The 57671-nt window shown below is 32.1% G+C and carries 53 protein-coding genes and 2 tRNA genes (2 of these 55 only partly in view); 33 read left to right on the top strand and 22 right to left on the bottom strand.

The genetic code is table 11. The features are described 5' to 3' along the window. The 10 genes from hemW to ACKTSU_RS11510 form a co-directional block, all read left to right on the top strand. A protein-coding gene (gene hemW, locus ACKTSU_RS11555; protein ID WP_408036539.1) for a radical SAM family heme chaperone HemW crosses the window boundary here: on the top strand, positions 1-958 show its 3' portion. It extends 167 nt beyond the left edge of the window; the window shows 958 of its 1125 coding nt (coding positions 168-1125); the start codon falls outside the window, past its left edge; the stop codon is at positions 956-958. A 12-nt stretch (positions 959-970) separates the two neighbouring features. Next, on the top strand, positions 971-1720 hold the full coding sequence (locus ACKTSU_RS11550) for a cyclase family protein (protein ID WP_408036538.1): 750 nt from the start codon (positions 971-973) through the stop codon (positions 1718-1720). Between the two features lie 233 nt (positions 1721-1953). After that, the gene (locus tag ACKTSU_RS11545; protein ID WP_408036536.1) at positions 1954-3171 is read left to right on the top strand and encodes an MDR family MFS transporter; all 1218 of its coding nucleotides are present in this window, start codon (positions 1954-1956) and stop codon (positions 3169-3171) included. Next, a complete protein-coding gene (locus tag ACKTSU_RS11540; protein WP_408036535.1) occupies positions 3162-3539 on the top strand; it encodes a VOC family protein in 378 nt (125 codons plus the stop codon). Before ACKTSU_RS11545 ends, ACKTSU_RS11540 begins: the two co-directional genes overlap by 10 nt. Positions 3540-3586: 47 nt before the next feature. Beyond that, positions 3587-3913: a nucleotide pyrophosphohydrolase gene (locus ACKTSU_RS11535; protein WP_274634057.1), complete on the top strand. Its 327-nt coding sequence runs from the start codon at positions 3587-3589 to the stop codon at positions 3911-3913. Then, complete coding sequence (locus ACKTSU_RS11530) at positions 3914-4162, top strand: hypothetical protein (RefSeq protein WP_408036534.1); 249 nt, start codon at positions 3914-3916, stop codon at positions 4160-4162. Between the two features lie 6 nt (positions 4163-4168). After that, positions 4169-5398, top strand: a complete 1230-nt coding sequence (locus ACKTSU_RS11525) for a 3-phosphoshikimate 1-carboxyvinyltransferase (protein ID WP_408036533.1) — start codon at positions 4169-4171, stop codon at positions 5396-5398. A gap of 67 nt (positions 5399-5465) precedes the next feature. Next, positions 5466-6515, top strand: a complete 1050-nt coding sequence (queA, locus tag ACKTSU_RS11520) for a tRNA preQ1(34) S-adenosylmethionine ribosyltransferase-isomerase QueA (RefSeq protein ID WP_408036532.1) — start codon at positions 5466-5468, stop codon at positions 6513-6515. A 68-nt stretch (positions 6516-6583) separates the two neighbouring features. Then, positions 6584-7624, top strand: coding sequence for a 23S rRNA (adenine(2503)-C(2))-methyltransferase RlmN (gene rlmN, locus ACKTSU_RS11515; RefSeq protein WP_408036531.1), 1041 nt, complete (start codon positions 6584-6586; stop codon positions 7622-7624). A 26-nt stretch (positions 7625-7650) separates the two neighbouring features. After that, the gene (locus ACKTSU_RS11510) at positions 7651-8628 is read left to right on the top strand and encodes a polyprenyl synthetase family protein (protein WP_408036530.1); all 978 of its coding nucleotides are present in this window, start codon (positions 7651-7653) and stop codon (positions 8626-8628) included. A gap of 30 nt (positions 8629-8658) precedes the next feature. Here the strand turns inward: ACKTSU_RS11510 and ACKTSU_RS11505 are convergent, their stop codons facing one another. From ACKTSU_RS11505 to miaB, 8 genes are all read right to left on the bottom strand, one after another. Beyond that, positions 8659-9153: a hypothetical protein gene (locus ACKTSU_RS11505; RefSeq protein WP_408036529.1), complete on the bottom strand. Its 495-nt coding sequence runs from the start codon at positions 9151-9153 to the stop codon at positions 8659-8661. Positions 9154-9298: 145 nt separating this feature from the next. After that, positions 9299-10930: a chaperonin GroEL gene (gene groL / locus ACKTSU_RS11500; RefSeq protein WP_408036528.1), complete on the bottom strand. Its 1632-nt coding sequence runs from the start codon at positions 10928-10930 to the stop codon at positions 9299-9301. A gap of 101 nt (positions 10931-11031) precedes the next feature. Next, on the bottom strand, positions 11032-11307 hold the full coding sequence (locus ACKTSU_RS11495) for a co-chaperone GroES (RefSeq protein WP_028892451.1): 276 nt from the start codon (positions 11305-11307) through the stop codon (positions 11032-11034). 162 nt (positions 11308-11469) lie between these two features. Further along, positions 11470-11814: a preprotein translocase subunit SecG gene (gene secG, locus ACKTSU_RS11490; RefSeq protein WP_274634065.1), complete on the bottom strand. Its 345-nt coding sequence runs from the start codon at positions 11812-11814 to the stop codon at positions 11470-11472. Further along, positions 11815-12564: a hypothetical protein gene (locus tag ACKTSU_RS11485; protein WP_408036527.1), complete on the bottom strand. Its 750-nt coding sequence runs from the start codon at positions 12562-12564 to the stop codon at positions 11815-11817. Between the two features lie 5 nt (positions 12565-12569). Further along, a complete protein-coding gene (locus ACKTSU_RS11480) occupies positions 12570-13073 on the bottom strand; it encodes an LptE family protein (RefSeq protein WP_408036526.1) in 504 nt (167 codons plus the stop codon). A gap of 39 nt (positions 13074-13112) precedes the next feature. Continuing rightward, positions 13113-14345 (bottom strand): sigma-54 interaction domain-containing protein, encoded by a 1233-nt coding sequence (locus tag ACKTSU_RS11475; protein ID WP_408036525.1) that lies wholly within the window; start codon positions 14343-14345, stop codon positions 13113-13115. A gap of 82 nt (positions 14346-14427) precedes the next feature. Further along, complete coding sequence (gene miaB, locus ACKTSU_RS11470) at positions 14428-15882, bottom strand: tRNA (N6-isopentenyl adenosine(37)-C2)-methylthiotransferase MiaB (protein ID WP_408036524.1); 1455 nt, start codon at positions 15880-15882, stop codon at positions 14428-14430. A 197-nt stretch (positions 15883-16079) separates the two neighbouring features. Here miaB and topA point away from each other — a divergent pair, with 197 nt between their 5' ends. The 7 genes from topA to ACKTSU_RS11435 all read left to right on the top strand — a co-directional run bounded on the left by topA (position 16080) and on the right by ACKTSU_RS11435 (position 25557). Beyond that, entirely contained in the window at positions 16080-18566 is a 2487-nt protein-coding gene (topA, locus tag ACKTSU_RS11465; protein ID WP_408036523.1) for a type I DNA topoisomerase, read from the top strand. A gap of 57 nt (positions 18567-18623) precedes the next feature. After that, positions 18624-19784 (top strand): formimidoylglutamase, encoded by a 1161-nt coding sequence (locus ACKTSU_RS11460; protein WP_408036522.1) that lies wholly within the window; start codon positions 18624-18626, stop codon positions 19782-19784. A 97-nt stretch (positions 19785-19881) separates the two neighbouring features. Next, on the top strand, positions 19882-21258 hold the full coding sequence (gene porK, locus ACKTSU_RS11455) for a T9SS ring complex lipoprotein PorK/GldK (RefSeq protein ID WP_408036521.1): 1377 nt from the start codon (positions 19882-19884) through the stop codon (positions 21256-21258). Between the two features lie 50 nt (positions 21259-21308). Beyond that, entirely contained in the window at positions 21309-21947 is a 639-nt protein-coding gene (porL, locus tag ACKTSU_RS11450) for a type IX secretion system motor protein PorL/GldL (RefSeq protein ID WP_408036520.1), read from the top strand. 43 nt (positions 21948-21990) lie between these two features. After that, a complete protein-coding gene (gene porM / locus ACKTSU_RS11445; protein WP_408036519.1) occupies positions 21991-23526 on the top strand; it encodes a type IX secretion system motor protein PorM/GldM in 1536 nt (511 codons plus the stop codon). Between the two features lie 19 nt (positions 23527-23545). Continuing rightward, positions 23546-24406 carry a type IX secretion system ring subunit PorN/GldN gene (porN, locus tag ACKTSU_RS11440; protein ID WP_408036517.1) on the top strand — a complete coding sequence of 287 codons (861 nt, stop codon included), beginning with the start codon at positions 23546-23548 and terminating at the stop codon, positions 24404-24406. Positions 24407-24483: 77 nt separating this feature from the next. Continuing rightward, on the top strand, positions 24484-25557 hold the full coding sequence (locus tag ACKTSU_RS11435; RefSeq protein WP_408036516.1) for an NAD(P)/FAD-dependent oxidoreductase: 1074 nt from the start codon (positions 24484-24486) through the stop codon (positions 25555-25557). Between the two features lie 51 nt (positions 25558-25608). Here ACKTSU_RS11435 and ACKTSU_RS11430 read toward each other — a convergent pair whose 3' ends face one another. Then, positions 25609-25899, bottom strand: a complete 291-nt coding sequence (locus ACKTSU_RS11430; RefSeq protein WP_408036515.1) for a DUF983 domain-containing protein — start codon at positions 25897-25899, stop codon at positions 25609-25611. A 223-nt stretch (positions 25900-26122) separates the two neighbouring features. Here ACKTSU_RS11430 and ACKTSU_RS11425 point away from each other — a divergent pair, with 223 nt between their 5' ends. After that, positions 26123-28039, top strand: coding sequence for an ABC-F family ATP-binding cassette domain-containing protein (locus ACKTSU_RS11425; RefSeq protein WP_408036514.1), 1917 nt, complete (start codon positions 26123-26125; stop codon positions 28037-28039). Between the two features lie 27 nt (positions 28040-28066). Here ACKTSU_RS11425 and ACKTSU_RS11420 read toward each other — a convergent pair whose 3' ends face one another. From ACKTSU_RS11420 to ACKTSU_RS11395, 6 genes are all read right to left on the bottom strand, one after another. Then, entirely contained in the window at positions 28067-28483 is a 417-nt protein-coding gene (locus tag ACKTSU_RS11420) for an ester cyclase (protein ID WP_408036513.1), read from the bottom strand. A gap of 28 nt (positions 28484-28511) precedes the next feature. Further along, on the bottom strand, positions 28512-29243 hold the full coding sequence (locus ACKTSU_RS11415; protein WP_408036512.1) for a hypothetical protein: 732 nt from the start codon (positions 29241-29243) through the stop codon (positions 28512-28514). A gap of 151 nt (positions 29244-29394) precedes the next feature. After that, the gene (locus tag ACKTSU_RS11410) at positions 29395-29568 is read right to left on the bottom strand and encodes a hypothetical protein (RefSeq protein ID WP_408036511.1); all 174 of its coding nucleotides are present in this window, start codon (positions 29566-29568) and stop codon (positions 29395-29397) included. Between the two features lie 34 nt (positions 29569-29602). After that, positions 29603-31378 carry a S41 family peptidase gene (locus tag ACKTSU_RS11405; protein ID WP_408036510.1) on the bottom strand — a complete coding sequence of 592 codons (1776 nt, stop codon included), beginning with the start codon at positions 31376-31378 and terminating at the stop codon, positions 29603-29605. 156 nt (positions 31379-31534) lie between these two features. Further along, positions 31535-33241, bottom strand: coding sequence for a MutS-related protein (locus ACKTSU_RS11400; RefSeq protein ID WP_408036509.1), 1707 nt, complete (start codon positions 33239-33241; stop codon positions 31535-31537). Positions 33242-33470: 229 nt separating this feature from the next. After that, on the bottom strand, positions 33471-34973 hold the full coding sequence (locus ACKTSU_RS11395) for a hypothetical protein (protein WP_408036508.1): 1503 nt from the start codon (positions 34971-34973) through the stop codon (positions 33471-33473). A gap of 392 nt (positions 34974-35365) precedes the next feature. Here ACKTSU_RS11395 and ACKTSU_RS11390 point away from each other — a divergent pair, with 392 nt between their 5' ends. Genes ACKTSU_RS11390 through ACKTSU_RS11380 form a run of 3 tightly spaced genes read left to right on the top strand, consistent with a single transcriptional unit; the run spans position 35366 to position 38044 of the window. Further along, on the top strand, positions 35366-36277 hold the full coding sequence (locus ACKTSU_RS11390) for a winged helix-turn-helix domain-containing protein (RefSeq protein WP_408036507.1): 912 nt from the start codon (positions 35366-35368) through the stop codon (positions 36275-36277). Between the two features lie 31 nt (positions 36278-36308). Then, positions 36309-37250, top strand: coding sequence for a 1-aminocyclopropane-1-carboxylate deaminase/D-cysteine desulfhydrase (locus ACKTSU_RS11385; RefSeq protein WP_408036506.1), 942 nt, complete (start codon positions 36309-36311; stop codon positions 37248-37250). Continuing rightward, a complete protein-coding gene (locus ACKTSU_RS11380; RefSeq protein ID WP_408036505.1) occupies positions 37250-38044 on the top strand; it encodes a glucosaminidase domain-containing protein in 795 nt (264 codons plus the stop codon). The genes ACKTSU_RS11385 and ACKTSU_RS11380 overlap by 1 nt, the downstream gene beginning before the upstream one ends. A gap of 50 nt (positions 38045-38094) precedes the next feature. On the opposite strand, the gene ACKTSU_RS11375 is transcribed toward ACKTSU_RS11380, so the two are convergent. After that, entirely contained in the window at positions 38095-39225 is a 1131-nt protein-coding gene (locus ACKTSU_RS11375; RefSeq protein ID WP_408036504.1) for a vWA domain-containing protein, read from the bottom strand. A gap of 239 nt (positions 39226-39464) precedes the next feature. Between ACKTSU_RS11375 and ACKTSU_RS11370 the strand changes: the two genes are divergently transcribed. From ACKTSU_RS11370 to ACKTSU_RS11360, 3 genes are read left to right on the top strand one after another with little or no spacing between them, the layout of a single operon-like run. Then, positions 39465-41654 carry a tetratricopeptide repeat-containing sensor histidine kinase gene (locus ACKTSU_RS11370; protein ID WP_408036503.1) on the top strand — a complete coding sequence of 730 codons (2190 nt, stop codon included), beginning with the start codon at positions 39465-39467 and terminating at the stop codon, positions 41652-41654. 7 nt (positions 41655-41661) lie between these two features. Then, on the top strand, positions 41662-42393 hold the full coding sequence (locus ACKTSU_RS11365; protein ID WP_408036502.1) for a LytR/AlgR family response regulator transcription factor: 732 nt from the start codon (positions 41662-41664) through the stop codon (positions 42391-42393). A 6-nt stretch (positions 42394-42399) separates the two neighbouring features. Continuing rightward, entirely contained in the window at positions 42400-42918 is a 519-nt protein-coding gene (locus ACKTSU_RS11360) for a gamma carbonic anhydrase family protein (RefSeq protein ID WP_408036500.1), read from the top strand. Between the two features lie 74 nt (positions 42919-42992). On the opposite strand, the gene ACKTSU_RS11355 is transcribed toward ACKTSU_RS11360, so the two are convergent. Then, complete coding sequence (locus tag ACKTSU_RS11355) at positions 42993-43457, bottom strand: Spy/CpxP family protein refolding chaperone (protein ID WP_408036499.1); 465 nt, start codon at positions 43455-43457, stop codon at positions 42993-42995. A 103-nt stretch (positions 43458-43560) separates the two neighbouring features. On the opposite strand from ACKTSU_RS11355, the gene ACKTSU_RS11350 reads away from it, so the two are divergent. Further along, positions 43561-44538 carry an endonuclease/exonuclease/phosphatase family protein gene (locus tag ACKTSU_RS11350; RefSeq protein ID WP_408036497.1) on the top strand — a complete coding sequence of 326 codons (978 nt, stop codon included), beginning with the start codon at positions 43561-43563 and terminating at the stop codon, positions 44536-44538. A 52-nt stretch (positions 44539-44590) separates the two neighbouring features. Here ACKTSU_RS11350 and ACKTSU_RS11345 read toward each other — a convergent pair whose 3' ends face one another. The 3 genes from ACKTSU_RS11345 to ACKTSU_RS11335 all read right to left on the bottom strand — a co-directional run bounded on the left by ACKTSU_RS11345 (position 44591) and on the right by ACKTSU_RS11335 (position 48325). After that, positions 44591-45613 (bottom strand): hypothetical protein, encoded by a 1023-nt coding sequence (locus ACKTSU_RS11345; RefSeq protein WP_408036495.1) that lies wholly within the window; start codon positions 45611-45613, stop codon positions 44591-44593. A 197-nt stretch (positions 45614-45810) separates the two neighbouring features. Next, positions 45811-47022, bottom strand: coding sequence for a hypothetical protein (locus tag ACKTSU_RS11340; RefSeq protein ID WP_408036494.1), 1212 nt, complete (start codon positions 47020-47022; stop codon positions 45811-45813). Positions 47023-47239: 217 nt separating this feature from the next. Next, complete coding sequence (locus ACKTSU_RS11335; protein ID WP_408036493.1) at positions 47240-48325, bottom strand: hypothetical protein; 1086 nt, start codon at positions 48323-48325, stop codon at positions 47240-47242. 186 nt (positions 48326-48511) lie between these two features. Between ACKTSU_RS11335 and ACKTSU_RS11330 the strand changes: the two genes are divergently transcribed. Further along, complete coding sequence (locus tag ACKTSU_RS11330; RefSeq protein WP_408036492.1) at positions 48512-51325, top strand: sensor histidine kinase; 2814 nt, start codon at positions 48512-48514, stop codon at positions 51323-51325. 1 nt (position 51326) lies between these two features. Continuing rightward, entirely contained in the window at positions 51327-51935 is a 609-nt protein-coding gene (locus ACKTSU_RS11325) for a response regulator (protein ID WP_408036491.1), read from the top strand. A gap of 56 nt (positions 51936-51991) precedes the next feature. On the opposite strand, the gene ACKTSU_RS11320 is transcribed toward ACKTSU_RS11325, so the two are convergent. Continuing rightward, positions 51992-52067 (bottom strand) — tRNA-Phe (locus ACKTSU_RS11320). 63 nt (positions 52068-52130) lie between these two features. Then, positions 52131-52203: transfer RNA gene (locus tag ACKTSU_RS11315), tRNA-Phe, on the bottom strand. Positions 52204-52312: 109 nt separating this feature from the next. On the opposite strand from ACKTSU_RS11315, the gene ACKTSU_RS11310 reads away from it, so the two are divergent. The 6 genes in view from ACKTSU_RS11310 to ACKTSU_RS11285 are tightly spaced (at most 15 nt apart) and all read left to right on the top strand, a layout consistent with a single transcriptional unit that may run on beyond the window. Beyond that, entirely contained in the window at positions 52313-53044 is a 732-nt protein-coding gene (locus ACKTSU_RS11310) for a type III pantothenate kinase (protein ID WP_408036490.1), read from the top strand. Beyond that, the gene (locus ACKTSU_RS11305) at positions 53037-54293 is read left to right on the top strand and encodes a hypothetical protein (RefSeq protein WP_408036489.1); all 1257 of its coding nucleotides are present in this window, start codon (positions 53037-53039) and stop codon (positions 54291-54293) included. The genes ACKTSU_RS11310 and ACKTSU_RS11305 overlap by 8 nt, the downstream gene beginning before the upstream one ends. A gap of 15 nt (positions 54294-54308) precedes the next feature. Then, a complete protein-coding gene (locus ACKTSU_RS11300) occupies positions 54309-55619 on the top strand; it encodes a tetratricopeptide repeat protein (protein WP_408036488.1) in 1311 nt (436 codons plus the stop codon). Positions 55620-55628: 9 nt separating this feature from the next. Continuing rightward, the gene (lptC, locus tag ACKTSU_RS11295) at positions 55629-56201 is read left to right on the top strand and encodes an LPS export ABC transporter periplasmic protein LptC (protein WP_408036487.1); all 573 of its coding nucleotides are present in this window, start codon (positions 55629-55631) and stop codon (positions 56199-56201) included. Next, positions 56201-56398: a hypothetical protein gene (locus tag ACKTSU_RS11290; RefSeq protein WP_408036486.1), complete on the top strand. Its 198-nt coding sequence runs from the start codon at positions 56201-56203 to the stop codon at positions 56396-56398. Before lptC ends, ACKTSU_RS11290 begins: the two co-directional genes overlap by 1 nt. Next, positions 56398-57671, top strand: the 5' portion of a protein-coding gene (locus ACKTSU_RS11285; RefSeq protein ID WP_408036484.1) for a hemolysin family protein. Its footprint extends 19 nt past the window's final position; the window shows 1274 of its 1293 coding nt (coding positions 1-1274); the start codon lies at positions 56398-56400; its stop codon lies beyond the right edge, outside the window. Before ACKTSU_RS11290 ends, ACKTSU_RS11285 begins: the two co-directional genes overlap by 1 nt.

Genomic DNA, 57671 nt, shown 5'->3' with positions numbered 1-57671 from the left:
TTTTGGAGGAGGAACACCGAGTTTATTGTCGATTGAAGAATTACAATTGTTGATAGGTGCTGTTTATCAGAACTATACCGTTTCAGGAAATCCGGAAATTACTTTAGAAGCAAATCCAGATGATTTATCAGAAGAAAAAATAATTGAATTATCTAAAACTCCTGTTAACCGTTTAAGTATTGGAATTCAATCTTTTTTTGAAGAGGATTTGCAGTTAATGAACCGCGCTCATAATGCACAAGAAGCAAAAAAATGTCTGTCAGCTGCCACTGGCAGTTTTGATAATATTACTATTGATTTGATTTACGGAGTTCCGAATATGAGTAATGAACGTTGGAGAGAAAATCTGCAAATAGCTTTTGATTTCGGTATCAATCATATTTCATCATATGCGTTAACGGTAGAGCCTAAAACAGCGTTAGATTCGTTTATCAAGCAAGGAAAATACCCAGATGTAGAGGAAGCTGTAGCCAAAGAACATTTTGATATTCTGGTAGCAGAAACCGCTAAAAATGGATTTGTTCACTACGAAATTTCCAACTTTGGAAAACCGAACTATTTTTCAAAACACAATACCAGTTATTGGTTAGGTAAAAAATATATAGGTATTGGTCCTTCAGCACATTCGTTTAATAAAATACACCGTAGTTGGAATATAGCCAACAATGCAAAATATATTAAAACAATTCAAGAAGGAAAACTCCCTTTAGAGCAAGAGAAGCTCTCTGTAAAAGATCAGTTTAATGAATATTTAATGACAGGATTAAGAACCATTTGGGGAGTATCTCTAGAAAAAATTGAGCAGGATTTTGGAGAAGAGTTCAGAAAGGAACTTCTCAAAAACGCTGAGAAGTTTATCGCTCAAGGTTTATTAATCGTTACAAATGAAGTTTTGAAAACGACAGAAAATGGAAAGTTCTTAGCAGATGGGCTTGCTTCAGAGCTATTTATTATTTAATTATATTTGGGTATGATAGCAACTATTGAATACAATTCAAAAAAATATAAAATTGATTTATCAAAACCACTTGATATTTCAATAGCGATTGATACAACCAAAGAAAATGTAAATGCTTGGTATCTTGATGATCCGAAAATATTTCCAGTATCAGAAGGTGATTGGACAGGAAGTGTTCAGCAAGGAGCAGATGTGAATTTTAACAACATACAGTTCAATCCGCACTCTCATATTACGCACACCGAATGTGTAGGGCATATTACAGAAGAAGTACATTCGATAAATAAGAACTTAGAAAAGTTTTTCTTTCTAGCAGAAGTAATTACTATTGCTCCAGAACAAGTAGAAAATAAAGACTTTGTAATTTCTAAAAAGCAATTGCAATATGCTTTAGGAAATAAAAAGAGAGAAGCGATAGTAATTAGAACAATTCCGAATTTATCAGAAAAAAAATCGATGCGATACTCTCATACCAATCCACCTTATTTGTTAGAAGAGGCAGCTGAGTATCTTAAAGAAAAAGGAATAGAACATTTGTTAATTGATTTACCTTCGGTAGATAAAGAGAAGGATGAAGGAAAATTACTAGCCCACAATGCTTTTTGGAATACAAAGGGAGTAATTAGAATGCAGGCAACCATTACTGAATTTATTTATGTGTCCAATAAAATTAAGGATGGAACCTATTTTTTAAACCTAATGATAGCGCCGTTCGAAAACGACGCTACGCCTAGTAAACCTACGTTGTACGAAATTATTTAACGATTTTTGAAAATGTATTTATTTTTTTACTAGCTTTACAACTCAATAATTAAGAAAATGACAATTTTTAATACATATAAGCAATGTAAATCGACTGTGGTGAGACACAGGACAGATCGGGCTATGTATGTATTATAATTATGTTTATATAAAATATAACGATAATAAAAAGTCCGACTTCATAGTCGGACTTTTTATTTTTATATCAACAATCAACTCTAAAACCAAACCGCATGAAAAAACTCTATTTTAATTATTTAGACACTTTTAAAGGTCTCTCAAGTGAAGTATGGTGGCTCGCTTTAATAACTTTAATAAACAGAGCAGGTACAATGGTAATTCCGTTTATGTCATTGTATTTGAGGGAAAGTTTACATTTTACTTTAAACGATGTAGGCTGGATTATGACTTGCTTCGGGTTAGGTTCTGTTGTAGGATCTTGGCTAGGAGGAAAACTAGCAGATAAAATAGGTTTTTATAAAGTAATGAAAACTAGTTTGTTTTTAACAGGATTACTTTTTATAGTCTTACAATTTGTAGATACTTTTTGGGGATTTTGTATTGGTATTTTTTTGGTAATGCTAGTTGCTGATACTTTTAGACCTGCTATGTTTGTGGCTTTGAATACTTATAGTAAACCAGAAAATAAAACACGTTCGGTAACCTTAATCCGTTTGGCAATTAACTTAGGTTTTTCTGCAGGTCCCGCTGTTGGAGGATTAATAATAACCTCAATGGGTTATAGCGGATTGTTTTGGGTAGATGGAATTACTTGTGTTTTAGCAACTATATTATTGGTAAATGTATTGCATCCTAAAAAGGCAAGAGTGTTAGATGAAACAAAAGCAGAAAATCCAGAGTCTGTATTTTCAGATAAAGCTTTTTGGATATTTTTTGTAGGAATGTTTGTTTTCGGATTTATCTTCTTGCAATATTTTTCTACCATGCCGCTGTATTACAAAGATGTACATCATTTAACAGAATTAGAAATAGGACTATTAATGGGAATGAACGGTTTTTTCATTTTTCTATTAGAAATGCCTTTGATTACTTGGTTAGAAAAAAGTAAGTATACCAAAGAGTTCTTAATGTTTTTTGGTTTACTACTTACAGGCTTAAGTTTTGTGGTAATCAATTTAACAGGTTGGGGTGGAATTTTAATTGTAGGAATGTTGTTAATGACTATTGGAGAAATGATTGCATTCCCTTTTTCGAATGCTTTTGTAATGGAGCGAGCCAAAAAAGGAAACCAAGGAGAGTATATGGCGTATTATAGTATTGCATTTTCAATGTCTCATATTTTTGGACATAATTCAGGAATGCAATTAATAGATAATATTGGGTTTGACAATACATGGAATTTTATGATTGTATTATCAGGAATAGGGGTGTTGTTTTTATTTATGTTAATGCGAATTGTAAAAAGAGAAAAAGTAATCGCATGGACTTAAATCAAGTAACAATTCCGTCTGTAAATGTAAGTGTATCTATACTATTTTATAAAAAATTAGGCTTGCATCTCATTGTAGATGCAAGTCCTAGATATGTAAGATTTGAAGTGCCTGATGGTAATGCAACTTTCTCAATTCATCAAGTAGAAAAGTTTTTCAAAGGAGAAGGTATTACATTGTATTTTGAAGATGATAATTTAGATGAATTAGTAGAGAAATTACAAGAAAAAGGAATTCAATTCATCCAATTACCTAAAGATCAAACATGGTTATGGAGAGAAGCCCATTTGTTAGATCCAGATGGTAATAAATTAATTCTGTTTAAAGCAGGAGAACACAGAAAAAATCCGCCTTGGCGAATCAATTAAGAAATAGAAGTTTTTATCTTTGAATATTTAATAAGAAAGCAGAAAATATGAATATACAGGACGCACAAAAACAAGTAGATGAATGGATTAAAAACCATGGAGTTCGCTACTTTAATGAGCTAACAAACATGGCGCAATTAACTGAAGAAGTAGGTGAGGTTGCACGAATTATTGCGCGTCGTTATGGTGAACAAAGCGAAAAAGAAAGTGATAAAAATAAAGATTTAGGAGAAGAGTTAGCTGATGTGGTTTTTGTGGTATTATGTTTAGCAAATCAAACAGGAGTTAACTTACAAGAAGCGTTTGATAAGAAATTAGATTTAAAAACGAAACGTGACCACGACCGTCATCATAACAACGAAAAATTACAATAAATGAGTCTTATAAAAAATATACAAAAAGGAAGCTTTTGGATTAATGTAGTAAAAGTAGGAATCCCTTTTTTAGTTGTTGTAGCATTGTTTTCTCTGTTATTTAAAACAGGAGGAGCTATTTTTTCTGGTGATTTTGAAACTGTTTATAACGTGCATTTTGCAAATAAACAATGGATTCGTTTTTGGTTAAGTAAAATTGTTATTACAGCAATTTATAGTATTTACACAGTTAACAAGAAAATGAAGTAAACTGTAATGGATTTAAAGTTAAAAACAGAACTGTTTGCATCAGGTAAAGAAATTACAATTTCAGGCTCAAAAAGTGAATCAAATCGATTGTTGACTTTACAACAATTGTATCCAAGTTTAAAGATAGAGAATCTATCAGATTCTGACGATACACACCATTTACAGGATGCATTAGCTTCGAGTAGTGACGTAGCTGATATCGGTCATGCAGGAACCGCTATGCGTTTTTTAACTGCTTTTTTTGCAACGCAAGAAGGAGTAACGAAAGTGTTGCAAGGTTCAGAGCGCATGCATAATCGACCAATTGAAATTTTGGTTAATGCACTTCGTGATTTAGGAGCAGATATAGAATATGTAGAGAAGGAAGGCTATCCACCACTTAAAATAACAGGTAAGAAGCTAACTCAAAGTAAAGTTTCAATTAACGGAAATGTGAGTAGTCAATATATTTCTGCGCTGATGTTAATTGCTCCAAGTTTACAAAACGGATTAGAGATTGAGTTGGTAGGAAAAATCACTTCAGTTCCTTACATCAATATGACGTTGCAGTTGTTACATCAATTAGAAATTGAAGCTGAGTTTGAAGGACAGTTCATTAAAGTTAAGTCAAAGTCAATCGTAAAAGAACAAACAATTGTTGTAGAGTCTGATTGGAGTTCAGCGTCTTATTTTTATTCGATTATTGCATTAAGTGAAGTAGGTTCTTCTGTAAAGTTATCAGCGTATAAAAAAGATAGTTTGCAAGGTGATAGTTGTTTGGCAAAGATTTATCAACATTTTGGAGTAAGTACCTTTTTCGAAGAAAACTCTATCAGGTTAACTAAAGAAAATAAGCATGATTCAACTGTATTAATACAAGATTTAAAAAGTGCTCCAGATATTGCTCAAACCATTGCAGTTACTTGCTTCGGATTAGGAATTTCTTGTGATTTATCAGGATTACATACGTTAAAAATCAAAGAAACAGATCGCTTAGAAGCCTTACGTGAAGAGTTAACAAAATTAGGGGCGATTATTTCTGTAACTAATGAGAGTTTACATTTAAAAGCTTCCGAAGAAATTAAAGAGAATATTCAAATAGCAACCTATAACGACCATCGGATGGCAATGGCATTTGCTCCGTTAGCTTTAAAAGTTCCGATAGAAATTTTAGAAGCTGAGGTGGTAACAAAATCATATCGAAGCTTTTGGAAAGATATGGCTATTGTTGGAATAAAAAGTGAAGAGATAAAATAAACAGGCAATCACTTGACAACCCCTATGTTGAAATTGTATATTTGCCTCCGTTAAGAAAATTTTACAAATGAAATTATCAAATTTTGATTTTGACTTGCCAAAGGAATTATTGGCAGAATACCCATCAGAGCATAGAGATGAAGCACGTTTAATGGTATTACATCGTGATACTCAAAAAATTGAGCATAAGTTGTTTAGAGACTTAATCGATTATTTTGATGAAGGAGATGTAATGATGTTAAACAATACGAAAGTATTTCCTGCTCGTATGTACGGAAATAAAGAAAAAACAGGAGCTCGTATTGAAGTATTCTTATTACGTGAATTAAATGCTGAAAATCGTTTGTGGGATGTATTAGTAGATCCGGCAAGAAAAATAAGAATAGGAAACAAATTATTCTTTGGAGATGATGATAGTTTAGTAGCAGAAGTAATAGATAATACAACTTCTCGTGGTAGAACGTTACGTTTCTTATTTGACGGTTCTTACGAAGAATTTAGACAAAAATTAATCGATTTAGGAGAAACTCCGTTACCAAAATATATCAAACGTGAGGTAGAGCCACAAGATGAAGAGCGTTACCAAACAATATTTGCTAAGCACGAAGGTGCGGTAGCGGCTCCAACAGCTGGGTTACACTTTTCTAAACACTTAATGAAACGTTTAGAGATTAAAGGAGTAGACTTTGCTGAAACTACTTTACACGTAGGATTAGGAACTTTCAATCCTGTGGAAGTAGAAGATTTATCTAAGCACAAAATGGATTCTGAGCAAATCATTATCCCTCAAACAAGTGCAGATATCGTAAACAAAGCAATAGAAGAAAAGAGAAGAGTTTGTGCTGTAGGTACTACGGTAATGAGAACTGTTGAGTCTTCTGTATCTTCTAGCAAGCAATTAAATGCTTATGAAGGATGGACAAACAAATTTATTTTTCCTCCATACGATTTTAGCATTGCTAACTGTATGGTAACGAATTTCCACACGCCAAAATCAACCTTGTTAATGATGGTTTCAGCATTTGCAGGTCACGATTTTATGATGGAAGCTTATCACGAAGCAATCAAAGAAAAATATAAATTTTACTCGTACGGAGATGCGATGTTAATTTTATAAAACAACTTTTATAATCATTAGCAAAACCTCACAAGTTACTTGTGAGGTTTTGTGTATTTTTGTACCTGATGACAACGAAGAAAAAAGACATACGAGCATTAACGAAAGAACAACTACGTGATTTTTTTGTAGAGAATGGTGATAAAGCCTTTCGAGGAAATCAGGTATATGAATGGTTATGGCATAAAGCGGCTCATTCGTTCGATGATATGACAAGTTTATCAAAAGCAACACGTCAAATGTTAGATGATAATTTTGTGATAAATCATATCGAAGTTGATGCAATGCAACGTAGTAATGATGGTACGATAAAAAATGCTATCAAATTACATGATGGGTTGATTGTTGAGTCGGTTTTGATTCCTACGGAAACAAGAACAACAGCGTGTGTGTCGAGTCAAGTAGGTTGTAGTTTAGATTGTAAGTTTTGTGCAACAGCGCGTTTAAAACGTATGCGTAATTTGAATGCTGATGAAATTTACGATCAAGTAGTTGCTATTGACAAGCAAAGTAGGTTGTACCATAGTCATAAATTATCAAATATTGTGTTTATGGGAATGGGAGAGCCTTTAATGAATTACAACAATGTTATCAAGGCAATTGATAAAATTACCTCACCAGAAGGTTTAGGAATGGCTGCTCGTAGAATTACTGTGTCTACTTCAGGAGTTCCTAAAATAATAAAGAAAATGGCAGATGAAGAGGTGCGTTTTAACTTAGCCGTTTCATTGCATTCAGCCATAGAAGAGGTTAGAACTTCAATAATGCCATTCAATGCTACATTCCCACTGAAAGATTTACGAGAAGCATTGGAATATTGGTATGAAAAAACCAAACGAAAAGTAACTTACGAGTATGTAGTCTGGAACGGAATTAACGATCGTAAAGAGGACATCAATGCATTGGTGGAATTCTGTAAATACATTCCTTGTAAAGTTAATTTAATTGAATACAACCCGATTGATGATGGCGAGTTTCAACAAGCTTCTGAAAGAGCTATCAATAACTACATTTCTAATTTAGAAATGAATGATATTGTGGTGAATGTACGTCGTTCTAGAGGTAAAGATATTGATGCTGCTTGCGGGCAATTAGCGAATAAAAGTTAGGTATTTATTTCTTACATTTGCTAGCCATGAAGCCAGTAGAGCAAATAAAACTTCCGATAGCCAAAGAAATGGAACTCTTTGAAGCTAAGTTCAAAGATTCGATGCTATCCAAAATTCCATTATTAAACAGAATTACGTATTATATCGTTCGTAGAAAAGGAAAACAAATGCGACCAATGTTTGTGTTTTTGGTTGCAAAAATGGTTTCTAACGGAGGATTTGATGAACGTACTTATCGTGGGGCATCAGTAGTAGAGTTAATCCATACTGCAACATTAGTACACGATGATGTGGTTGATGATAGTAATCGTCGTAGAGGATTCTTTTCAATGAATGCCTTATGGAAAAATAAAATAGCTGTTTTAGTAGGTGATTATTTACTTTCTAAAGGATTATTGCTTTCTATAGATAATGAAGATTTTGACTTGCTGAAATTGATTTCGATTGCGGTACGCGAAATGAGTGAAGGAGAGCTATTACAGATTGAAAAAGCGCGTAAATTAGATATTACCGAAGAAGTATATTTTGAAATCATTCGTCAAAAAACGGCAACTTTAATAGCAGCTTGTTGTGGAATTGGTGCAGCATCAGTAGGAGCGAACAATGAAACAGTCCAACAAATGCGTAAGTTTGGAGAATACATTGGTATTGCATTTCAAATTAAAGATGATTTATTCGATTACACAGAGGATAAAATAGGGAAACCTACCGGTATAGACATTAAGGAGCAAAAAATGACACTTCCGTTAATTTATACACTGAATAATTGCTCTAAAAAAGAAAAATCTTGGTTGATTAACTCCGTTAAAAAGCACAACACGAATAAAAAGCGAGTAAAAGAGGTGATTGCTTTTGTAAAACAAAACGGAGGGTTAGAATACACTACAGCTAAAATGTTGGATTACAAAAACAAAGCCCTCGCAATTTTAGATAATTACCCAGACTCTGACTACAAAAAATCACTACTTCAAATGATTGATTATGTTGTGGAGAGAAAGATATAACCCTGTTTGAATAAATTAAATTTTAGTTTCTTATTTGGTATTTTCTACATACGCTTCATATTTTGTCTTCTCATCTTTAGATATGTCTTTTAAATGATTTATTATATCATTAGTTAATTGATGTAACTTAAATGTATAGTTGCGATTTTTTATGTTTTTATTTACAGTATAGGTTAAAATGAATAAAATCATACTGGTAGAAAAGAAAATATAAGAAAATATATTATGATTTAATAAAAGAACTGTTTTATTATCTTGAGATAGTGAAGATTTAGTTGATTTCTCTATAATAGAAATTATAAGTTCAGGGAAGAAGAAAATTATAGAGAAGCTAACTGTTAAAATTGACAGTAAAAGCAAAATAATTTTAAAAGAGTTTAAAGAAAAATCTTTGATACTTTTAAAAATAGATTTTTCTTCTATTTTTTTAAAAGTATTTTCAAATTCACGTATTTTTTGGTCTGTAATTTGGATTTTATACAGCTTGTAATTACGAATTTCTTCTGTAATTCTATTATTTTCCATAGCCTATGTTATTTTTTGTCAATTATACAAAAAACTTGTAATTGGATAGTCAAGTTTTTTACGAGAATTGATTGTTGTTTATTTAAACAAAAACCTCGAGAAATTTCTCGAGGTTTTTAAATATTTAGGTGTCGAGCTTCTCGACTTACATCATTCCTGGCATTCCACCACCCATTGGAGGCATTCCACCTGGATTATCTTCTTTAATATCAACTAAAGCACATTCTGTAGTTAAGATCATACCTGCAACAGAAGCAGCATTTTCTAACGCTACACGAGTTACTTTTTTAGGATCAATAATACCAGCCTCTAACATATCTACATATGTTTCAGATTTAGCATCATATCCAAAGTTTTGATTTCCTTCTAATACTTTATTGATTACTACTGAACCTTCTCCACCAGCATTTTCAACAATCGTACGTAATGGAGCTTCGATTGCTCTGTTTACGATTTGAATTCCAGTAGTTTCATCTAAATTATCAGTAGTGATAGTTTCTAACACTTTTTTAGCACGTACTAAAGCAACACCTCCACCAGCTACAATACCTTCTTCTACAGCAGCGCGAGTAGCGTGTAATGCATCATCAACACGGTCTTTCTTTTCTTTCATTTCTACTTCAGAAGCTGCACCTACGTATAATACAGCAACTCCACCAGCTAATTTAGCTAAACGCTCTTGTAATTTCTCACGATCGTAGTCAGAAGTAGTCGTTTCAATTTGTGCTTTGATTTGGTTTACACGAGCTTTGATTTGTGCTTCGTCACCAGAACCATTAACGATTGTAGTGTTATCCTTATCAATAGTTACTGTTTCAGCAGTTCCTAATAATTCTAAAGTTGCATTTTCTAAAGAGAAACCTCTTTCTTCAGAAATTACAGTACCACCTGTTAAAATAGCGATGTCTTCTAACATTGCTTTTCTACGATCTCCAAATCCAGGAGCTTTAACAGCAGCAATTTTTAATCCACCACGTAATTTGTTTACTACTAAAGTAGCCAATGCTTGTCCGTCAACATCTTCAGCAACAATTAATAAAGGTCTTCCTGATTGTGCTACTGGTTCTAAAATAGGTAAGATCTCCTGTAAATTAGAAATCTTTTTATCGAATAATAAAATGTATGGATTTTCTAAATCAGCAATCATTTTATCAGCATCTGTTACGAAATATGGAGATAAGTATCCACGATCGAATTGCATTCCTTCAACAACATCAACATACGTATCTGTTCCTTTAGCTTCTTCAACAGTAATTACACCTTCTTTTCCAACTTTACCAAAAGCTTCAGCAATTAAATTACCGATAACAGCATCGTTGTTAGAAGAAATTGAAGCTACTTGTTGAATTTTTTCTGAAGAATCACCAACTTCTTTAGATTGCTTAGCTAAATCTTCAGTAATAGCAGTTACTGCTTTATCAATACCGCGTTTTAAATCCATTGGATTTGCTCCCGCAGCTACGTTTTTTAATCCTTCTTTTACGATAGCTTGTGCTAATACAGTTGCAGTAGTAGTACCGTCACCTGCTAAGTCGTTAGTCTTAGAAGCTACTTCTTTTACCATTTGAGCTCCCATGTTTTCTAACTCGTCTTCTAACTCTACTTCTTTAGCTACAGAAACTCCGTCTTTGGTTACGTGAGGAGCTCCGAATGCTTTAGAAATAATTACGTTACGTCCTTTAGGTCCTAAAGTTACTTTTACTGCATTTGCTAATGCATCTACTCCACGTTTTAATCCGTCGCGAGCGTCTACATCAAATTTTATATCTTTTGCCATGTTTGTTTTAGTTTTTTAGCCGTTAGCTTATAGCTGTAGGCTTGGTTTTTTAGTTTTTGTTTAGTGGGCTAATAGCAAAAAAGCTAAAAGCAAAGAAATTTTTAGATGATAGCGAAGATGTCGCTTTCTCTCATAATTAAATAATCTTTTCCTTCCAATTTAAGTTCAGTACCAGCGTACTTTCCGTATAAAACAGTATCACCAACTTTTACAGTTAAAGGTTCATCTTTTGTACCGTTTCCTACGGCTACGATAGTTCCTTTTTGTGGTTTTTCCTTTGCGTTGTCAGGAATAATGATTCCTGATGCTGTAGTAGTTTCTGCTGCAGCTGGTTCAACAAGAACTCTGTCTGCTAAAGGTTTAATGTTTAATCCCATTTTATATATTTTGATTGATTAAATTAAAATTTACTGCTTAGTTTTTGTCAGAAATTATGCCATTGATTTTTTGCTGACAATTTTTCTAAGAGCTTAGGTTTACATATAAAAAAAATGCCAACGTGTCATTTACGTTGGCATTTTTTATGTTTTTATTACAAACTACTGAGCGCTGTCTTTAACAGTGTCTGTTGCTGCTGGTGTAGCAGGAGTAGTTGTAGTTTCAATATTGTTTAAAGTGTCATCTAACTGAGGAGTATCAGCTGCATTACCTCTTGGAATAGCAAAGTTTGCTAATAAAATTAAAGCAAACATAGTAATAGCTAATGTCCAAGTAGTTCTGTCTAAAAAGCTGTTTGTATTTTGTACACCTCCAATATTTTGAGCACCACCGCCTCCAAATGATGAAGATAATCCTCCACCTTTAGGATTTTGAACCATTACAATTAAGATTAATGCTATTGCAACAATCAATATTAAAACTAAAAGTAAAGTATACGTTGTCATCTATTTATTGTTTTGTAAAATTTGTATTCTTTTAATTTGGTCTGCAAAGAAACCACTTTTTTCTGGATATTTCAAACTTAAAATTTTATATGCTTGAATTGCACTGTCGTATTTCTTTTGTTCAAGATAAACCTTGGCTAAAGTTTCAGTAGCTAATTGGTTGCTTTGTTGGTTGTCGGCTATTTTAACATCAGTCGTAGATGTTTTATTTGGCCGTGATATTTTAGGAGCTGTTTCTATAAAACGATCAATAATAGCTTCGTGTTCAGACTTTGTAGGAGTTGTTTCTTCCTCTTGCTTTTTTTCTTCTTTTTGAGGAGTTACATCTCTTACAATAGTTTTTTTAGAAGATAATTGTAACCACTGATTGAAAGAAAAAGTTTCGCTTTGTGTAAAAGAAAGCGGTTTTCCGATGGCTAAATCTTCTTCAATAGTTTCAACTTCTGTTATCTTTTTCTTTGGAAGAATTTTATCTTTTAAGCTAACTTTTTCTTCCTTTTTAGGAGTTTCTTTAAAAGCTTCCGAAGTAATAAAATCAAACAAAACGGTTCTGTCAGTTGTATAAGCAGCAGTGATTTTTAATTCGTTATTGTATTTATAGCTTTCTTGGTTTTTTAAAGCCTTTAAACGTAATGCTCTGGCAGATTGAAAATAAGGATACTCTTGGATAAGAGCTGTGATTTCTGAAGAGCTTTCTGTCGAAATTAATTCAGGTTTTTCTAAAAACTGTATGTATTTATCCTTATTCAATTAGTTTACCATTTAGCTACGGAAGCATTAAAAATATCTTGTGTAATACGTTCTAAAATTTCATCTAAAGCAGTTTCTAAAATAGTGTTTAACTGTTGAGAAGCACCATAGTCATAATAAAAAGAAAAACGTTTTTCAAAGTTGTCTTTCTCGTTTAATTTATTTACGTAGTTAACATTTACAGTAATTGTTAATCTATTTTGTGCCGCAGTTTGTTGTGCTGTAGCACTCATAGGGGTTACACGATAGTCTATAATTTCACCTGAAAAATGTAAGTCACCGTTAGAGTTTACTAAGGTCAGATTAGTTTGGCGAGTAAATAAATCTTGTAGGTCTTGTGTGAATCTTTGACTCAAAATAGGCTCAACAACAGGTGCTTGATTAGGAAAGAAATCAACTTGGATTGTTTTCGCATTTCCTGTGTTACCACCCGTAAAAGAGTAAGCACCACAACCAATAATGGTAGTTAATCCAATAAATAAAGATAGTATATAAAGAGTTTTTTTCATTTGAATTTGTGAGTGAATTGTAAAAATAAACAAATTAGCTTATAAGTCGTATTGTTTAATTTTTCGGTATAGAGTTCGTTCAGAAATTCCTAATTCTTTCGCTGCTAACTTACGTTTTCCATTATTTTTTTCGAGCGATTTTCGTATCATTTCAATTTCTTTGTCTTGTAATGATAAACTTTCATCCTCTTCAATAGTTTCAGCATAATCATAATCATCTTGAGGTTGTGAAACTTTAGGAAGTTGAACTACTTCAACATTTGAAACTTCTGATAAATCTTGATCCTGATAAATACGTTCAATTAATCGATGATTTTCTTCTTGGACTTCCTCTAAATTACCACTCTGCATTAAGTCGAGTGTTAACTTTTTTAAGTCGTTGATATCATTACGCATGTCGAACAAAATTTTGTACATAATATCTCGTTCGGTAGCAAAATCTGATTGACTGGTTGATTTTCCTCCAACAATAGCAGGTAAATTGCTCTTGTTTTCTGGTAAGTATTGAACTAATTTTTCTGGAGTGATTAATCTGTCTTCTTCAACAATAGATATTTGTTCCGCAATGTTTTTTAACTGACGAATGTTTCCAGGAAAACTGTAGTTTAATAAAATTCTTACAGCATTTTCGTCTAGTCGAATGGTTGGCATTCGGTATTTTTGAGCAAAATCGGCTGCAAATTTCCTAAATAACAAGTGAATATCTTCTCCACGATTTCTCAATGCAGGCAAAGAAATTTCTATAGTACTTAAACGATAATATAAATCTTCTCTAAACTTTTCTTTAGCAATAGCTTCTTGCATATTTACATTGGTAGCAGCAACGATACGCACGTTTGTTTTTTGTACTTGAGAAGAACCAACTTTAATAAATTCACCATTTTCCAATACACGTAACAAACGCACTTGAGTAGTTAAAGGAAGTTCACCTACTTCGTCTAAAAAAATGGTTCCTCCATCAGCTACTTCAAAATACCCTTTACGGGTTTGTGTAGCTCCTGTAAATGCTCCTTTTTCGTGTCCGAATAATTCACTATCTATAGTTCCTTCAGGAATTGCACCACAGTTAACAGCAATATATTTTGCATGTTTTCTGTGTGACAGTTGATGAATAATTCTCGGGATATTTTCTTTTCCAACACCGCTTTCTCCAGTAACAAGTACTGAAATATCGGTAGGAGCCACTCGAATCGCTTTTTCAATAGCGCGATTCAACTGTATATCGTTACCGATAATGCCAAAACGTTGTTTTATAGCTTGTAAATTTTCCATTTCTTTCTTTAGAATAGAGAAAAAAGAATAGAGAGAAAAGATTGTGTCTTTTTTCTTTTCTCTTGACTCTCTTTTCTAAAAATTAGTTATTGTCAGAATACCCGACAGCTGTACCTTTTAAGGTAGTAGAGGTACAATCGTCAATACGAACATTTACAAAATCACCCATTTTATAATTTTCTTTAGGGAAAACTACCACGGTATTTTGTGTATTACGACCTTTCCATTCGTTAGGATTCTTTTTTGATGTTCCTTCAATCAATACTTCTTGAACTTTACCAAGGTTTTCTTTTGTTCTATATAAACTATGCTCTTGCTGTAAATCGATGATTTCTTGTAAACGACGTTTTTTAGTTTCTAATGGAACGTCATCTTCCATTTTTTTAGCAGCCAACGTCCCTGGTCTTTCAGAGTAGGCAAACATAAATCCGAAGCTGTATTTTACATGCTCCATTAGTTCTAAAGTATCTTTATGATCTTGCTCTGTTTCTCCACAGAAACCAGCAATCATATCTTGGCTTAATGCCATTTCAGGAATGATTTTATAGATGTTATCAATCAACTCCATATATTCTTCACGAGTATGTTGACGGTTCATCGCCTCAAGCATTGCGTTACTTCCACTTTGAACAGGTAAGTGAATGTATTTACAAATATTTTTGTGTTTCGCCATTACGTGAATTACATCCAACGTCATATCCTGCGGATTCGAGGTAGAAAAACGGAAACGCATTTTAGGGAACTCAGTAGCACACATATCTAACAACTGAGCGAAATCAACTGCAGAAGCCTGTGCTAATTCAGAAGCTTTTTTGAAATCTTTTTTCAATCCACCACCATACCATAAATACGAGTCAACATTTTGACCTAGTAACGTGATTTCTTTGAAGTTTTTCTCTTGCATACTTCGGATTTCTTCAATGATACTCTTCGGATCACGACTACGCTCACGACCACGAGTAAAAGGAACTACACAGAATGTACACATATTGTCACAACCACGAGTAATGGATACAAAGGCAGATACTCCGTTAGAGTTTAAACGCACAGGAGAAACATCAGCATAGGTTTCTTCTTTCGATAAAATTACATTCACTGCATCACGTCCAGCATCAACCTCTTCAATTAAATTAGGTAAGTCACGATATGCATCAGGACCCACAACTAAGTCAACAATTTTTTCTTCCTCTAAAAACTTTTCTTTTAATCGTTCTGCCATACAACCAAGCACTCCAACTTTCATGGTTGGATTTACTTTTTTTACAGCGTTATATTTTTGCAGTCTGTTACGAACTGTTGTCTCAGCTTTTTCACGAATAGAGCAAGTGTTTACCAGTACCAAATCAGCATCTTCTAAATTTTGAGTGGTGTTAAAACCTTGTTCTGCTAAAATTGACGCCACAATTTCGCTATCGTTCATATTCATTTGACAACCATAGCTTTCTATAAAAAGCTTTTTGTTGTTACCTTCTTTGTGTTCTGTAACAAGGGCTTTTCCTTGTTGTTTCTCATCAATTATTTTTTCTACGTGTTCCATAAATCCTAAAATCGTGCTAAATAGGGTGCAAATATACAACCAAAAAGTATTATTTGTGACAAATTGACATGGATAGTTTTGTTTAATAAAAGGTAAAGTTTTACTAAAAATTAAACATTAAAAAAAAACTATATACTTTTGCAAACTGAATTATACCTATATTAATAAGGTGTAAAGTGATAATGAGATAAAGACGTATGGCAAAAAATTTAGTAATAGTTGAGTCACCTGCTAAGGCAAAAACAATAGAAAAGTTTTTAGGGAAAGATTTTCAGGTTGAATCGAGTTTTGGACACATTGCAGACTTACCATCTAAAGAATTAGGGGTAAATGTTGAAGGAGATTTTAAACCAAAATATATAGTTTCAACCGATAAAAAAGCGGTAGTTAAAAAACTAAAAGATTTAGCAAAGAAAGCAGAAACTGTTTGGTTAGCTTCCGATGAGGATCGCGAGGGAGAAGCTATTGCATGGCATTTAGCAGAACAATTAAAACTAAAGGAGGAAAACACGAAACGTATTGTTTTTAACTCAATTACGAAGCAAGCAATTTTAAAGGCAATTGAAAATCCACGTACTATTAATTATAATTTAGTAGACGCGCAACAAGCGAGACGTGTGTTAGATAGAATTGTAGGTTATGAGTTATCTCCAGTATTATGGAGAAAAGTTAAACCAGGTTTATCGGCAGGTAGAGTTCAGTCTGTAGCAGTACGTTTAATTGTAGAGCGCGAACGTGAGATAGAAAGTTTTGAAACAGAGGCTTCTTATCGTGTAGATGCAGAGTTTGTAAATGCTGAAGGGAAAAAGTTTAAAGCAAAGTTAGCGAAGAACTTTTCAACCAAAGAAGAGGCAGAGAAATTCTTAAACTCTTGTGCAGATGCAGCGTTTTCGGTAGCAGATTTACAACAAAAACCTGCAAAGAAATCACCAGCGCCACCATTTACAACGTCAACGTTACAACAGGAAGCGTCTAGAAAACTAGGTTTTCCAGTAGCTAAAACAATGATGATGGCGCAACGTTTATATGAAGCGGGGTTGATAACTTACATGAGAACAGATAGCGTTAACTTATCTGATGATGCTAAAAATGCAGCGCAAGAAGAAATTATAGCTTCTTACGGAGAGGAATACAGCAAGCCACGTAATTTTTCAACCAAAACAAAAGGAGCGCAAGAGGCGCACGAGGCGATTCGTCCTACAGATATGACACGTCACGAGGTTTCTGTGGATTATGATCAAGATAGATTGTACAGTTTAATTTGGAAACGTACGCTAGCTTCACAAATGAGCGAAGCACAATTAGAACGTACGGTTGTAAAAATAGACAATACAAAAAACAAGAAGCAGTTTACAGCAAATGGGGAGGTAATTACTTTTGAAGGTTTCTTAAAAGTATATTTAGAAGGAACAGATAATGAAGATGAAGAGCAAGCAGGAATGTTACCTAAGATGGAAGTAAATGAATCATTGATAAACGAATTAATTACTGCAACAGAACGTTATACGCGTCCGCCAGCAAGATATACCGAAGCTGCTTTGGTAAAACAGTTAGAAGAGTTAGGTATTGGACGTCCGTCAACCTATGCACCAACAATTTCAACGATTCAAAGAAGAGAGTATGTTGAAAAAGGAACTGTTGAAGGAAAAGAAAGAAATTATATTCAGTTAAGTTTAGCAAATCAACTAGTATCAGAACAAGTTTTAACAGAACGAGTGGGTTCTGATAAAGGGAAATTGGTTCCGACAGATATAGGAAACATTGTAAATGATTTCTTAGTAGCTAATTTTGAAACAATTTTAGATTACGGTTTCACCGCTAAAGTTGAAAACGAATTTGATGAAATTGCTGAAGGAAATGAGGATTGGACTGCAATGATTAAAGATTTCTACAAAAACTTTCATCTAGTAGTAGAAGATGTTGCTGAGAATGCTGAAAGAGCAAAAGGAGAACGTTTGTTAGGTATAGATCCTGAAAGTGGCAAGAATGTATATGTGCGTTTGGGGCGTTACGGAGCAATGGTTCAGATTGGTGAGGCTACCGATGAAGAAAAGCCACGTTTTGCGAGCTTACAAGGTGATCAAACGATGAATTCTATCACTTACGAAGAAGCAATGGACTTGTTTAAGTTGCCAAAAGTTTTAGGTGATTATGAAGGTATGGAAGTAGAAGTAGCAAATGGTCGATTTGGTCCTTACATAAAATTCGATGGAAAATACGTATCGCTTGATAGAGATGAAAATCCTATGTCGGTAGATATGGATAGAGCCATTGAATTAATTGAAGCTAAACGTAAAGCAGATGCGCCTATTGGTGAGTACGAAGGAATGCCAATTCAAAAAGGAGTTGGTCGTTTTGGACCTTTTATCAAATGGAATTCAATCTTTATCAACGTTAACAAAAAGTACGATTTTGATAATCTAAGTCAGTCAGATTTAGAAGAGTTAATCGAAGATAAAAAGAAAAAAGAACGCGAAAAACTAATTCATAATTTTGAGGAAGTTGGTATTCGAGTTGAAAAAGCACGTTGGGGTCGTTTTAATGTAATTAAAGGTAAAATAAAGGTAGAATTACCTAAAACTACAGAGATTGAGAAATTAACGCAAGAAGAAGCAGTTAAGATGATAGAAGCAAAAACGCCAAAAAAGAAAACAACAAAGAAGAAAGTAACCAAAAAGAAATAAAGAGGCTTTCTATAAAAAATAGTTTGCTATATTAGCGCTCTTAAAATCCCCCAATAAATGAATCTTGACTTCTTTACACCTATCGAAGAATCTATAGCAGCTCATGTAATTGAGCAAGCGCCTTCGGTGTTAGGTAGTATAGTTCAACTTCATACTGTTGAAGATGGTTTTCCAGATTTAACAGACGTTTCAATAGCCATTTTAGCGGTTAAAGATGGAAGGGGATCCGTAGGTAATGAAGGATGTGGAAATGGTTTAGACCAAATTCGTAAACATTTTTATCAGTTGTATGCTGGTAAATGGACTACCCAAATTGCTGATTTAGGAAATATAGAAAAAGGAAATACCGTAGAAGATACTTATTTTGCGGTTAAATCATCAATAGAATTTTTACTAAAGAATAATATTTTGCCTATCATCATAGGTGGTGGGCAAGATATTACCTATGCGAATTATAGGGCTTACGATAATTTAGAACAAACCGTTAATTTAGTATCGGTTGACAGCCGATTCGATATAGGCTCGTTAGAAGAGGAACTTACATCAAAATCGTATGTAAGTAGAATTGTTATGGAAGAACCTAACAATCTTTTTAATTTTAGTAATATAGGATATCAAACCTATTTCAACTCACAAGAAGAAATAGAACTGTTAGATAAATTGTATTTCGATGCATATAGGTTAGGAGAAGTAAAAGACATTACTTTGGTAGAGCCTATAATGAGAGATGCAGATGTTGTGAGTGTAGATATAGGAAGTATTCGTCAAAGTGAAGCACCAGCAAACAAAAATGCTTCGCCAAATGGGTTTTACGGAGAAGAAATTTGTGCAATAGCACGATATGCAGGGATAAGTGATAAAGTAACTTCTTTTGGAATTTACGAGTACAATGCTATGTTAGACTCAAACAGTCAAACAGCAAAATTGATAGCTCAAATAATTTGGTACTTTATTGAAGGAATGAACTCTAGAGCAAAAGATTATCCGTTTGCAACCAAAGAGAGTTATCAAAAATTTACAGTGCTTTTAAGCGATGACGACCCAATAAACTTTTATAAAAGTGATAAAAGTGGTCGTTGGTGGATGGAAATAAATTTAATATCGAATAATAAACACAAAAGACATGCGTTAATACCATGTAGCTATAGAGATTATGAACTCGCACTACAACAAAAAACACCTGAAAGGTGGTATAAAGCTTTGCAAAAGCTTGTTTAGGAGAAAGTTGTATAATGTGTGAAAAAATATAACTCGTAATTGTTTTTTAATAAAAAAAATAATAGGTTTACGCCTCTTTTATAAGAAAAGATATAATATGAAAAAAATAGCATTACTTGCATTATTGGTATCTATCATCTACTCTTGTGGTTCAAGTGGAGATAGAGGAGAGTTAGTAGGAGTAAAGTCTACAAGAAAATGGTTTGCCGAAAAACCATATGGAATGGCTAAAATACCAGGAGGATCTTTTACTATGGGTAAACAAGATGAAGATCCTATGGGAGCTATGAACGCGCCAACAAAAACCGTAACTGTACAACCATTTTATATGGATGAAACAGAAATTACAAATAGCGAGTATAAAGCTTTTGTATTTTGGGTAAGAGATTCTATTACAAGAACTAGGTTGGCTTATCAAGCAGAATTTGCTTCAATGGGAGCTGGTGAAGGAGAAGGGGCTGGAAGAGCTGAAGGTATTCAATTATATGCATTTGCATCAAAAGATACAGTAAATGAAACTCCATACGAAAAGTATATGCGTGAAAACTACTATGAGTTAGGAGCTGGTTTAGATTCTTTAAAACCATTAAACTGGGAAGAAGAAATTATTTGGGAAGCTCCTGAATATCCAGATGCTGATTATGTAGAGGTAATGGATTCTTTATATATTAAGAAAGACGAGGCTTTAAACGGAATTAGAACTTTTAATACTAAATTATTAAACTACAGATACTACTGGTTTGATAATGAGGCGGCAGCAAGAACAGGAAAGAATAGAAAAGATTTCTTAAAAAACGAAGTAATTAATGTATATCCAGATACCACAGTTTGGATTAAAGATTTCAATTATTCATACAACGATCCAATGCACCAAGAGTATTTTGCTCATAAAGCATATGAAAACTACCCAGTAGTAGGTGTAACTTGGAATCAAGCAAAAGCATTTTGTAACTGGAGAACTCAAACTAAAAATAACTTCCAACGTTCAAGAAGAAAGTTAGGATTAGTACCAGCGTTCAGATTACCAACAGAGGCTGAATGGGAATATGCAGCTCGTGGAGGTTTAGACTATGCTAAATATCCTTGGGGTGGACCAAGTACTACAAGTGATAGAGGGTGTTTTTTAGCAAACTTTAAACCAGTACGTGGTGACTACGCAGCAGACGGAGCTTTATATACAGTAGAAGCAATGTCATACAATCCAAATGAATATGGATTATTCAATATGGCAGGTAACGTTTCTGAATGGACAAATACAGCGTACAACCAAATGTCTTACTACATGGGATCTACAATGAACCCTAACGTAGAAATTAAAGAAAACAGAAGAAAAATTATCCGTGGAGGTTCATGGAAAGATGTAGCCTATTTCTTAGAAGTAAGTTCTCGTGATTGGGAATATGCAGATACAGCAAGAAGTTATATCGGATTTAGAACCGTTCAAGATTATTTAGGAACAAACAAGAGTAATTAAGAAGAAAACAAGAATAAATATTAATCCCCAAAAATTTAAAAATTAAAATTATGGCACAATCAAAATCAACTAAGAAGATGTTCAATATGGCTTACGGTTTAGGAGCCGCAGTAGTTATCATTGGAGCATTATTTAAAATTTTACACTGGCCTTTTGGAAATGAAGTATTAATGATAGGTATGATAGTGGAAGCAGCAGTTTTCGCATTATCAGCTTTCGAAGCAGTAGAAGACGATTTAGATTGGACTAAAGTATATCCAGAATTAGCTGACGGTCAAGCAACAGGGAAAAAAGCAAAAGAAGCTTCTCCTGCTGAAGCACAAAGCATGTTATCTCAAAAGTTAGATAATATCTTGAGTGAAGCTAAATTAGACGCACAATTAGTATCTCGTTTAGGAGATAGCATTAAGAGTTTCCAAGGAGCGGTAGAGCCTTTAGCATCTGCTTCTCAATCAATTTCAGCTACAAATAGCTATAACGAGCAAATGTCTAGAGCAGCAGCTCAAATGGAATCTTTAAACAGTTTATACCAAACACAAGTAGAGAATGCTAGTAAGCAAGCTGACTTAAACTCTGCAATGGTTGAAAACTCTCAACGTTTACAAGAGCAAATGCAATCTTTAGCAACGAATTTATCTTCGTTAAATGGAGTTTACGGTGGAATGTTATCTGCAATGTCTAACAAGTAATTAATTAGTTTATCTAAATAATTAACGAAACAAACTAATTAATATGGCAGGAGGAAAACTATCACCAAGGCAGAAGATGATTAACCTGATGTACTTAGTGTTTATTGCAATGTTAGCAATGAATATGAGTAAAGAGGTATTATCAGCCTTTGGATTAATGAATGAAAAGTTAACAGTAGCAAACGAAAAGGCAACTGAGAAAAATAAAACAGCTTACGAAACGTTAGCTCAAAAAGCAGCAGAACAAGCTAAACAATATGGTGAAGCTAAAGAGAAAACTGATAAGTTAAAAGTAGCTGCAGATGAACTATATGCTTATGTAGGAGATTTAAAGAGCCAAATGACTGGTGACTTAGAAGACAAGCAAGCATATGAAACAATGGATAAGTCTAAGTTTTTAGACGAATTATTCTTTAAAGGAGGTAAAATATCAAAAGCAGGACAAGAATTTGTTGCTAAGATAGATGCATTCAGAAATGATGCAGTAACGGCTTTAGAAGGTACAGAAGTTGCAGGAGTTATCGCTGCTCGCTTTAGTACAGACAAAGAAGAGAACAAAGATGGTAAGAAAATTGATTGGTTAAAATATCACTTTGAAGGATTTCCTTTAATCGCATCTTTAACAAAGTTAACTCAAATTCAAGCAGATATTAAAGCCACTGAATCAGATGCTTTAACAGCGTTATTACAAGGAGAGTTACAAAGTGCAGTTTCTATGACCAAGTACGAGGCTATGGTTGTTTTTGACAAGAGCGCATACTACCCAGGAGAAAACTTATCAGGTAAAATTGTTTTAGGAAAGAAAGATCCTAACTTAACAGCTGAGAAAGTTATCGTAAATGGTGAGGAAATAGAGAAAGATAAAATTCAAGCAGGTCAAGTTATCTTAGACGGTCCAGCAGGAAACGTAGGAGATAAAGAATTAAAAGGAGAGTTCCAATTTAAAGAAGGAGATTCTATTGTTAAAATAGATATCAAAGGAGCGTATGCTGTAATTCCAAGACCAAATGAAGCATTAGTTTCAGCAGATAAGATGAACGTTGTATATCGTGGTTTAGCTAATCCATTAACTATTTCTATTCCAGGAGTACCAAGTAACAAAGTTGCTGCAAATGCACCAGGTTTAAAAAGAGTAAGTGGTGATAAATTTACTATGTATCCTGGTAAAGGAAGCGAAGTAAATATCGTTGTAACTGGTACACCAGCAGGATCAGATAAAGGAGTACGTTCTGTAAAGAAATTTAGAATTAAAGACATACCACCAGCGGTAGGTATGGTAAGAGGACAATACGGTACAGTAAAAATGCCAAAGGCAAGTTTAGGAAATGTTAGTATTGCAGCTGGTTTACCAGACTTCTTATTCGATTTAAAATTAAACGTATCTAGCTTTAAAATTAAAGTTCCTGGTCAAGTAGCTATTCCAGTTAGCGGAACCAGATTAAACCCTAGAGCAAAAGCAGCGTTAAATAAAGCTAGAAGAAATGATGTAATTACTATTTTTGATATTAAAGCATCAGTTTCTGGCTCTAATTATAGCATCAAAAAAGTATTACCTGTTGCTATAGAAATTACAAATTAATAAGTAAAAACAAGAAAGTATGAATTGGAAGCGTTTTTATATGGTTTTATTCGCATTTGCAGCCACAAGTTTTGCAAGTGCACAAGCTAACCTTTTAAATGCTAAAAAGGTAGATGAAATTGGATTTAAATCTGAGGCACAAATAGCTTCAGAAGATGACAAACCACTTCCTTATGGCTATATTAGTGATAGAGATGTGTTATGGTCTAAAGTGGTGTGGGAATATGTAGATTTAAATCAAAAAATAAATCTCCCTTATTATTACCCAATTGATACTGCGAATGCTGGATTAACAAGACGTTCATTATTTGATACTCTATTAAAAGGAATTAAAAATGGTGAAATTAAAGAAGTTTACAATGACTCTTATTTCACTACCAAAATAGGGATGGATGAAGTTAAGTTAATGACTTACAACGAGCGCCAAAATGGTGATTATGTAGATCCTTACTATGTACAATCTCAAGATATCAAAGGATATATGTTAAAAGGTCTATGGTATTTTGATAAGCGTCAAGGTGAGTTAAAGTATCGTTTATTAGCATTAGCTCCAATGGGACCAGATGTACAAGTAATGGGAGTTGAAGAAATTGATGATAAAGAAAATGTATACGAGTTGTTCTGGGTATATTTTCCAGATGCAAGAGAAACATTACATAACTCTAAAGTATTCAACCCTGAAAATTCAGCGCAACCATTGTCTTACGATAACTTGTTAAACGCAAGACGTTTTAATTCTACAATTCTAAAGGAAGAAAATATCTATGGTGACAGAGCTATCTCTGAGTATGTTCGTGGAAACTCTTTATTCCAATTATTAGAAGCGAATAGAATTAAAGAAGGTATTCGTGATCGTGAAATGGATATGTGGAATTACTAGAATTCTGCTATATACATAAACAAAAAAGAGCTTGCATTGCAAGCTCTTTTTTGTTGTAATAATAGTATTTTTGAGGTATGATTAGAAAGGTAGATTATATAGTTGTTGGTTTAGGGTTATCAGGAATAGCGTTAATAGAAAAGCTGATAGAGAATAACAAAAGTTTTGTAGTTTTTGAAAACAACTCACAAATGTCATCTGTAGTAGCAGGAGGGGTATACAATCCTGTAATTCTAAAACGATTTACACCTGTTTGGAACGGTCACGAGCAGTTGCAAAAAGCACTTCCTTTTTATAAAAAGTTAGAAGAAAAATTAAATATAAAATTAGATTATAGTTTCAAGACAAAGAAGGTGTTTACAAGTGTGGGCGATGAGAATAATTGGTTTATAGCTTCAGACAAGCCGATGTTGTCTCATTATATGAATCCTACTATTCAAAAGGAAAAAATCAAAGGAGTAATTGGCGATTTTGGTTTTGGAGAGTTAACAGGAACAGGAAGAATAGATACGCCATTATTAGTTACTGCCTATAAAGAATATATCAATTCCTTAGGGAATCTTGTAGAAGAAGCTTTTGATTATTCAAAATTAATGATTGAAGATAATGCTGAAGTTAAATACAATGAAATAATTGCTAAACAGGTTGTATTTAGTGAAGGTTTTGGGTTGAAAAAAAATCCGTTTTTTAATTACTTGCCACTTAACGGAACTAAAGGAGAAACAATAACCATTCACGCTCCTGAGTTGCAAATTGACTTTCTGTTAAAAGGAAGTGTTTTTGTGATGCCTTTAGGAAATGATAACTATAAAGTTGGAGCAACGTTTAATTGGACAGATAAAACCTCTATTCCAACAGAAGAAGGGAGAAAAGAGTTAGAAGACAAGCTTCAGAAAATTATTTCCGTGCCTTATACAGTGATAGAACAATCAGCTGGAATACGTCCTACGGTAAAAGATAGAAGACCTTTAGTAGGCGTCCATCCTAAATACGCTCAATTAGCGGTTTTAAACGGTTTAGGTACACGCGGAGTTATGGTAGCGCCAATTGTTGCTGAAAACTTGTTTAATCACCTTGAAAACGGTGAAAAACTAGATAGCGAGATCAATATTAAAAGATTTGAATCTAAAAACGTTCACAAACAAAAATAGCTTCCTATAATCAGGAAGCTATTTTGTTTTGATATGATTGTATTTTAAAAACTACTTTTCTGATTGTAATTCTTTAGCGTCTTTTTTGTAACTCACAAAAAGGTTAATCCATATAATTCTTGAAAGACGAATAGTAATTGGAGTTAAGATTAAAGAAACAATTACAATAGCAATAAAACTATGTAAAATAGACAATCCGATAAATACCTTTGCTATAATAAAAATAGCAATAAAAAGTGCCACTGCCAGTGCGTAATTAACATACATGGCGCCAAAAAAGAAAGAAGGTTCCATCATGTATTTAAAGTTACATTTAGGGCAATTTTCGTGTAACGTAGTCATTTTTTTTGGGTTGAAATTTAGCTTGTACTTGAAAAATTCACCTTCATGACAACGAGGACATTTGCTTTTGAAAATACTGTATAATTTACTTCCTTTTCCAAACATTTCTTATAGATATTAAGTTCGATTAACTTTTGCTTTTTGTAAGTTTGCACAAATTTCAACAAAAATAAAACAGTATTTTGTAACCACAGTTACAAAACCTTGGTAATTTGCTAAAATTATGTTAAACGTACACGATTTATCAGTTTCCTTTATGGGAACAGATTTGTTTTCTGGAATCACCTTTAAATTAATTAAAGGAGATCGTATTGGATTGATTGGAAAAAATGGAGCAGGTAAATCTACGCTACTTAAAGTTTTGGCAAAAGATATTGAAAGTAGTGGTGGTACGTTGGCATTTGATAAAGAGGTACGTATCGGTTTTTTACGTCAGGATATTGATTTTGATTATGGAAGAACCATTTTAGAAGAAGCCTACCAAGCATTTACTGAAATTAAAGAAATTGAACTAGAACTTGATGAAATCAACCGTCAATTAGCGGAAAGGACTGATTATGAAAGTGAAGCGTATAATCAATTAATTGTTGATTTAAACGAGAAAACAGAACGTTATGAGTTGCTTGGTGGATATAATTACCAAGGAGAAACCGAAAAGATTTTGCAAGGATTAGGATTTCAACGTGAAGATTTTGATAAGTTGACTGATACCTTTTCTGGTGGGTGGCGTATGCGTATCGAACTCGCAAAACTTCTTCTTCAGAACAACGATATTTTATTACTCGATGAGCCTACCAACCACTTAGATATCGAGTCGATTATTTGGTTAGAAAACTTTTTGAAGAATTATGCAGGAGCTATCGTTTTAGTATCTCACGATAAAATGTTCTTAGATAACGTAACCAATCGTACTATAGAAATTTCTTTAGGACAGATTTATGATTATAAAAAACCATATTCTGAGTTCTTAAAACTACGTGCTGAGATCAAAGAAAAGCAGTTGCAAACACAGAAAAATCAACAAAAGGAAATAGAACATACTGAAAAGTTGATAGAAAAATTCCGTGCAAAAGCTAGTAAAGCAGCTATGGCGCAATCGCTGATTAAAAAGCTGGAAAAAGTAGAGCGTATTGAGGTTGATCAAGATGATAATGCAGTAATGAATGTTCGTTTTGAAATTTCAAAAGAACCAGGTAAAATTATTGTAGAGGCTGAAAACTTAACGAAGAACTACGGAGAAAAAGAGGTGTTGAAAGATGTTGACTTACTCATTGAGCGTAATAGCAGAATAGCCTTTGTAGGTCAAAACGGACAAGGAAAATCTACTTTAGCGAAAATGATGGTGGGGGAAATTCCGTTTGAAGGAAGTTTAAAACTCGGACATAATGTAGAGATAGGTTATTTTGCACAGAATCAATCCGAAGAATTGCCACCTGAAAAAACGGTGTTGGAAATTATGGAAGACGCTGCTACAGATAGTAATAGGATGCGGGTACGAGACATGTTAGGAGCCTTTTTATTTGGTGGAGAAGCGGTAGATAAAAAAGCCAAAGTACTATCAGGAGGAGAACGAAACCGTTTAGCCTTGTGTAAGTTATTATTGTCGCCTTTTAACGTGTTGATAATGGATGAGCCTACCAACCACTTAGACATTGCTTCTAAAAATGTATTAAAGAAAGCCTTACAGAACTTTGATGGAACCTTAATCGTAGTATCTCACGATCGTGATTTCTTACAAGGGTTAACTACAACTGTGTACGGATTTAAAGACCGAGAAATAAAAGAATATTTAGGGGATATCGATTACTTCTTAGAGCAACACAAAATGGAAAGTTTGCGTGATGCTGAAAAAAGAACGGTGGTAAAAGACGAAAAAGATACGTCTAAAAAAGAAGCGTATCAATTATCGAAAGAGCAAGAAAAGGAACTAAAAAAGTTAAAAAACAAGCTCAATAAAATTGAAAACCAAATAGCGGATTTAGAAGCCGAAATTGAAAAAATAGATTTAGAACTCACTCAGAACTACGATGAAGTTTCTTCTCGCCCTAACTTCTTTGAAAACTACAAAGCCAAAAAAGCAAAAGTAGACGAGTTAATGGAAGAGTGGGAACTAGTAGAAGAACAGGTGGCTAGTTTTTAAATGTATGTAATAAATATTTTTAGTTTTTTATAAAAATCCTAATTGCTTCATAACTGTTTTTTTGTCGAAAACTTGAGTATGACCACTTATCAAATTATTCTTGAAATGATAAATGGTAATTCCTTTTGTATTAATGGCTTTTTTAGTTGGAGGGTGTTCTCCGATTTTCCCAAGGTTTGTTCCTGTTAAAACCCAAGTCACCGCTACGCAATTTTCTTCTTCAATAGCAGAAGTTATTTCAAATCTCATGTCAGGAAATGGTTGGAAAGACCCTATTATCATACGATTTTTAAATTCGGAATGTGATAATGTTTTTCCTTCCCAAGGATCGTCTTGATCGAGATGGATTGTATATTCGTTATGAATATATTGGTTAATTTTTTGAAAATTCTTTTTATTCCAAACTTCCTCCATAAATTCCCTAAGGAAAGATTCTTTATTCATTTTTTTTGTTTTTCAAGTAGCCCCAATATTAGTATTTAATATTTTTTTCGGAAATCAGTTGTTTCTTCACTTTTGGGTTATTAATTATTGATTTCTTGAAGTCTTCAAAATTACCATAATTATTCGGTGAATCTTTTATTTGTTCGTAAAGGAATGATTTGTTTATTTGAGGGTAAATTATAATAGTTTCTCCAAATCTTAAATCAAAAAGTTTCATATTTATAAGTAAGGTAGAAAATCCATCTGGACTTGCGGAAAATACCCAGTCAAATTCATTGTTTATTACTTTAAATATTCCTTGCGCAGTTAAATACGGATAATTCCGAGAATCAACCAATGTTGTTTCTTCTGCATCCTTATTATTTGTTAAAATAAGTAAGGTTAGTTTATCGATTATTTTTTCGCTTTCGGGGTTTTCATATTCTCCAACTCTAACACCTTTAAAAACTGTAGAGTCCTTTTCAATTGAAAACGGAATACTGGATACAGCATAGTTATATTCAGCTACAGGAAAAGGGGATTTGTTTAAAGGATAACTCTGAAAAATTTCAGAATACTTATTGTATGTTTCAATGTCTTGATTAAATAGCTTTATGTCCCATTTAGTAGTATCCAGGTGTTGAACAGCTCTATTGTTTAATTTTTCAATATCCCATTTCCTTTCTTCAGCTATTTTATCAATCGAATTAGATTTTTTTCTTTCTAGACATGAATGAAAGAGAATTCCCGAAATTATTATAATCAGTAACTTTTTTGTCATATTCAAATGTGTAGTAACGGTTTGTGTATAGTTTCTTTGCGTGAAAATCCTACGGACTTTCGGGTTAAGAAACTAAGTTAACAAAATTGCGAAAATTTTCCGAGAGGAAAATCGGTAGTAATGAATTATAAATGGTGTTGTGGTGCCTTTTTTATTTTAATTTCTGTCCTTTTTGGTCAATTAAAAACCATTCATCACTTTCAACTCTTTTATTGTCTTCTAAATTGAGATATTCTTGCGCATTATAAGTTACTTCAGCTTTTCCATTTTCAAACCATTTGACAAAATCAAATTCAGAAGGAATTACTATTTGTCCAAATACCATTATAGACTATATGATGAACGTTATAACAAAAATTCTATTTTTCATTTTCATCAATTAATTTTAAGGTATACTCCTTTACTGTATCTATCTTGTTTAAAAAATCGTCTACACTTTGTGTAATATAAATATCAGGTAATATTCCTGTTTCGTCAGGAAGAGAGGTTGCCATTGATTCGTGTGTGTTATCGGCAACTGTGTATATTAACTTTGTATGAGATAACCTAAATGTTTTCCCTCCAGCTGAACAAAACTGATTAGATCCCAATTCTTCACCAATAATTGTCCCAAGTTTAAGCTCTTTTGCAATGGACATAAAATGACCTGTGGTTGAATTACCCACTCCATCGATTAAAAAAAACAGTTTACCCTGATACCTATTTTTATACGGACTAACGGATTCCTCTCCTTCTATTTTTTCTTTTTTTCCTTCAAACTGAACGTTGGAATAATAAGTAAATGGGGTATCTAGTAAATACCTTAACAAATGAATACTGGCTGATTGAGATCCACCTCCGTTGCCTCTAACATCAATAATAAGGTTCTTGCTCTTTTTTGAATTGATTTTAAGAAAGCAGCTGTCAATAAAATCTTTAAAATACGTGTAACTACCTCTGAATTTATAATAGTTAAATGATCCTAATGTTAATATGGCTGTCTTGTCATTGTCGTAAAAATCTAAGCATAAATCTTTTTCACAGTGCTGAATGGAAGGGTCTTTATGTTGTATTCTTTTTTCCTGCGCCTTATTTAATACAATTGGCTCAGAACTTCCATTGAGTGTTATGCTATATGATTCAGGAAAATTCATTGCATAAGGAATTAAGCAGGTTGACCATACATTGAACAAGTGTCGTTTAGTTGTTTCAATGTATCCCTGTGATGGTAAATGCTTGTATATTTCTTTTAACACATCAATTGTAGGTACTCCATTTATACTTGTTATTTCAGTTTTTATTTTCACGTTATTTTCATTGTTCATCGGATCAATGACAAATAACCGGTCGTTTATCCAACGAGTTTGCAGAGGAAAACTCAACGCTGTGGGTAGCATTTCCAGCTCCTGATAAAAGCCGCTTACCGATGTATGCGAACAATTAACGGAGGCAATTATTTCATCGCAATGCCAAATAAATTCTGCGAATGTTGTTGTTGCTGTAATCAACTTTTTCTTTTCTTCAATAAGTTTCCAGAAGTCTATTTCAGAAATGAATTTAAAAACGTTTGGGTGAGTTACTGTTATTTTTTTTGCCAATTGATCTAAATCTTGGCGATACTCTTCTGCTTTATACACTTTCGAAAACTTAGCAGCTCTATTTTCGGGTTTTTTCTTTGGATTAAGTATGTATGCTATTTGATCCTCGGCATTGAAGTTGTCGGGGTTTAATTCAAGTGACTTTTTGTAATTGATTAAAGCCTGATTTTTTTCTCCTATTTTAAGACATATTTCACCAAAACTATCATAGGCATTTGACGAATTAGGAAATTCTAAAACGATCATTTCGAAAATTAAAAAAGCATCCTGATCCTCATTGTTCCAAAGCTTTTGATAGCCATAAAAATTTAAAGCAACTTCATTTTCAAAGTCATAACTATTTGGATTTTCTTTTTTAAGTTTATAAAATAGTTCAATCCTTTCTTTCATTGGTAGATGTTCATTCTCTTTGAACATTTGAACGATGGATAGCTTTTTATTATGATTAGAAAAAGAACTCGATTCTTCAGTAGGAATTTGTTTTTTAGTGTTGACTCCACACGCAACTAACATTGAGAAAGTTGAAATAATAAACGCAAACTTTAAAGTAAATTTCATTTGTATTTTATTTGTATCCCAAACTTATGATAATGAGTTTTCTTTGAGAGTTTTCAATTGTAAAATTGTGTCAATAAAATGTAAAATTTTATTGACAGCGTGTTTAAGTATTGGCTACGGTTCGTATAACTGTCAGTTTTCGGTTTAGCATTGATGTTAGCAATTCCTAGTGGATTCGGGCGTAGTTGCGGTTATACATTTTAAGTTTGAAGTACTGTTCTTTGATAAAAATGTTTTGTCTAATTCTTTGGCTATTTCGATTGCTTCTTTAACAACCTCTTTTGGGTAATCATTAATTTCAAGTATTCTAATTGCATTTCTATTTTTTAGTTTTCCTTCTTTTAGTTTGTAATCAAAACCGATGTTGTTATCATTTACTGTTTCACTAAAATGATACAATTCGTATTCATCCGATAACATATCGGTTAATTCTATGTCATGGGTTGAAACTAGTATTTTATTATTATTCTTTGTTAAAGCAGATAAAACAGATTTTCCAGCAGAAATCCGCTCTACGGTATTTGTGCCTTTAAATATTTCATCTAAAAGAAAGAGGTTTTTATTTCCATTTTCACTCTCTTTAAGCATTTCCTTGATGGTTAACACTTCTTCAAAATAATAACTTTTATCGTTCATCAAATCATCACTTATCCGGATAGCCGAAAACACTTTTAATAAAGGAAAAGTCATTGATTTTGCAAAACAAGTATTAATTGTAAGTCCAGTTATCACATTTAGTCCAATGGCACGAATAAAAGAAGTTTTTCCAGACATATTCGAGCCTGTAAGTAGCAAGGATTTTTCAGCTATTTCAATGCTGTTAGTTGTACAATTAAAAATTAAAGGATGACTTATATCTTTAGCAATAATTTTATCACTATCATTAATAATTGGCAAACAAAATGTTTCAAGTCCTTTTCTTAAAGAAGCTATGGAAACTAACATATCAATATGCCCAACAAATTTAAAAACACTTTCTATTTCTTCTCTTTTTGTGTTTAGTCTTTTTAAAACACCAAATAACAACAAAGGCTCAAGCAGAAACATTGTTTTAAAAATCTCAAATACAAACCAAGCTATAATTTCAAATTCTCCTTGAAGTTTGGCTTCGAGTGAAAAAAAAGACATTCTATTTTCAACTTCATTTATTAGCTTAATTGACTTTGGTAAGTCAGGATTTAATTTTTTAAATAATGAGTTGGTAAATAAATGTGATGCAACATTATTAAGTTTTAAAAGCTGTGGAATTGAACCTGTATATTGAACTAAATTATTTTTGTTCCAATAGTGAATCACAAAATTCACGCAAAAAATAGCTAATAGAACTATGAAAAATATAGGGCTAAAAAAGCCCAAAACAAGTGAGACTAAACTAGCAAACGACAATAATTTTATTGCAAAGAACCATTTTGGAGGATTAAGATGCTCTTCTTGAAATAAAGAGGATATATAATACGCATCTTTATGGTTTAATTTTTCAAGCTTTTTTTGAACCGAAATTCTTAATTCAGGATTTTCGGATAATTGCTTTATTATTTCTTCGTTTAGCTTGGTTTGCTTTTCATTTACTTGTATTGTCCGAATATTATTGTAAAGGTATTGTTGACCAACTTTAGAATTAGTTCGGTCAAGAAACATAAACAAATCATCGAAATCCAAGTCGTTACAAGTTTTGTCAGATAATACTTGATATGCTTTTGAATTATCTTTATTTCTAAAGTATTTTTCAATGTAATCAAAGTCAAAAGAGTCATCTTTCAGTTTTCCAAATGATTCTTTTAATCTTAAGTTTAACTCTTTTTTTCGGTTGAATTTTATTTGAGAAAAAGTGTATTTAATTTGAAATATTATGTCATTTATCATTAAACAATTAGTGTGTTTTTTTATTTAATGTTACAAAATATGTTCAGTTTGTTATTCATCTGGTGAATTTTAGCGAGATGTTTTTACATTACTGGTAACGGACTTGTGTATGTTACAGTTGCGTGGTTTAAGCACTAAAATAGCAAATAATTACTGAATGGAAAATCAGCGAGGATTTTCCAAAATAGGCAAGAAGTTAGCAATTGAATATACATATTGTTAGGCAATGTTAGATATCATAAAATGAAATATAAACATCATTTTCATTAGAGAATTTAGCATAATCAATAATAATTAATTGATTATTGTCTATAAAAATATTATTAGCTGATTCATTGATGAAAATCATTTCATCAATATTAAAATCTATAGTATTATATTTTTTTACACTAAAAGGATCTCCACCATAATGTTCTCTAATTGTATAAATATTATTTCCATCTGGACTAATGCAATAGTCAGTTAAATCTGAAAGGGTTGAGCCATCGCTTAAAGTTTGGCTATTATTCATAAGGTCATTTTTAGGATATATTCTACCTTCTTTCCCTTTTATCACAAAGGATGCATTGTCGTTAGTTCTAATTAAATCACTCCCTCCTTCATAATTACCATAATTATGCGACAAATTTGTACCACTTAAATTAAAAGTTAATTCACTAAATATTTGACTATTAGACAAACGAGGAAACACCATGCTTTTAATATTATTGTCAACATTGTTATTATATACAATAATTGCACCACTATTTGGAGTGTTATCGAATTCTGAGACATAAGTCAAATTACTTCTATTAAATGTAGCAACTTTGTTAAAACCTAGATTAGAATTGTAATAACTTACAAAAATTAAATTATTTTTCATCTGCACGCTAGATAAAACATTAGTAGCATCAGGAACATTTAATTCTTCTACTTCTTCTAATGTTAGAGCGTTTAATATTTTCACTTTATTAGTAGTAATTATATATAATTCCATTTGATTATTAAAAGTTCCAATTGTATGTAATGAATTTTGATAATATTCAACACTTGATTCTGCAATAACATCCATTGTAACATAATTATATGCAATTATTTTCTTTTCAGAATTTTCTAAATTAATTGTTAGAAAATAAATAACCTTGTCTTGTGTATTATGTAAGGTTGTAATTATTGTGTTTGTATTAAACATGAAATAATTATTAAGAGTAGAAAATTCTATTTCTTCTCCATATGCTGTACCTATAGAGTTTGTAGCATAAGATCTTACATAGTATTTGGTATCTCTAGATAAATCATTGACTGCTGAATTATAAATACCAAGTTGGTTATTATCAGCTATAATTTTGCTATCATCTATAGTTGGATTTGGATTAATTCCCCAACAAAATCCTTTTTCAATTATTTCAGCATTTCCATTTGAGATTAATTCCCCATTAAATATCGCAGATGTTGTTTCTATATTTTCTACATTATATGTAGCCAAACTAGGAATAGTTTGATTAAGAGCAGTATTAAAAGATTTTTCCTCACCATAAGATATACCAAAGGCATTTTCCGCAAAAGCTTTTGTATAATAAACAGTATTAGGGGTTAGGTTAGAAACGGTATAATCAAATTCTCCTACTCCTATATTAGATATTTCTTTATTTCCATTGATATGAGAGTTTGGAATGGTACTCCAATAAAATCCCCTTTCTAGAATTTCAGAGCCTCCATTTGAAATTACATTCCCAGATAATTTTACCGTCATTGATTCTATATTTTTTGGGTTATTTGTTATAACATTTGGAGAAGAACTTGGGTTTATTGAATCCTCATTATTATTACAACTATTAAAAAACAGAAGAAAAATAAATAGTATAAATATTCTAAAATAAAAAATCATAATGTGTTTCATAATGTTGCCTAACTCGTTATATAAGAAATAAAAGTTTTGTTATCCCTGTGTTATGATGTGATAAGAGGAGATTTCAGCAATTTTATTTCATTTCAATTTTCGAGTTTCAATATAGTAAAATAATATCATTTCAAGCGAAGGGAAAAATCTAAACAATCTATGTAACTCTTTTTAATGAGATTCCTCCCTCTGGTCGGAATGACAGTAAGTATTTTTCCTCTAGTCGGAATGACAAGGGTGAAAAAATGTCAAAAAAGTGTAAAAGAAATGTCAATTCTCTTAAAAAGAAGAGAAAAAATGTGTTATTTGTAAGTTGTATGAGTAAGAGAGCTATTTTTTACATAAGTGTATTTTTAATTTCAGTACAACTTATTTCTTGTAAAACCAATAATGAGTTTACTGAAAAAGTAAGAGTTTCATTGCGAAATGTGGGGCATCAATTGTTGTTAACCAATCAAGATTCTACCTCATTGGTGTTGCCTATAAAAGAACTAAACAAACATAAATATCAATTAACTTTTCAAAGTAATTTGCAGGTATCACCTGATAGTTTGGTAGCGATTGTAAAAAGAAGTTTTTATCAATCAGAATTACCATCCAACTATCGTATTGAGGTTAAAGAATGTTTGAATGAGGAAGTAGCTTACAGTTACGAGATGATGCAGAGCGAAGAAAACGCGATTGTACCTTGTAAGGGAAGAGTGTTGCCTACCAGTTGCTATTTTATAGATGTCCAGTTTCTTAAAAAGGAAAATAAGAATCAATATTTCTTTTACGGATTCGTGCTCTTAATTTCGATTCTTGGTTTTAGCGTGTATCAGAAAAAGAAAAGAAAAACAATAACCGACACAACTTTGAACAATTCGCTAAGTTTAGGAAGATTTACGTTTTATCCTGAACAAAACAAGTTGATTAAAGAAGCGGAAGAAATTCCGTTATCTAATAAAGAATGCGAGTTGTTAACCATTTTTATTGACAGACCCAACGAAGTGATTAAAAGAGAGGAGTTGATGAAAAAAGTTTGGGAAGAAAATGGCGTTGTGGTAGGTAGAAGTTTAGATACCTACATTTCTAAACTTCGTAAAAAGTTAAAAGAGGATGCTTCTATAAAAATCACCAATATTCACGGGGTAGGATATAAGCTAGAAATAGATTAAACCTGTATTTTTGTGGTGTTAATTTTTCTGAATGCTTTTTCAACTCAACATACCTACTCCTATAAATCAGCAAATTCAACTTCCAATTCTATCAAGAAAAGGAATTGAACTTTTTGTAAAGAGAGAAGATACCATTCATCCATTTGTTTCAGGGAACAAATTCAGAAAACTGAAGTACAATATTGAAGAAGTAAAACGACAAGGAAAAGAAACCTTGTTGACTTTTGGAGGTGCTTTTTCAAATCATATTGCAGCTACTGCAGCAGCAGGTAAGATTTCGGGATTCAAAACTATAGGAGTCATTCGAGGTGATGAATTAGGAAAGGATTTGATGAAGACACTTTCTCAAAACAAAACTTTAAAAAATGCGTTCGATAATGGTATGCAGTTCCAATTTGTTTCTAGAGAAGCCTACCGAAATAAAACTTCCGAAGAATTTATCAATCAATTAAAAAAGGAATTTGGTGATTTTTATTTAGTTCCAGAAGGAGGAACCAATGAATTAGCGGTACAAGGTTGCGAGGAGATTTTAACAAATGAAGATGAAAAATTCGATTATATTTGTTGTGCAGTTGGTACTGGAGGAACCATTTCTGGATTGATAAATTCAGCTAAAGAACACCAAAAAGTAATTGGTTTTCCTGCGTTGAAAGGTGATTTTTTAGTAGATGAAATACAACCTTATGTACAAGGAAATACAAATTGGAGTTTGCAAGTCGATTATCATTTTGGAGGGTACGGAAAATATACTCCGGAATTGATTCGTTTTATAAATGAGTTTAAAGAGCAAACCAATATTCCGTTAGATCCAATTTATACAGGAAAGTTGTTGTATGGAATTATCGATATGGTTTCGAAAGATAAATTTCCTGTAAACAGCAAAATTTTAGCAATTCATACAGGAGGTTTGCAAGGAATTGACGGAGCAAATCAAAAATTAAAGAATAAAAATCAAGAGTTAATCAAGGTTTAATGAAGGTAAAAGTAGTTTTATTAGCAGCATGTGCTGTGATATTGGCAAGTTGTGGTTCAGGTAAAAATGTGGTAAGATCTACACCTAATGAGGTTGTGTTGGACACTAAAGAAGAAAAAGCTCCAGAGTTACCACAATTAGAGCAAGTGAAGCGTCCAGCAACAACAACTGTAAATCATACTGAAACCTATATTCAAAAGTTTGCTCCGATTGCGGTAAAGAAAATGCATGAACACGGAATACCTGCAAGTATTACTTTGGCACAAGGAGTATTAGAGTCAGGAAGTGGTAGAAGTGCATTAGCGCTTCGATCTAACAATCATTTCGGAATTAAGTGTCATAAAGGTTGGCAAGGACATAGTGTAACTCACGATGATGACGAAAAAGGAGAGTGTTTTAGAAAATATAAATATCCAGAAACATCGTACGAAGATCATTCACAGTTTTTGTTAACGCGTAGTCGTTATGCAAGTTTATTTAAACTAAGGCATACAGATTACAAAGGTTGGGCATATGGTTTGAAAAAAGCTGGGTATGCAACAGATAAAAGATACCCACAAAAGTTAATATCTATCATTAATAAATACAATTTATCTCAATATGATAGAGTTAAACCTGACGGATCATTAGCTTCTAAAACTTCAAGCTATAAGGCGGAATCTCATAAAGTACAAAAAGGAGATACTTTGTATTCTATATCGAGAAGGTATAACATTTCGGTACAACGATTAAAAGAAGTAAACGGATTGACGGATAACAACATTAGTATTGGTCAAGACTTACTTGTAAAATAAAAAAAAGCGGAGTTTTGCTCCGCTTTAATCAAACTAAATCCCCAATCAAATTACCAAGAGTAATTTTTCTTTTTCGCTTGTTTTTTAATAGCTTTTATCATTACGCTTTCTAATTCGTTTTTCTTAGTGTTTTCTTGTTGTTTTTTGGCAACATAAGCTTTTCTCTTTTTATTTAATTCCTGAATTTTCTGTTGTATTTCAGTACGTTCTTTGCGTTTCTCATCTACATAAGTTTTAATCTCTTTAGCCAATTTATGTTGTAATTGTTTAGGAAGTTGCTCTTTTTTAATTTTAGTAAAATCGATTTCTTTTTCTTCCGAAGCATCTACCAAATCCCATTCAGCATTATTATACAATTTAGAACTTTTGGTAACAGCACGTTTTACTGCTACAGCTTCATCTAAGCTTTCAGCATTCATATCTTGCTTTGCTTGATTACTGTATTTTGAAGAACCAAAAGTTCCGTAGTGAATATAGGTGTTGTTTAATCGCTTGTTTAAGATGATAATATCGTTGTCGTATGGTGTTACAATATGTACAATATGTTTATTTTGATTGATAGTCATATAATCACCACCTCCATAAATAGCTCCATCTTGCCACCTTCCAGTAATTCCCTGGTTATAATCACCGCAAAAAATAGTATTTATGGTAATATCTTTTTCTTTGGCATTGGTAATAGCATCTCTGTAATTAATTTTTCCTTGAGTAAAAGGTTCATTTCCTGCAATAAAAATCATTTTTAAATCACGGTTGTTTGATCCCCAATCCAATTCCTCTAAAGATGTTTGAATTACTTGTCCGCAGTATTCACTACCTCCGTTGGTATTTAAAGAAAATAAGTTTTCAGAAATTTCATCCAAGTCGCTTGTAAATTGTAAAACTTGTCGAATGTAGCCTTCTCTTGATGATAAATTAGAATTTCCATATTCGTAGAGTGCTATTTCTAAATTAGGAGTAATACCGTTGCATTTAGCATAAGATAGTTCATTTACAATTTCCCATAGTTGAGCTTTTGCTTGGTTAATGAGTCCGTCCATACTATTACTAGTGTCTAGTAGTAAAGCAACTTTTACAGTTTGCTTTTTAGTTGGTTTTTTAGGTTGGAATACATTTGCGTAAGTGCTTGATGCTATTAATAGTACACAAATAAAAAATGCTTTTAATGCCTGCGTTTTCATAATTTTTTGTTTTTAGTTATTCGTTGGATTAAAAGTTTGATAGTGGTCAATTTCTACTCAAAACTACTTCCAACTTTTTTCTTAAAAAATCAAGAATGAGTCAACTGCCTATTTAGTTTAGTAAAGTGGTTTACTAAATGAGTAAACTGTGTTTTTTGCTTGTCTTTTATAGTGTTTAGAAAGGAAACACGTTTTTCTGTGTGGCTTTTTGTGAGTATGTTTACAGTAAGAAATAAAGTATGAATAAAGTATATTACATAATATGTGTACTCTTTTTATTGAGTTTTTCTACTGCTTTTTCTCAGGTAAAGAGTGAAGCAGCTAAAGAATTCTCAGTAAAAGTTCAAGTGATTGATGGAAGTACACGTGATCCTATAAAAGACGCAAGAGTTGAAGTTAATGGACGCGTATTTTATTATTCAAATATCAAAGAAAACTATACTGTAAAAGCAAAAGCAGGAGATCAGTTGAGGGTGTCACATTCTGGTTTTGAGACGATATTGTATACAATTAAAGATGATGAAGATATTAAGGTACAGGTGGAAGGTTTTGTGCAAAAAAGAAAATCGAAACTTAGTTCTTATAGTCAAAAAGAACGAGTTAGTATGTATCCACAATACTTAGATTCCGTTGAGTTTTATAAAAAGAAAGATATTGATAAAAGTTTGTCTTTTATTGAGAAAATGTTGCTAGACGATTTGTCTAAGAATAGGTTAGCAACTACTTATAAGGAATTAGCAGATGTATATTTTTATTGGAATCAGTACGATTTGGCTATAGAGAATTATCAAACATCTTTACGTCAAGTTGATAACCCAGTTGTTCGATTACAACTCGCCAAAACAGCTTATTTGGCTAAAAACTATAAGGATAGTGAAGAAAATTATAAAACTACCTTAAAAGGAAAGCTAAATAATTATCAGCAATTATCTGCATATCAAGGTTTGGGAGATGTGTATTTAACAAAAAAGAACTATAATCAGGCAAAGATTAATTATGAAAAAGCCTTAGAAATAGCTAAAGCAAATTTAATAACCCCAAAAATTACCGACTTAAATTCGAAGTTAGCCGAAGTATATGCTGGGCAAGGAAATACTCAAAAAGCAGATGGTTATTATCAAAACTCATTAAGGTTAGCATCCGAAGAAAATAAAAAACGCTCGTTAAAGGAACAGCAAAAAGTAGCCGATTTTTACAATCAATCTCAGCGATATGATGAAGAAATTCAACTTCGAAAAGAGAGTCTGAAAGAAGCAGAAGATATGTCTGTTGAAGCTGAAAATAATGAATCTTTGGTCGATTCGATTACTTCGCAAAAAATCAATTATAAAATTGGAAATGCGTACATGCAAAAAGCGGAGTATAAAGAAGCAATTCCGTATTTAAAAAAGAGTATTGAAGACGCTGATAAAAATGAGGATTTAATTATTCAAAAAGATGCCACAAAACGATTATCTGAAGTATATGAAAATGTTGGAGACTATACAAAAGCCTTTGAAACTTATCAAGATTACGTAACGTTGGTGGACACATTATACTCGCGAAAAGAACAGGAAATTCAACAGGTAAAGCGTTTTAGTAAGCGGATTTTGGATAACCAGAATAGAATAGCAAGCTTAGAAAAAGATAAGGAGTTAAGTGAAAGTAAAATTAGTTTAGCTTATAAGAATCAGCAGTTGGTTCAGGAAAGTAACAAGCGTCAACAATGGGTTATTTATTCATTAGTAGCTGGTTTTTTATTGATGATTTTGTTGGTGTACTTTATGTTCAGAACGAACAAACAACAAAAACTAGCCAATAACTTACTAGCATTAAAGTCGATGCGTTCACAAATGAATCCGCATTTTATTTTTAATGCATTGAATTCAGTCAACAGTTTTATTGCAGTGAGTGACGAGCGAAGTGCTAACCGATATCTGTCAGAATTTTCGGTGTTGATGCGTGCAGTTTTAGAAAATTCAGATGAAGATTTTATTCCGCTTACCAAAGAAATAGAATTGTTAGAGTTGTATGTAAAGTTGGAGCACAATCGATTTAAGGATAAGTTCGATTATAGTATCGATATAGATAAAAGCATATCACTAGACGAATATTCAATTCCGCCTATGTTGTTGCAACCGTATATAGAAAATGCGATTTGGCACGGACTTCGATATAAAAAAGAAAAAGGAAGTTTGAATATTTCTATGACCTATAAAGATTCAGATTCAATTCAAATTTTAATTGAAGATGATGGTGTAGGAAGACAACAATCGATGGAAATGAAAACTAAGAATCAGTTGAAACAAAAATCGAAAGGAATGAGCACTATCAAAAAAAGAATAGCCATTCTCAATGATATGTATCAAGATAAAATCATGGTTGCTGTTTCAGATGCTTTTGAAGATGGAAGCGGAACCAAAGTTGAGTTGACCTTAAAAAAAGATTAAAGGGATTATGAAAATAAGAGCAATTATTGTTGAAGATGAGCAAATCAGTAGAGACATTCTACGAAATTATATTGCCAAATATTGCCCTAATGTAGAATTGTTAGGAGAAGCAAGTAATATTGAGGATGCACAAAAGTTAATAGAAAAACATGAATTAGATTTGGTGTTTTTAGATGTAGAAATGCCTTTTGGAAATGCGTTTGATTTATTAGAAAAAGTAGAGAATAGAACTTTTGAAGTGGTATTTGTTACAGCTTATGATCATTATGCTATTGAAGCGTTAAATAATCAAGCAACCTATTATTTACTAAAACCTATTTCTATAGATGAACTGATAAAAGCGGTAGGACTAGTTACAGAAATTAAAGAAAAAGAAAATGAGTTAGAGAATGCTATTTTAACACCCAAAGCAACAGCAATCAATGGAAAAATAACCATTCCACAACAAGATGGTTTTGAGGTGGTAAATATCCATGATATTGTGTTTTGCAAAGCAGATGATAACTATACCGAAGTGTATTTTAAAGATTCTAAAAAACTAGTAAGTAAAACACTAAAATATTTTGAAGATATCCTAAAAGATAATTCTTTTGCACGTATTCATAAATCGTTTTTAGTAAACGTTAATGAGATAACAAAATACAAAAAAGGAAAGGGAGGAAGCGTGATACTATCAAATGGAAAAGAGATTATGGTTTCATCCTCTAAAAAAGCAAATCTATTATCATTTTTTAAATAAAAATATATGCCAATTATAAAATCTGTAAACGGAAAACACCCACAAATACCAGAAGATTGTTATGTAGCAGAAAATGCTACTATTGTGGGAGATGTACAAATGGGAAAAGAATGTAGTGTATGGTTTAATGCTGTAATTCGAGGAGATGTACATTATATAAAAATGGGAGACAAGGTGAATGTACAGGATGGGGCGGTTATACATGCTACGTATCAAAAATCACCAACAACGATCGGGAATAATGTGTCTATTGGTCATAATGCTTTGGTGCATGGATGCACGATACATGATAATGTGTTAGTAGGTATGGGGAGTATTATTATGGATGATTGCGTGGTGGAATCAAATTCTATCATTGCTGCAGGTGCTGTAGTTACTAAAAATATGCATATTGAAAGTGGAAGTGTGTATGCAGGAGTTCCAGCTAAAAAAGTAAAAGATATTTCTCAAGAACTCATTTCCGGAGAGATTGATAGAATAGCCAACAATTATGTGAAATATTCAAGTTGGTTTAAAGAAGAGTAAATAAAAAATAAAAGCCCTGTTTTAAAACTAAAACAGGGCTTTTTCAATCAAAACTAATCTACTATAAATCGATATTACTTATCGCTTTTGTTTTCTTTTTGATGCTTTCTTTTTTCATGCATTTTGCGGTCACCTTTCTTTTTGTGTCTGTTCATTTTTCTTGCAGCCATTTTTTCAAAGCGTTCGTATTGTTGCTCGTTTAAAATGCGTTTCATTTCAGTTTTGTATGCAATTTGCTTGTCTAGCATTTTGGTTTTCATTGCGTAACGCTCTTCCGAAGTAGGCTTACTGTCGCTCTCTTTCATTGCTTTTCTCTTAGCCCACATTTCTTTTCTTTCAGCTACTTTTTTAGCTATTAAAGGTTTAATCTGGTTTTGTTGAGCTTCAGTTAAATCCAACTTCAACGTCATTTTTTTAACTTCTAACTCTGTTTGTTGTTCTACCGTTAATTGCTCACGTTTACCTTTATCTCCTTTTTGTGCTTGAGTAGTAACGGTAAATCCAACCGCTAAAACCAATACTGTTAATAATTTTTTCATGTTTATAAAAATTTAAGGTTTTGTAATTATTTACGATTCTAAGACCAAGCGAGATTAAAAAAGTTTAAATTTGAAAGCATTTTTAACATTTTTTTAGTTTTTTATGAAGTCTATTTTCAGAATTGCTGTAAGATTTTTATTGGTAGTTATAGGAGTGTTTGCAACCTTCTTTTTTTGGGCATCTTCACCAACAATGGATGAAGCTGAGTACGCAAAAATAATTACACATGAGTATGATACCACTTTGGATACTGATTCTGTTTACAGTATTGTAACTTATAATATTGGATATTTAAGCGGAATGACAAATAACCGAGCTATAGCAAAACCTAAAGAATTGTTTGAAGGAAATTTAAAAAAGGTAGTTGCTGAGGTAAAAAAGGTAAATCCAGATATATTGGCTTTTCAAGAAATTGATTACAACGCAGCAAGGTCGTATGAAGTGAATCAAGAAGAAGAAATAGCGAAATTAGGATATAACTATGTGGCAAGAGGGGTAAATTGGGATGAACACTATGTGCCTTATCCGTATTGGCCACCAAGCATGCATTTTGGTAAAATAGTTTCAGGGCAATCAATTTTAAGTAAATATGAATTGAAAGATTACCAGCGAATAGTATTGGAGCGTGTTGCTGATAGCCCTTTTTATAGAGATGCGTTGTATTTAGATAGATTGGTACAGGTGGTTAAAGTGGTTGTTGAAGGGAAAGAAGTAGTGGTGATAAACTTACATTTAGAAGCATTTGACAAAGCAACACGAGTACGTCAGTTTGAATATGTGTTGAATCTTTTCAATAGTTATAAAACAGCGTATCCAACTATTTTATTGGGTGATTTTAACTCAAAAGCAAGAGACAACGAAGCTATAATTAAAAAAATATTTTCGATGGAAGATGTAGGGAATGCTGCTTTTTCTTCTGAAAACCCTGAAAATACATTTGATACTAAAGATCCTGTAGAGCGTATTGATTATATTTTTTATACAGAAAATTCGATAGAATATATTGATGGAAAAGTATTAAATGAATTTGGTGAAGCTTCAGACCATTATCCAATAGAAATGAAATTTAAACTAAAATAAAAAAGCTCGGTTTTAAACCGAGCTTTTTTATTTTAGTTTAAATTTAAAATATTTACTTAACTACAACAGCAGAAGGAGAAGCATCTTTATCACCTGTTGTAATATTGGTTATTGTACCATTTTTCCATAGTTTTATTACACTTACACCATCTATGTATTCATAGTATGTTACATAGGTATCTGACCCAGAAACATACATAGAGGCAGGGTAAGCGTTTCGTTCGCCATTTGTAAGATTTTGAACGCTACCATTTTTCCATAATTTAACAATATTTATATTGTTTTCATTGCGTTCTCTTCCAAGTACATAAACATTAGAACCAGATACATAAACAGAATTTGCATATGCGTCTTTAGTACCATTTGAAAGATCTTGTGCTACCCCGTTTTTCCATAGTTTGGCAACAGAAAAGCCATTTTCATTACCTTCATGACCAACAGCATATACATCTGTACCTACTATGTAAACATCCCTAGCTCTAGCGTTTTTTGTGCCATCAGTAAGGTTTTGAGCGGTGCCGTTTTTCCATATTTTAGCAACAGATCCAATACTTGTATTACTTGAATTCTCACTTCCAGCTACATAAACATCAGATCCATTTACAAAAACAGCATAAGCATATGAATGTTTTGAGCTATCATGTTGTAACCTTTGTGATACTCCATTTTTCCATAATTTGGCATTATATGTGGTTCCGAGTTCGTAACCAGTAGTGTATACGTCAGATCCTGATACGTAAATGGAATTAGCTCTAGCATCTTTTGTGCCATCAGTAAGGTTTTGAGCGGTGCCGTTTTTCCATACTTTGGCAACTGTTATGTCATTTACATTATGCTCAAAACCAGTTGTATAGGTGTCTTTTTCAGTTATGTGTATAGAGCTAGCCCAAGCATCGTTCGTACCGTCAGTAATGTTTTGAGCTATGCCATCTTTCCATATTTTGGCAATAAAATGTCCGTTACTATTGCTTTCAGCTCCTGCAATGTATACGCTTTTTGGTTTTGTTGTAATATCATCATTACTACAAGAAAATAGTCCAAAGGCTATTAAAGATGTTAAAATTAATTTTCTCATTTTATAAGTTTATATTTTTTGCAAAGATTATATTTTAAAAAACTCAGGAGTTCACCCAAAAAGGGTGATTTTTAAAATAATAACGATTAACAATTGTTATATGTAGAATATGGTTAATGAAAAGACCAAACAATTATTGTTTGGTCTTTTGTAGATTCTCAAAGAATCTAAGGTTTGGGGAGTATGGGAGAGACTTGTTACTTTACTTCTTTATGTAGTAAAAAACTGTCTTTAATATTAGTAATTACAATGTTGTATTCTCCTTTTTTTAAGTTTAAAAAACAAGCGGAGTTTTTATCTTTTAACTCAACTATATCAACAGGAATTGCAGTAGAAATATCTTCGTTTTTAAGGTAAGCAAGAACCATTACTGGATAAGTTAATTGATAATTATTTAGGTTTATAGGTATTTGATTGTTTAACCAATTAGCTTTGTCATTTACAAAATTTGTATTAGGATGTAACACAGCAATATCGCTCCAAGAATCCTTTTTTATATAAGGCATAGGTTTTCCATCTTTTTTATTAATAAGAATCGTTGGTTCATTAATATTAAATACTTTTAGCAAAGGATGATTGAATTTTGGGTTGCTTTTCTCGCTATACAAAACTTGATTTATAGTAAGTGGATCAATGTTGGTGTATTCTTTTAATCTTTCAGCAAGTGCTTTTTCCCAAGATGAATGTATTCCTTCTAAAGCATGATCAAAACCACAATGAATTAATATTTTTTCATTAGGAAACTTGTTAATTACTTGTTGTATGTTCTTTGCTTGAGCTATTTCTCTTTCCTTACCATTTTTATCAGTGGATTGTTCGTATGGAAAAATGTGAAACCCTATAGCCAAGGCTTCTCTTATTAAATCTCCAAATTGGGGATCTTTAGTGTAATAGCCCGTTGTTTGAATAGGATATTTTCTAGTGTTAAGCTCAGTGTCTTTTTCATTACCATTGCTTAAAGCCTCTAGACCTAAATGTTTGTATCCGTTGTTATATAATTTTTGAAGTAGTTGTTTGGTGAAGTTTCTATGTAAAGAACTGTGATGTGCTTCGTTAATAATAGTAATTTGAGTTTTTGTTGCTTCCGAAGTTATAAAATCTATAGCATTGACAGGGGTAAAAGAGGTTTTTATAGAATCTATTTCTGTTGAGGTATAGATTCTTTCTCTCATAGGAAAAACAGAATCCCATGTTCTTAAAGCGTCTTTATAATTTCCTTTAGAAGCATAATCAGAAGCTGCTATTTGGAATTTCCATGGTAAAGAATCTTTGGCTAGTTTGTCTTCTATCTCATAATTAAATTTATAAGGTAGTGTGTAATTAATTTTTTGAATTTTCTCCTGCTTTATACAACTTGATGAAATTAAAACTGAAGAGAAAAAAAATAAGGTGTTTTTTATAGAAATCATTTTTTGTTAGATAATATTTTGTAGTAAAAATATTATATTTATAGATATATATATTCACCTAAAAAGGGTGATTTTAAAAGAAATAAAGCCCGTTTTACAAAGAAAACGAGCTTTAAAAACTGTAATACTTTTACCCTTATAAAGTATTACGACTAATTAATCACAATTCAATAAAAAAACAACTGAGATAATTTGTGAAATAGTTAAATGAAATAGATTATTTTACTACAACTTTCTGTATAAAAGAATTTGTTTTTCCATCAGATAAATCGGTTATTTCACCATCTATCCAAAGTTTTGATACAAATATATCATCTTGATTTTGCTCAAAAAAACTTACATATACTTTTGAGTCATTTACATATACGTTACTTGAGTATGAATATTTAAGATTGCTGCCCAGGTTAATTGTCTCACCATTTTTCCAAAGTTGAGCTAAACGAACATTTTTTATAGTTGTTCCTGCTACATATATATTGTCATTTTCTACAAACAAACTAGTAGGGGAAAAATACTGATCGCTTATGAAATTAGGTGTTTCTACTCCATTTTTCCATAGTTTAGGTTTCAGGTAGCTTCCATTATACTCACGACCTAAAACATATACATCGTTGTTGGTGATAAAAATATCATTGGCACGAGCAACATTAGTGCCATCAGTTAAATTGGTAGGTTGTCCATTTTTCCATACTTTTAATACAGAAGTACTGCTTTCATTTTCTTCAAGCCCTAAAATATAAACATCAGATCCAATTACTTTTATTTTTACAGCTGTGGTACGGTGAGAACCATTAGTAATATTTGTAGGTTGCCCATTTTTGTACATCACAATTTTAGAAATTCCATCTACAAATTCATCTTTTAAAAGGTATATGTTATTTCCTGATACAGTAAAGTCTGCTAGGTTAGCATTTGTTGGAACAGCTAACTTTTCTTCATTTTTTTGATTTGCACCAAAGTTAGTTAGATTGGTTTTTGCTGAAGTAGTTGAGTTTAATTTTACTCCATTTTTCCAAATTACCGTTTGTACACTACCGCCAACTTCTTTTTCTGATCCTGATATGTAAACATCGCCATTTTCAATAACCATATTATCCCCCCAAGAATAAGAATCCTTATTTGTAATATCAGTAATGTTACCATTTTTCCATAACTGAATAACTCCGTTATCGTTGGTTCCTATTTCACTGCTAAGTAATGCATATGTGTTTGTGTTTGAGGTTACATCGTCAGCAGAATCTTTACTGCATGAGCTTATCAATAGTAGTATGAGTAAACTGGTTAGTTTTAAAATATTTTTCATAATTAATTGAACTGAATAGTTTTTTAGCAAAATTATTTCGGTTATAAGGATTAGAGTTCACCCAAAAAGGGTGATTTTTAAGTTTTATTTTTACAGATATTTGTAATCTTATTTTTTGATTACGTGAAAGTTGTAAAGAGTTTTATTTTTTTAAGTTTTCTATTGTGTCTTATAATGACATTAAACTTGAGTGCACAAAACAAGGTGTATAAACATTATACTACTGAGCAAGGTTTACCGCATGATATAACCTATCAAATTATTCAAGATTCTCAAGGATATATTTGGATTGGTACTGATGATGGTTTGGTGAAGTTTAACGGTGATACATTTACAACTTTTGGCAGTGAAAAAGGATTAACCTCAAATTTTGTTATTGATGTTCTAGAAGATGCAAAAAACAAACAGTTTTTGATAGCTACTTGGGGAAGAGGAATGCACGTATTAAAAAACGATAGTATTTTTAAAAACGAACCTTTAGCAAAAGATTATTCAAAAATAAATAAACTCTATAAATTGAATGATACATTGGTGTATTCAGCTAGTGTATCTAATAGGCAGGTTTTATATAATTTATATACCCATAGAGCTTTTCCTCGTTTTTTTGGTTATGAAAACGAACAGCTAGTTTTAAAAGAAACCAACAACTTTAAAAAGCAAATTCGCGATATTAATTGTGAATTTATCAAAGACAAATTATATGTGTTCGATTCTGAGTTAAACATTGCTACGGAAAATCAAATAAAAGGATTGTATACTTTTGATGTTAAGAATTACAAAAAAGTAAGTTTTAAAGGGACAGATAACCTTTGTGTACATTCCATTACTGAGCAGAACGATTATTTTGTACTAGCCTCATATACCACTCTATTTTTTTATGACGGAACTAAGTTTCTCGAAAAAAGAAAACTAAAAATGCCAAAAGGTAAGATAATACAAATGCAATTGCATCAAGGCAAATTGTATTTTGTTTTCATAAATAAAGCTAATGGTTTAAGAGAATTGTATACGTACGATGTTCGAAATAATTTTATAACAAATGTTTCAGATAAGTTAATAATAAAAAGCTCAATATCAGATTTTTTGTTTGATGAAAAAGGAAATTTATGGATTACCACTTATGGAAATGGGGTGTATCAAATATTGAATACGAATAACAGTTTTTATGATGCTAGTTATTTCTTAAATCCAAATTTAAGAGATATAGCATCATTAGATGATAATATAATAACGATAGCGCCTAACATTATATATGCTATTAAAAATGATACTGTTGTTACTTCAAAAAGAATTCCTTTTCATACAGAAACTTTCCAGATTCAAAACAGTAAAGAAATAGACGTAATTGTTCCTAACAAACTAGATGAAAGTTACAAGGACAAATTAATGGAGTACCATGTGGTTAATAAAAGTCACAATCAGTATTATTTTAAGTTTTCAGAAAAAACAGTTGTAATAACTGGTTTTTCGTTTGTTATAAAAGAAAACGACAAAGTAGTTAGTAAAGGAGAGTTTCATGCATTAAAAGAATCATTTATACATAATGCAGTTCAACATGAAAATTACATTTATGCAGTATTTGGTCGATTAGGAATTTTTAGACTCAATGTAATTACAGGTGAATTAATAAACTGGACTAAAAGCTTAGGAATTGATGCGAATATGTTTATTGATATAGAAAAAAAAGGCAATACCCTTTGGATTGCAGCTAATAATGGAGTGTATAAAGTATTTAATGATGAGGTTGTTCAATACACTACAAAAAATGGACTGTTAAGTAATCATGTAAATGATCTTTTTGTGGATGCACATAATATTCTTTGGGTAGCAACTCAAAAAGGGTTAAATGTTTTAAAAGATGGTAATTTTTATAGTATTGATAAAAACTTAGGGCAAAAATCGCTTTCGGTAGAAAAAATAACAGAGTATAATAATTATTTATACGTAGCTGGTAATAGAGGACTTTTTAAAATGGATAACTTATATCCGTTTCAAAAAAAATTAAATACACATATAAAAATAACGCAACAGAACACAAACTTTAGAATTGCTGTTATTAATTTTATAAACCCAAACACTATTAAAATTCAATATCAATTAAATGATGACTTATGGATTGAAACTTCAAATGAAAAATTAGAGTTTAAAAACTTAACAGAAGATAACTATAAGCTTGTTTTTAGATATAAAGATGGATTGAGCGATTGGAGTTATACAGAACCTTATAGGTTTGAAATAACTAAACCTTGGTATCAACAATTATGGTTTTATATCTTGTTTATTCTCAGTATCTCAGGTGTTTTAGTGTTGTTAGTTTATCATCAACTTGTAAAAGCGCGCAAAAAGAATAAAATTTTTCAAAAAACACTTCTAGAAAGAGAAAAACTGCAAGAAGATTTAAAGAATGTGCGCCACCAAATAGCACAAGATTTTCACGATGATTTAGGAAATAAACTGGCGAGTATTTCTATGTTGTCTAACTTGTCATTAAAAAAGACTGAAAAACAAAGTGATTTATACCCCAGTTTACATCAAATTAATAAGGACGCTAATTTCTTATATACAGGAATGCGAGATTTTGTATGGTCGTTAGATTATAAAAACAATAAACTAAGAGAGGTTCAAATTTATTTAAATGATTTTGGAGAAAAATTATTTGAATATTCTAATATCAACTTTAAAAGTGTTAATAATGTAGCTAAATCAAATGCAATTTTGCCTCATTACTGGAACAAACAATTGGTATTGGTGTTTAAAGAAGCGATGACCAATACGCTAAAGCACAGTAATGCAACCGAAGTATTGTTTTCAGTATACTTAATTGATAATACTTTAGAAATAAAATTAGAAGACAACGGAGTTGGGTTTGATCTAAATTTCTCTGGAAGAAAAAATGGTTTGCGAAATATGGAAGAAAGGATAGCATCAATTAAAGGAACAATAACCTTACAAACGACTAAAGGATTTAGTGTTTGTTTTAAGGGAAAAATAAGAGAGTAAGATGAAAAGTGTAATAATTATAGAAGATAATGAGAGCCTTTTAATTTCGTTTAAAGAAATTGTCAATTCTTCAGAAGAGTTTCATGTAATTGGAGCTTTTTCAAATTGTGAAGATGCTCTCTCGTATTGTAAAAATGAAGATCCAGATATTATTTTGATAGATATAAAGCTGCCTGGAATTAATGGAATTGAAGGAGTGAAAAGATTTCATTATCAAAACCCAAAAGCGAAGAGCATAGTAATTTCTGTATATGAAAATTCTGATTATATTTTTGATGCTTTATCGGCAGGAGCAATAGGGTATTTAACAAAGAATACGAGTCCAGAAGAGTTGATAGCTGCTCTAAAGCAGATTAAAAGAGGTGGCTCTCCTATGAGTGGAAGTATAGCACGCAAAGTGATAGCTTATTTTCAAGTGCCAAAGCATGAAGGGCTAACCGTAAGAGAAAATGAAGTGGTGAAATTACTAGCGAAAGGAAAAAGTTATGCAACTATAGCAGAAGAGCTAAGTTTATCGGTAAATACAATTAAAACCCATACGCGTAACATCTATGAGAAATTACATATAAGCAAAAGGGAAGAATTAATTAATAAATTAGGGGCTTTATAAGTTTAATGTAGTTTTAGCAAAACTAAAAAACCCAAACAAATTTGTTCGGGTTTTTGTGGTGGTGCCTCCAGGAATCGAACCAGGGACACAAGGATTTTCAGTCCTTTGCTCTACCAACTGAGCTAAGGCACCAGTCTGCTTTTAAAAGTAACATCTTTAAAATAAAACTCGTAACCTGTGCTACGAGTTTTATTGTGGTGCCTCCAGGAATCGAACCAGGGACACAAGGATTTTCAGTCCTTTGCTCTACCAACTGAGCTAAGGCACCAGTTGCTACTTTCGTTAAGCGGATGCAAATATACAATCGTTTTTTAATTATACAAAGTAAAAACTTTAAAAAAATGTACCGTAAATTTACAAGCTCTAAGAAATGAAATATGAACCTAATTATTGATGTAGGCAATACAAGAGTTAAAGTAGCTGTTTTTGAATTAGATACTATTAAAGAAGTTTTTGTTTTTGATAAAGCAGAAATACTTTCAGAAGTAAAAAAAATAATTTCAAATTTTTCAATTACTAGTAGTATTGTATCATCCGTAGCCCATTTTACAGAAGAAGAAAGGCAAGAAATAGCAGAACTTTTAAATCCGATTTTTTTAGATTCCACTACAAACGTTCCGTTTAAAAACAATTATAAAACTCCTAAAACATTAGGAGTAGATAGAATTGCATTAGCTTCTGCAGCGGTTAACAAGTATCCCAACAAAAACGTATTGGTGATCGATGCAGGAACTTGTATTACATATGACTTTATCACAAAACAAGGTGAGTATTTAGGAGGAGCGATCTCTCCAGGTATTCAAATGAGGTATAAAGCGTTACACGAATTTACGGCTAAATTACCTTTGTTAGAACAAAGTAAACTTGAAAGTTTTATTGGAGTTGATACAAATACTTCAATACATTCGGGTGTTATTAATGGAGTTTCTAATGAAATAGATGGAATAATTAAACAATATCAAAAAAAGTATAGAGATTTAACAGTAGTTTTAACAGGAGGGGATACATATTTTTTGTCAAAACAATTAAAAAGTGTCATATTTGCCCATCCAAATTTTGTTTTGGAAGGATTACATACTATTTTGATACACAACTTAGCGAATGATTAAGAGATTTATATTAGGAGTTTTTGTATTTACTACATCAGCAATATTAGCGCAAAGAAACAGTGCTTCACCATACTCTTACTTTGGTATAGGAGAAAACTTTGAAGCAGTAACAGTAGAGCAAGCTTCTATGGGAGGAATTGGTGTAGCTATGAAAAACACCCATCATTTAAATTTTATAAACCCAGCTACGAATGCAGATTTGAGATGGGCTACTTACGCAATTGGAGGTAGTTTAACGTTTTTAACTATAAAAGAAGGAAACGAATCTCAAACAGGTAACTCAACAAGTTTAAGGTATATCTCACTTGGTTTTCCTATTGGAAAAAAAGCAGGTTTTTCGGTTGGTTTACAACCTTTTTCTTCTGTAGGATATTCTCTGTTAGATGATGAAATCGAGGAGAATTTGACTTTATTTAGAGGGGAAGGAGGCGCTAATAAAATTTATGCAAGTTATGGAATGTATGCTTACAAAGGATTGTCCGTTGGAGTTGAAGCAGCTTTTGTTTTTGGTAATGTGCAGAACAGTATTTTAAATCAAAGATTAGATAACTCTAGATATACTAGTTATGAAGAATCTTTTAATGTAAGAGGAGGACAATATAAGTTAGGAGTACAGTATAAAAGAGAGTTAAAAAATAAACTACAGTTGTCTACTGGAGCATCTTTTACACTAACAACAGATTTATCCGCTAAAGGTAATGAGAGAATGTATTCTTTATCTCCTGTAAATGGAGAAGTAAAGGATTTGTTGTATAATAAATCATTAGAAGGAACTATAAATATGCCTCTAAAAAGTATATATGGCTTTGGTCTGGGGAAAGATAATAAATGGTACATAGGGGCCAATTACCAATTTCAAGATGCTTTAGGTAGTAATAGCGTTTTTATAACAGATGGTCAGTCTCATAAATATGGTAATTCTAGTAAAATTTCCGTAGGGGGGTATTATATTCCAAAAATAAATTCTATTTCTAGTTATTGGAATAGAGTGACTTATAGAGCAGGGGTGCGTTTTGAAAATACAGGACTATTGGTTAAAACCACAGAAAATTTTACAGAGGTAAAAGACTTTGGCATAAATGTTGGTTTAGGGTTACCAATGCCAAGAGAAATATCAAATCTTAATTTAGGATTTGAGTATGGACAGAGAGGAACAACTAATAATAATTTAATAAAGGAGAACTATTTTAATGTAAGATTAAGTTTATCTTTAAATAATAGGTGGTTCGAAAAAAGACGTATTGATTAACAAAAAACAAGAACGATGAAAAAAATTACGTATTTACTAACAGGATTATTTTTGTTTGTAGCCGTAAATGGAGCTAAAGCGCAAGCAAGTCAAGAGTGCCATATTAAGTACAACCTTTTTAAAGGTGATGCTACGACTAAAAAATATGCGCAAGCTAAGCCTAATTTAGAATATTTGTTAGATAACTGTGCGGGTTTATCTATTAACATATATAAGTATGGAGCTAAAGTTGCAGAAAACTTGAAAGATCCAGTTTTAGCCAAAAAGGTATATGAAACAAGGTTGGCTAACTTTCCTGATAAAGATCCTGCAAAAGCACATAGTGATTATGCAGAATATTTAATAGAAAACAAATTAGCTTCAGACGAAGAGGTTTTTGAAATCTTAAAGAAGGCTTATGATATTTCTCCAAAAGATATGGGAGTAAAAAACATCTTTAGATATTTTGAAGCCATTGCAGAAAAGTACCAAGATACAGATCCTCAAAAGGTATTTGATACGTATGATGATGTAATGGAGTCTGTAGACGAGAAATTAGAAGACTACAGTAAGAAGATTGCAAAGTTACAAGAGAAAGATTCTGTTGGAACTATTACATCTAGAGAAAAGAAAAATTTAAGAGCTTACACAATTAATTCTTCTTCTTTAGGTCAAGTAGAAGGTGGCTTAGATGCTAAGATTTCTAAAATAGCTACTTGTGAGAGATTAATTCCAATTTATTCTAGAGATTTTGAGTCTAAGAAAACTGATGGGGTTTGGTTAAAAAGAGCAGTGTCAAGAATGTATAACAAAGAGTGTACAGCTGACCCATTATTTGAAAAGTTAGCTAACGAATATGCTAAAGTAACTCAATCTGCAGATGCTTATAACTTCTTAGCAGGAGTTTTAGCTAAACATGGAGATAAGAGTGGAGCTGCTGAAATGAGAAAGAAAGCTTTCGATTTAGAAACAGATCCGTTTAAAAAGGCTAAGTACAAATTAAGAGAAGCTCAAAGTGCTAGCGGAAGTAGAGCAAGAGCTTTAGCTTACGAAGCTTTAAAGTACAACCCAAACATGGGTAAAGCATATTTATTCATTGCAAGTTTATATCAAAGAAGTGCTAACTCTTGCGGTAGCGACGAATTTGAAAAGAGAATGGTATATGTAGCTGCTTTAAATAAAGCAATTAAAGCAAATCAAGTAGATCCAGGGTGTGGTGCAGGAAGATATATTTCTAGTTATAAAAAGAATGTACCATCTAAAAAATTAGTTTTCCAAAAAGGTATGGCTTCTGGGGCAAGCTATAGAGTAGGATGCTGGATTGGAGAAACTGTTCGTGTACCTTAATAAATTGTAATGCTTAAAAAAGCAAAACATATATATAATAGCATTGCTGCCATTTGTTTGGTGGCAATGTTTTTTTCTTGTACCAATTCAAAAAAAGAGGTGCGAGATTTTTTAGCTGATAAAAATTTACCAGTAGGTTCTGCTGAAGATATTTATCATGTACATAAAGATTCAGGTAGAGTAACATCAAAAACAAAAGCTCCTGTATTTTACGATTTTTCAAACAGGAAAGATCATCCTTATAAAGAATTCCCTAAAGGAATTGAAATTATTACAATTAACAAAACAGGAACCGATTCTACAACTATTTCAGGAAATTATGCATTGACTTTTGATAAAACGAAGGTGTCTGAAATTAGAGGAAATGTTGTAATTACGAACCATTCAAAACAAACAAAACTAGAAACGAATCAGTTATTTTGGGATCAAAAAGAGCATTATTTCTTTACAGAAGATGGTTTTCGTTTTACTACTCCTGAAAGTGTAATTAATGGTTTCGGGTTTGAATCTAATGAAGATTTAACTAAATGGATGGCTAAGGATATTACAGGAGATATAGAAACAACACAAAAAGACATATAATGAACACACTTTGGAAATATTTACAATACGGATATCTTGTTGTAGGAATCATCTTTTTTGTTGAAGGAGTTTTAAAATGGAATTCAGATAAAGAGCAAGCATTTATTATGTTTGGTTTTGCTATCTTTATCATATTAATTTTCTTCTTTAAAAGACATTTTAGAAGAAAAGTACAAGAAAGAAATAAACAACGTTAATGCAGCCTGAGGTCGTAATTATTTTTGTGTCTATTCTATTTTCAGCCTTTTTTTCTGGGATGGAAATAGCCTTTATCTCGGCAAATAAACTTCATATAGAGTTAGAAAAGAAACGAGAAGGTATTGTACCTAGAATCTTAACAAAACTAACCGAGAAATCTTCCAAATTTATTACCACTATGTTAGTGGGTAACAATGTAGCTTTAGTTGTGTATAGTTACTTTATGGGAGAATTGTTAATGGGATGGTTTCAGTCATTCTTACCATCAGATTACACAGTAGTTAATTATGTGTTATCTGATATTAGTTTACTTACTCAAACTCTTATTTCAACAATAATCATATTAGTAACAGCAGAGTTTTTACCAAAAGCTATTTTTAGAATTTATGCGAATGAAATCTTAAAGTTTTTTGCGGTTCCTGCATATATTTTTTATGTGTTTTTTTATGGAATTACATGGGTAATTACCAAAGTGTCAGATTTTTGTTTGCGTGTTTTTTTTAGAACAAAAGAGGACGAAATTCAAACAGAGTTTAGCAAAGAAGAATTAGGAAATTATATCTCGGAACAGTTAGATGCTGGGAATGATGATGATGAAGTAGATTCAGAAATACAGATATTCCAAAATGCACTAGAATTTCACAAAGTAAAAGCTCGTGAAATTATGGTGCCTAGAACAGAAATTGCAGCGGTAGATTTACATGAATCAGTTAGTAATTTGAAAAAAATGTTTATTGCTACTGGTTTGTCAAAAATATTAGTTTATAAAAATTCATTAGATGATATTTTAGGCTATGTAAATGCTTTTGAGTTATTTAAGAAACCTAGAACAATCAAGTCTATTTTATTACCGGTAGAGTTTGTGCCTGAGTCTATGATTATAAACGATGTACTTAACGGGTTAATAAAAAAGCGTAAAAGTATAGCTGTAGTTGTTGATGAATATGGAGGAACCTCAGGTATTATTACTGTTGAAGATATTGTAGAAGAATTGTTTGGAGAGATAGAAGATGAGCACGATACCCAACAGTTATTAGAAGAAAAAATTAGTGAAAGTGAATACAGCTTTTCAGCACGTTTAGAAGTAGATTACCTAAATGAAGAGTATGGGTTAAATATTCCAAAAGAAGAAGCTTATGAGACTTTAGGAGGTTTTATTTTAAATTATACAGAAACTATTCCTCAGCAAGACGAAGTTTTACATATTGAAAATTTTCAAATAAAAATCTTAAAAGTAAGTGCTACTAAAATTGATGATATTTACTTCAAGGT

The sequence above is a fragment of the Tenacibaculum aestuarii genome, assembly GCF_964510395.1.
Taxonomy (GTDB): Bacteria; Bacteroidota; Bacteroidia; order Flavobacteriales; family Flavobacteriaceae; genus Polaribacter; species Polaribacter aestuarii.
Note: the sequence above shows the minus strand (reverse complement) of the source record. Positions and strands in the feature narration are given on the sequence as shown.

What these genes read in the sequence shown, in the direction of transcription:
- topA (WP_408036523.1), top strand. Translation starts at nt 16,080, where the DNA reads ATGGCAAAAAATTTAGTAATAGTTGAGTCACCTGCTAAGGCAAAAACA.
- ACKTSU_RS11525 (WP_408036533.1), top strand. Translation starts at nt 4,169, where the DNA reads ATGGATTTAAAGTTAAAAACAGAACTGTTTGCATCAGGTAAAGAAATT.
- ACKTSU_RS11380 (WP_408036505.1), top strand. Translation starts at nt 37,250, where the DNA reads ATGAAGGTAAAAGTAGTTTTATTAGCAGCATGTGCTGTGATATTGGCA.
- porN (WP_408036517.1), top strand. Translation starts at nt 23,546, where the DNA reads ATGAATTGGAAGCGTTTTTATATGGTTTTATTCGCATTTGCAGCCACA.
- ACKTSU_RS11460 (WP_408036522.1), top strand. Translation starts at nt 18,624, where the DNA reads ATGAATCTTGACTTCTTTACACCTATCGAAGAATCTATAGCAGCTCAT.
- ACKTSU_RS11305 (WP_408036489.1), top strand. Translation starts at nt 53,037, where the DNA reads ATGATTAAGAGATTTATATTAGGAGTTTTTGTATTTACTACATCAGCA.
- ACKTSU_RS11340 (WP_408036494.1), bottom strand. Translation starts at nt 47,022, where the DNA reads ATGATTTCTATAAAAAACACCTTATTTTTTTTCTCTTCAGTTTTAATT.
- ACKTSU_RS11365 (WP_408036502.1), top strand. Translation starts at nt 41,662, where the DNA reads ATGAAAATAAGAGCAATTATTGTTGAAGATGAGCAAATCAGTAGAGAC.
- ACKTSU_RS11405 (WP_408036510.1), bottom strand. Translation starts at nt 31,378, where the DNA reads ATGAAATTTACTTTAAAGTTTGCGTTTATTATTTCAACTTTCTCAATG.
- ACKTSU_RS11355 (WP_408036499.1), bottom strand. Translation starts at nt 43,457, where the DNA reads ATGAAAAAATTATTAACAGTATTGGTTTTAGCGGTTGGATTTACCGTT.
- ACKTSU_RS11410 (WP_408036511.1), bottom strand. Translation starts at nt 29,568, where the DNA reads ATGGTATTTGGACAAATAGTAATTCCTTCTGAATTTGATTTTGTCAAA.
- ACKTSU_RS11545 (WP_408036536.1), top strand. Translation starts at nt 1,954, where the DNA reads ATGAAAAAACTCTATTTTAATTATTTAGACACTTTTAAAGGTCTCTCA.
- rlmN (WP_408036531.1), top strand. Translation starts at nt 6,584, where the DNA reads ATGACAACGAAGAAAAAAGACATACGAGCATTAACGAAAGAACAACTA.
- ACKTSU_RS11400 (WP_408036509.1), bottom strand. Translation starts at nt 33,241, where the DNA reads ATGATAAATGACATAATATTTCAAATTAAATACACTTTTTCTCAAATA.
- ACKTSU_RS11345 (WP_408036495.1), bottom strand. Translation starts at nt 45,613, where the DNA reads ATGAGAAAATTAATTTTAACATCTTTAATAGCCTTTGGACTATTTTCT.
- lptC (WP_408036487.1), top strand. Translation starts at nt 55,629, where the DNA reads ATGCTTAAAAAAGCAAAACATATATATAATAGCATTGCTGCCATTTGT.
- ACKTSU_RS11550 (WP_408036538.1), top strand. Translation starts at nt 971, where the DNA reads ATGATAGCAACTATTGAATACAATTCAAAAAAATATAAAATTGATTTA.
- ACKTSU_RS11475 (WP_408036525.1), bottom strand. Translation starts at nt 14,345, where the DNA reads ATGGAAAATTTACAAGCTATAAAACAACGTTTTGGCATTATCGGTAAC.
- ACKTSU_RS11375 (WP_408036504.1), bottom strand. Translation starts at nt 39,225, where the DNA reads ATGAAAACGCAGGCATTAAAAGCATTTTTTATTTGTGTACTATTAATA.
- porK (WP_408036521.1), top strand. Translation starts at nt 19,882, where the DNA reads ATGAAAAAAATAGCATTACTTGCATTATTGGTATCTATCATCTACTCT.
- ACKTSU_RS11310 (WP_408036490.1), top strand. Translation starts at nt 52,313, where the DNA reads ATGAACCTAATTATTGATGTAGGCAATACAAGAGTTAAAGTAGCTGTT.
- ACKTSU_RS11385 (WP_408036506.1), top strand. Translation starts at nt 36,309, where the DNA reads ATGCTTTTTCAACTCAACATACCTACTCCTATAAATCAGCAAATTCAA.
- ACKTSU_RS11510 (WP_408036530.1), top strand. Translation starts at nt 7,651, where the DNA reads ATGAAGCCAGTAGAGCAAATAAAACTTCCGATAGCCAAAGAAATGGAA.
- porM (WP_408036519.1), top strand. Translation starts at nt 21,991, where the DNA reads ATGGCAGGAGGAAAACTATCACCAAGGCAGAAGATGATTAACCTGATG.
- porL (WP_408036520.1), top strand. Translation starts at nt 21,309, where the DNA reads ATGGCACAATCAAAATCAACTAAGAAGATGTTCAATATGGCTTACGGT.
- ACKTSU_RS11360 (WP_408036500.1), top strand. Translation starts at nt 42,400, where the DNA reads ATGCCAATTATAAAATCTGTAAACGGAAAACACCCACAAATACCAGAA.
- ACKTSU_RS11505 (WP_408036529.1), bottom strand. Translation starts at nt 9,153, where the DNA reads ATGGAAAATAATAGAATTACAGAAGAAATTCGTAATTACAAGCTGTAT.
- groL (WP_408036528.1), bottom strand. Translation starts at nt 10,930, where the DNA reads ATGGCAAAAGATATAAAATTTGATGTAGACGCTCGCGACGGATTAAAA.
- ACKTSU_RS11420 (WP_408036513.1), bottom strand. Translation starts at nt 28,483, where the DNA reads ATGAATAAAGAATCTTTCCTTAGGGAATTTATGGAGGAAGTTTGGAAT.
- ACKTSU_RS11435 (WP_408036516.1), top strand. Translation starts at nt 24,484, where the DNA reads ATGATTAGAAAGGTAGATTATATAGTTGTTGGTTTAGGGTTATCAGGA.
- ACKTSU_RS11300 (WP_408036488.1), top strand. Translation starts at nt 54,309, where the DNA reads ATGAAAAAAATTACGTATTTACTAACAGGATTATTTTTGTTTGTAGCC.
- ACKTSU_RS11370 (WP_408036503.1), top strand. Translation starts at nt 39,465, where the DNA reads ATGAATAAAGTATATTACATAATATGTGTACTCTTTTTATTGAGTTTT.
- ACKTSU_RS11430 (WP_408036515.1), bottom strand. Translation starts at nt 25,899, where the DNA reads ATGACTACGTTACACGAAAATTGCCCTAAATGTAACTTTAAATACATG.
- ACKTSU_RS11425 (WP_408036514.1), top strand. Translation starts at nt 26,123, where the DNA reads ATGTTAAACGTACACGATTTATCAGTTTCCTTTATGGGAACAGATTTG.
- secG (WP_274634065.1), bottom strand. Translation starts at nt 11,814, where the DNA reads ATGACAACGTATACTTTACTTTTAGTTTTAATATTGATTGTTGCAATA.
- ACKTSU_RS11530 (WP_408036534.1), top strand. Translation starts at nt 3,914, where the DNA reads ATGAGTCTTATAAAAAATATACAAAAAGGAAGCTTTTGGATTAATGTA.
- ACKTSU_RS11540 (WP_408036535.1), top strand. Translation starts at nt 3,162, where the DNA reads ATGGACTTAAATCAAGTAACAATTCCGTCTGTAAATGTAAGTGTATCT.
- ACKTSU_RS11350 (WP_408036497.1), top strand. Translation starts at nt 43,561, where the DNA reads ATGAAGTCTATTTTCAGAATTGCTGTAAGATTTTTATTGGTAGTTATA.
- ACKTSU_RS11395 (WP_408036508.1), bottom strand. Translation starts at nt 34,973, where the DNA reads ATGACGGTAAAATTATCTGGGAATGTAATTTCAAATGGAGGCTCTGAA.
- ACKTSU_RS11480 (WP_408036526.1), bottom strand. Translation starts at nt 13,073, where the DNA reads ATGAAAAAAACTCTTTATATACTATCTTTATTTATTGGATTAACTACC.
- miaB (WP_408036524.1), bottom strand. Translation starts at nt 15,882, where the DNA reads ATGGAACACGTAGAAAAAATAATTGATGAGAAACAACAAGGAAAAGCC.
- queA (WP_408036532.1), top strand. Translation starts at nt 5,466, where the DNA reads ATGAAATTATCAAATTTTGATTTTGACTTGCCAAAGGAATTATTGGCA.
- ACKTSU_RS11290 (WP_408036486.1), top strand. Translation starts at nt 56,201, where the DNA reads ATGAACACACTTTGGAAATATTTACAATACGGATATCTTGTTGTAGGA.
- ACKTSU_RS11415 (WP_408036512.1), bottom strand. Translation starts at nt 29,243, where the DNA reads ATGACAAAAAAGTTACTGATTATAATAATTTCGGGAATTCTCTTTCAT.
- ACKTSU_RS11335 (WP_408036493.1), bottom strand. Translation starts at nt 48,325, where the DNA reads ATGAAAAATATTTTAAAACTAACCAGTTTACTCATACTACTATTGATA.
- ACKTSU_RS11390 (WP_408036507.1), top strand. Translation starts at nt 35,366, where the DNA reads ATGTCAAAAAAGTGTAAAAGAAATGTCAATTCTCTTAAAAAGAAGAGA.
- ACKTSU_RS11535 (WP_274634057.1), top strand. Translation starts at nt 3,587, where the DNA reads ATGAATATACAGGACGCACAAAAACAAGTAGATGAATGGATTAAAAAC.
- ACKTSU_RS11495 (WP_028892451.1), bottom strand. Translation starts at nt 11,307, where the DNA reads ATGGGATTAAACATTAAACCTTTAGCAGACAGAGTTCTTGTTGAACCA.
- ACKTSU_RS11325 (WP_408036491.1), top strand. Translation starts at nt 51,327, where the DNA reads ATGAAAAGTGTAATAATTATAGAAGATAATGAGAGCCTTTTAATTTCG.